This is a genomic window from Arundinibacter roseus (assembly GCF_004348825.1).
In the GTDB taxonomy this organism is placed as follows: domain Bacteria; phylum Bacteroidota; class Bacteroidia; order Cytophagales; family Spirosomataceae; genus Arundinibacter; species Arundinibacter roseus.
Window position 1 is genome coordinate 1 of sequence record NZ_SMJU01000005.1, and the last position, 57,671, is coordinate 57,671.

Genomic DNA, 57,671 nt, shown 5'->3' on the forward strand with positions numbered 1-57,671 from the left:
CCTGAGTCACCGCCAATATAAATCGAATAATTTGGAGAGCGAAGCATGTAGGATGCCCACAGCGTTTGGTTGCGCTTGAAACCCCGGCCCGAAAAGTGGCGGGCAGGCAGAGCCGTCAATGTCAGGGTACTATCGAGGACTATTTCTTCCTGCCAGTCGAGTTCCTGGATTTGGGTTGAATCGTATCCCCATTTTTCCAAATGCGCCCCTACTCCCAGGGCTGTTACCACTTTTTTTACACCTGAGCGCAAGGCCGTGACGGTTGCGTAATCCAGGTGATCGTAATGGTCGTGGGTCAGTACAAGGAGGTCAATATTTGGAAAGTCCTCAGCTGTATATACGTTGCTACCTTCGTAATTCTTCCCAAAAAATGAAACAGGAGATGCATTTCCGCTAAATACCGGATCAATCAGGATTGTCTTTCCAGCCAGTTTGATCAGGTACGAAGAGTGACCAAACCACACCACCGCGGGTTCTTCACTGATCAGCGTTTTAAGGTTGGTTTTGACCGATGGAAGTGCCTGCGTTGGCTCGCGATCTACGCTTTTGGCCAGGTAGGCTTTCAGAATGTCCCAATAGGTAACTCCTTCCGCCAAATCAGGCGTAAAACTTTGGTTTTTGAACGAACCTTCCCGATAATTCTGTGATTTTTTTATGCGTTCCAAACGGGTACCTTCGGGCTCGGCTCCAAAAACAGCCTGTTGCATAAACAGCCAAATTCCTGCACCTGACAGCACTAAAAAAAGTATAAAATACACCATGATCTTGCGAATAGTTTTCAATGTTAAAAAAAGTTGATTGGTTTTTAAATAGAATATGTGAGTACTTACTTACAGCTCATACACAAAAATTAGTATTTCGATTTTATAAAAGTCAACATGTTTTCAAGAGTTGCAGCGTCCGGTTGTTTGATCATCATGGAGCCAAATCCTTCGACAAGCATTGCCAGTAGCTGAATTTCCTTTTCGGGTTCAGCGTAGCCCAGGGCCCGAAACGATTCCATGCCCAATTGCATCAGACGGAGGTAATGCGGCGACGTATGTGCATGCGTGTATTTTCGCTGCCATTTGATAGTAAATTGCAGCTGCCAAAACTCCCGTTCTTCCTGAAACAGAACGTAGGCAAGTTCGATGATTTTATGAATTCGTTGACGGTGATTTCCTTCCTGCTCAATCCCAGTCAGATGCCTGCCAATGCGGCTTTCGCCCAACTCAACAACCGCTTTCATTAGTCCTTCCTTTGTGCCAAAATGTCGAAAAATCAACCCTTCTGAAACCCCGGCCAGGCGCGCAATTTTGCTCGTAGGCGTGGTATCAAAGCCCTGTTCGGCAAAAAGTTTGAGGGCCGTTTCCAGAATGAGTTCTTTCTTTTCAGTCATAGCAAGTGAGTGATTACTTACAAAAACCCGCAAGCGTTATTTTTGGTTTCTGAATCTTGAAAAAAAATTAATCCTCTGGAAAATTCTGCGGAAAGTTTAGCCTTTTACCAGTTCAAAAAGTGTGATTTCGGGACGAACATTGAACCGCACCTGAATCAGATGACCCAGTGCCCGATTGATATACAGCGTGCGACCATCCCCCAAATCTACCTGTCCGGCTACGTACTTTTTGTTGCGTACCGGCAGCAGCGGTGGCCGTAAAAAGGGGGCTTTACACTGCCCGCCGTGCGTATGTCCCGACAAAATCCAGCCCTGATAACCATTCCAGATTGGAAGATCTGCAACGTCCGGATTATGACAAAGCACCAGCTGCGGCTTATTTTGAGGAAGCGATTGCAGGACCAGTTCGGGCTTAAAATTGGTCGCCCACCAGTCATCCAGGCCAATAATCGAAAGGCCATGCACATCAATTTGTTCATTCCTCAGCATCCGGATTCCACGGGCCGAAAGAATGTCAGTTACGCGGTCAGCCACCGCCTCTTCCTTCCAGTCGAGGCCGTAGTCGTGGTTACCCAGTACGCCCGCCGTTCCCAAAGTACCATGCACCGCATGCGCCATCACCTCTTCAAGTTGAGCAAACTGTTCAGGGGATTCGTAGTTCACAAAATCGCCTGTATAAACGACAAAATCCGGAGCCAGTTGCTGCGCTTTTTGCATCGATTCGATGAGGTACTTTCTGTCGAAGCGGTTTCCCACGTGCATGTCGCTTATTTGCATCAGCGTTTTGCCCACAAGTGCCTCAGGCAGTTGACGAATCGGCATTTGCACCCGAACAAATTCAAGCCAGAAAGGCTCCACCTGCCAGGTATACAGGCCCGTAAGTACACCTGCACCGGTAGCAGCGGCAAGCGTTTGAAGGAAGGTTTTACGTTGCATAAAAAAAGGAGGTTCAAATCAGCGGCTTAGCTAGTTTGATTTATAGTAAACTATAATTTTTACTAAGGTACGTTATTTGTTCTTTTTCTTATCTCCCCAAAAAGGCGAAGGAAGGGGTTTTTCCTTGAACACAAAAGCGAGACCATCCCTGAGAGCTTGTGGATACACGAGCACGCGCACTCTAAAAAATACGCCGTTGAAGGAAGGTATTGACTGAGAAGGTCTAAGATTGTGCCGATACCCCGACTGTAAACCGAGCCCTACCCACCGGGTGGCTTTCCACTCGCCATAGCCACCGATTTGCAGCGGGACGAGCGTATGTTCTACTGGTTTTTCGCTTAGAGGTTCGCCAGAAAGCAAAACCAATGTAGTGGTGCTTTGGCCAATTCCTAGCTCGATTGGAATTCCTGCCTTCCAGCGAGGTTCGTTGAACAAAATGTGCCAGTAGCCCGTACTGACAAAATAAAGGTCAGTTTTTGAGTAGCCTGCCGCGTCGGTTTGTTTGGCTTCTGCTTTGGAAATAGCACTCAATTGCCGCTTCCCGCGACTTCCTGCCCAGTAATACCCCAGAGTTACTTCACGTTCCAGAGTTCCCCAGGTATACCCTAAACTTCCGCCCCACATCCCGAAATTTCCGCCTGGAATAAATGATGTTCGATTGTCAATGTGAAGCTTCCAACGCAAAAGGCCCGTAGGGGCAGTTACAGACTGCGCATAACTTTCCGGGCACCCAATGAAAATCAGGCATTGCAATAAACCATACAACCAGAAAAGGCGCATATGCAGAAATTGAAACCTTACAACATACTTCCTTAAAAAAAGTCGGCCTGACCTGTCTGAAATGAGTAATGGCTAAAATTCATTACTCATAAAAGCGTATGAAAGAACAATTTTGAATTGCCTTTAAAGTAAGAGCTTCCTCTGATTCTCTTTTTGAGAAATACTTCCCCCAACGTATTCATTCCCATGCAACGACGAAGTTTTATCTCACTCAGCCTTTGTACTGCCGCCGGATTGTGGGCAACTACGCCATTCTCAGGCGCATCTCTGCCTTTCAAGCCACCACTACGGCTTGCGGTTCTGACTTCCGAAAATACCTTGACCGATACGTATCAGGGGGTAGTAGAACTATTAACTGGTAATAAAATTCCTTTTGAGTTTATTAGTTCACACCAGGAACTCGAACCCTACCAACTGCTGATCTTGCCAGATCATGTATGTATACATGATGCTTTTATATCCCGATTTGAGGCATTTTTGGCACGAGGAGGCACAGTACTCGCGTCGTTTCAGGCCGGACTAACAGCAGATTTTTCCCGATTTTTCAGTCCCGCTTTTGGGCTGCATGCACCTAAGTTGGCTACTTACAGTCCCGGACTTATCCGCATCAAATCCGGTTTAATCAATAGGCACATATCTGACCATGAAGTAGTCATGATTGAGCGGGGCATGCAGGTAAAAACCGCCGGAGCTGACGTTTTGGGACAAAGCCTTTCTCCTTTAACCGGCGAGCCTGATGGATTTCCGGCTGTTACCTTATGCAACCGGGTTATGTATTTTGCGCATCCGGTGTTTGCTGAATATCATAAATTCAAAACTCCCTGGTCAAAACAACTAATTCTGAATGCGCTGAACCTATTGACTGAAAAAAATCATCCGAAAATTTTAACTATTCCAGTGTAAGAACATAGCCTAAAATACCCGGCCGCGCAACATTCAAACCGAGGCGTAAGTTAACTACGTACACAAACTGTTACGAATCATGGTTCGATCAACGGCGTTGCTCTTCGTTTTGGTATTTTTGGTAGCGTTTCGGGCAGAAGCCCGACTTTCGGTTTCTTTCCCAACGGCTCACACCGTGATTCAACGCAGCCCTGCCGATAGCGCTCTGTTGTCGATTGCGGGTAGCTACAGCTTACCATACCAGTCGATAGAAGCCCGGCTCATATTTCTCGACGATGCCCGGTCCGGTCTGTGGACGGCATTGAAATTCTCTACGCATGAAGGTGTTTTTTATGGAAGCATTCCAGCCAAAGGAGGATGGTACCGACTGGAAATCAGAGGAATACTTACTAATTCCAGAACCGACACCCTGTCCGTCGAGCCAATAGGAGTCGGCGAGGTTTTTCTGGTAGCGGGCCATTCCAATGCCATGGGTCTGCCAAACCTTGGGGCCAAAGATGGCGGCCCGCAGGTGGTTTCGTTTTCAGCGGTTAACAAAGTTTTGAATGCGGAAAACATTACAGTAGCTTCGAACGAACCGATGCCGTTTCCTTCTTTTTCCAGATTCCGGGCCGACCATTTTGTGTTTCCTTCCGGCGAATCGGCCTGGAATTGGGGCGAACTCGGCACCCTGCTTTCTGCCCGGCTTGGCGTGCCCGTTTTGTTCATGAATGCAGGGTGGGCCGCGGCAAACTCGGTTAATTGGCGTGAGTCTGCCGAAGGAAATAATACCCGAAATATTTATGTAGGAAAAGATTGGCCTAACCAACAGCCGTACGCCAACTTGAAAAATACACTCATTTACCTGCATTCCATCCTCGGTCTGCGGGCAGTACTTTGGCACCACGGCGAAAATGACGCCACGCATTTGAAGATTTCCCAGGAAGATTATTTTACCAACATAAAGACACTGATTGAACGTAGCCGACTCGATTTTGGCTGTTCGATGGCGTGGGTCATTGGGCTCTGCTCGGTGAGTTTTTCTACGCCTCTACCCTATTTACCCGTGTTGAATGCCCAAACTCAATTGATCGAAACACCCGAATTTAATACCTGGCCCGGCCCGTGGACCGACACCATTCAGGTGCCCCGGCCAGCACATGGTCATTTTGAGAACGTACGCGGGGGCACGCAAGGGCTTTCGGAGGTTGCACATGCCTGGAACCGGGTTCTTACCGATTCGTTTTTTGACAACAGTAACGCTTTTCAGCCTCCTTTTTTATTGCATGTGGGGCTTCCTCCCGGGCTTGCAGCGCAGGGTCAGCACTTTCGGATTCCGGTTTGGGGGTCAGACAACATGGAAGTACCGATTTCGGTTGATATCCATTTGCATACGCAGGAAGGCGATTTTGTAGCAGTCGTGGGCAGTGGTACACCGGGCAACGTACAGGTACAGCTCCCCGAAACTCTACCGGAAGGTGGGTATCGCCTGCGGGCTGTTTGTCAGGAACCACGGCTGATAAGTACGGTGTCCGAATCATTCAAAATTGAAAAGAATATTTCTGTTCCAAATCCGATTCGCTCCGTAGAATTAGATACAACTAACGGGGAAGTCACGCTGCATGTTTTGCTTTCGTCGAAAGAAAATGTGGCGATGCTTACGCTGGAACGAACCGACGATTTACAAACATTTCAGCCGATCAAAACTTCCCCGCAAAACGATCACCCGGGCACTTCGGCTTTATATACACTGACGGATATTGCCCCCTTGTCTACCACCGCATACTACCGTGTTACACTTCAAGATACGGATGGAAATACGCTCTTTTCTTCCGGGATCGCCTACTTTCGAGGGGAAACTCCTGCTGCATTGGCGCTATTTCCTCAGCCGGCCCGGAGCGGCGAACTCATTTATCTGCGATTGGATACCGCAGAAATTGAAGAAGTTACGGTATTTGATTCCGTCGGAAATACAATTCCGGCCACGCTGCTGCCCGGTACTTTCCAGGGTTTGTGGGTGTTACACACAAACACCCGGCTGGGACCGGGTGTGTATATGCTGCATGTGTTGCAACGTTCAGATTCAAGAATCCAGCGTATGTTAATTATTCCTTAGCATCAATCGATTCGATCAAACTTTTCCCATCACGTACATCTCTTCGAGCGTAGGCGATGGACTTCCACCTTCCTTTTCAAGCGTAATGGCAAAGGCAGCAGGTGTGGCGTTGGCGCGTTTCATTTGCAGTACTCTTCCTGCATAATCCTGAGCCAAAACACCCATATCTACCGGCTTTCCATCCACGATCGTCCACAGCTGATACTGCTTACCGGCAGGCGCAGCCGGAAGATTCTGCACATCCAGAAAAACCTCCTGCGTTTGCTGATTCCACAGAGCCACCACCGTACTTTCGGGTGCTTTGTCAAGTCCTGGCATGCGAATTATACGTACATCAGGATTGCGGTAGTACGAAGCAATCGTTTGGTTGTTGTCAGCAGTCGTTTGCAGGGTTTTCATCTGCGCTGCCAGTTTTTCGTTCTGACCATTGGTGAGTGTCAGCTGATACACAGCCCAGCTACTAACCAACGCCAGCACCACCGAAGCTGCCACCGCCATGAGCGCCCACAACGGACGAGCGGACTGTTGACCTATTCGAATTTCGGCCGCACTTTCAGGAGCAGACTCCTCTACGAGAACGGGTTCTGTTTCGGTGATATCATCTTCTGAGGCAAATTCCATCTGGGCAAAAATCTTATCTTTCAAGGCCCGGGGAGGATTTTGCGCGTGTTGTAAAGCATAACTTTCCAGGGTTGATTCCAACCGGGTCAGCTCTGCTTTTACTTCTGGGTATATATGGGACAGGCATTCCACTTCTTGCTTCTCCTGTGGAGAAACAACGCCCAGCACGTATTCTTCTAATATGCCTGACTCTATGTAGGCTTGGGTATTCATATGTTAAAGTAAAGTTTAAGATCCTGCAACGCTGTCCGAATGCGTGATTTAACCGTACCCAAAGGAATATTTAGTTCCTTTGAAACCTCTTCCTGTGTGTAGCCCTGAAAATAGACCAGGTCCACAAGCAGTTTTCGTTCCGGTTTCAAGTTTTCTACTAATGCTTTCAGATCTAATGTTGAGGTGGAGGGTTGATAGGAAGCATTTTGTTCTGTCCGGTCAAGATTTTCCGTAATATCATCCAGAATTGGCTTGCGACCTTCTGACCGAACGGCATCAATTGCGCTGTTTCGAGCGATATTGAGCATCCAGGTAAAAAGTCGGCCTTTGGCCGGATCATACGAAGTTATACTTTTCCAGATCTTTAAGAAAGCGTCCTGCATAACGTCTTCCGCTTTCTCTTCGTCTCGCAAGACCTTACAGATAACGCTGAACAAAGCCCCTGAGTAGCGTTCATACAGATATTCGTACGCTTCCCGGTTGTTCTGTTTCAACGATGCCACCAGATCTTCTTCCGAATAGTTGGTTTTTTTGGTCGCCAAAGGTTATAAAAGTTTTTATTCAAGAGGGGCAATCTACTAATTTTTTGGATGGCATTAGACCTTTAAACGCTTTTTTTTCTCTTCATTTTCAGGCCCTAAGCCAAATGAACGTTTCAACTTTCATCAGAAGTACGTAAGTTAAAGTGCTGCCGGCGGGCTACTTCTGCTGAATCTTTCAAAATTCATTCAAAAATTCTTTGGCTTTCAGGGTTATCTGCCACTATTTCCACCTTCATTAGTAGTATTGTCAAAAAGGTTATATATAGACCATGCATCTGTCCATTTCCTGTATTCAGGCCACCGTTTGCCACCCCTGCTTTACCCCTCTCACCCTTCAATTCAATACTGATTTGGTTTGGCTTGCTTTCGGGTTTATATACGCCACCCAAATATATTTGGATGTATAGCAGATGAAAATATATTTCCCCCACCTGGGCAACGATCACCCCAAATGCCTGGTGTCTCTTTTTGAGCCGTTCACTTTTTCTGTGCTTCAATAAAAGCTTGCTTTATAAAAAGTTGTTTGACGTCTCTATGCCCTAATATAGTACGAACCACAAGCGGCGATAGATCGACAGACTTTTACGATTTTAGAAAAAAAAGTCTGCAAAACTCTTCTGGCAGGCCTGGCGCTTCATCCTGTTCATAAATCTACCAAAACGGCTACCTTACTATCTCCCCAACTTGCGGAAAATCTTTCTCAGGCGCATTAAATCTTGAATTTTAGATTATTTTTTGTAACTGATTTAAAGTTAATAATTTTGGTTTTTTATTACTATACGTTATTTTAATTTGTAACTTTTTGTACAACAACACAAGCTTAAATTTTACAATCTTTTTAAAGAATCACGCACCAATACCGTTCAAATTAATTATTTTTCATTCTTTTTATTGTACTATTTTTAGTTAACTCAATTTCATTATACAATAAATACTATTCATTGGATTAAAAATTGAGATTTTCCCTGAACACATCCCTAGGTAGCTCATGAACCGTTAAAAAATTTTTATAACTTTTTATTGCTATCCATAAATTCATTCTTCATCTTTGAATCAGATTTATGTGTAACCAAAAACTACCATAATATTCTTCCCCTCTTGGCATATCGTTTTTTAAGTAGTTTCACTAACTATTAGTAACCAAAACTGTATCCTATTCCAAACATTTACACGACCATCCATGAGAAGTTTTCTACTGAATCCTTACCGGGAAACGTACGGCCTGTGGCTCCGTCTGACCTGCCTGATTATCCTTTTATCGCCTGGCCTGGCGCTGGCTCAAAATGGTTCTCTATGTTACAAACCCCTGATCGGTCCCGGCACAAGTGCGGGCCCGGTAGGTGGTAGTTTGACTGACGTCGGCTTTACTCCAAACAATACACCTGCTAACCTGATCGACGGGAATACGGGCAACTTTGCCGAAATTTCCAACCTGCTCACACTGGCTTCCGGACGGGGCGTAACCGTCAGCAATGCCAATACCACCTACCCCGCCGGATGGTTTGCGGGGTACGTGGTGGAGCTGGGCGACAATGGATTGCTCAATGCCAATGTGCTTTCAGGCATTGAAGTTCAGACATTTAATGATGGCGCACCCGCTGAAACCCGCACGTTTAATAGTGGTTTGGGAGTTACTTTACTTTCGGACGGCTCGCCGGATAAAGTGTATCTTAGCTTTGAAACTACACTGCCTTTTGACGAAGTCAGGCTGGTAAAAAATAGCCTGGTAAACCTGGCAGCCGGTACTTCACTCCGCGTATACTACGCCACGGCCTTTGATCCCGGCTGCGGCACGCTGGATCAAAATGGGATTTGCTACGACCAAATCGCCGGAAATGAAACGGTTGTCAATTTTGGAGCAGGCTTGCTCGGTACGCTTGCTACCCTGAGCAATCCGGATGGCATCACCGACGGAGATAAAAACACCTACGCAACTCTGGTCCTTCCGGCAGGTACCAACCTGCTGGCCTCGGCGCCATTTGTAGGAGTAAAAAGCCTGCAAACGATTTATCCGTCCGGCAATCGGGTAGGTTTTGTGGTGCAGCAGGATAACGGCCTACTCACCGCTGACCTGCTCAATACCCTCCGCATCCAAACGTATCTGCACGGAGAATTGCAGGATGATCAGCCGCTGAGCAGCGGAAATGGCCTGTTGGCCGCAAACGTACTGGCCGGCACAGATCCGATTCAGGAATTGTCAATTCTGACTACCGCACCCTTCAACGAAGTGAGACTCGTGGCCGAGGGAGTTATGGCTAGTTTGGGTACCCTGCGCATTTATTATGCCTTTGAAAACCCCGAAAGCTGTACCGATTGCAAAACGGCCCTTACTTCCAGCGCAGCACAACCCTACACCGGAGAGCTTGTCAGTCGTGACCGTGACCCCAGTATTTTCAGCACATACAATACTACGGGTGTATACGGCTTAACGTTAGGGACATTAACTAACACCTCTGCTCTGGTTAGCCCAAGTCTGACGGATTCTGCACGGTTTGCTGTTATAGCGGGTTTGCTCAATGGTGGCGCACGCATGACTGTTAAGCGAACAGGAGGAGATAATTACCCGGTAGGCACCGTGGCTGGCTTTGCGGTTAAAAGCGGTAGCGGACTGCTCAGCGCGGGGTTGCTCAGTGGCATTACCATCCGGCTCTATGAGGGCGATGGTGAAAATCCGGTACAGACAATCACCGGTGCCTCGCTGCTCAACCTCGGTTTACTGAGTTCCAATGGTCTTAATTTTATTGGGGGAAAATCAACTGTGGCCTTTGATGAAATTGAAATAGACCTGAACCTTGGGGCGATTTCGCTGGGACTGCCGCTTACGTTTGATGTTTTTTATGCCTATGTCCAAATCGATACCGACGGCGATGGAGTACCCGACTGCAACGAAATTTGCGGGGCCGGACAAGACGACTCCGTGGATTCCGACGGCGACGGCACACCCGATGCCTGTGATGCATGCAGCGATGCCAATGACAAATCGGCGGTGGTTGATACCGACGGCGATGGCTTACTGAATAACTGCGACCCGGACAGCGATAACGACGGAATACCCGATTCCGTAGAAGACACCAATGGGAATGGTGATCCTAATGATGATGACGCCGACGGAGATGGGGTGCCCAACTACCTTGACCTCGACAGCGACAATGACGGAATTCTGGATTTGTACGAATCAGGAATTGATCCGGCACTGATTGCCTCAAATGATGCGGACGAAAATGGAGTACTTGATACCGCCAATCCGATTTTTACCAATACCCCCCGCGATACTGATGGGGATGGAGTGCCGGATTATCTGGATCTGGATAGTGACAACGACGGAATCCCGGATCTGACAGAAAGTGGCCTGACAGGCTTTGCTGATGCTGATAATAACGGGGTGGTCGATGGACCTGACGCTGATAATGACGGAGTGCAGGATAGTGTAGATGGCGATGACGCCGCCTTTGGATCACCCAATACCGGTGCTCCACGCGACACCGACGGAGACAATGTGCCCGATGCCTACGACCTGGATAGTGACAATGACGGAATCAACGATATTATTGAAAGCGGAATTCCTGGCCTTATCGACGCCAATAACGACGGAATTGTGGATGGACCCGATGCTGATGGCGACGGTATCAGCGACAGCGCCGATACCGATGACGAAACCTTCGGCTCACCGGGCGCTCCGGCTCCGATAAATTCTGACAATGACGACGCTCCTGACTACATTGACCTGGATAGCGACAATGATACCCGCAGCGACCTCGTGGAAAGTGGTCAGACGGGCTATGTGGATGCGGATGATAACGGGGTGGTAGACGGACCGGATTCGGATGGTGACGGAATTATGGATAGTGTCGATGGCAATAATGGCACCTTCGGCGATGCCGGAGATACGGCGCCACAAAACACCGATGGTACCGACGAGCCTGATTATCGTGATACCGATAGCAACAACGACGGCACCAACGACATTGAAGATAACGGTCGTGGCGACCTTGACCCCGATGATGATGGCATGGTGGACAATCCTGTCGACCCCGACAACGATGGCATTCCGAATAACAACGGCCTGGACTTCCAGCCTGATGACTTTGGTGGTTTGGGTACAGGTAGTCCTGATCTTTCGCCGGGTGTACTTTCCAATGGCTCTACCTACAATGTGTCCGACGAACGTGATGTGGTGGTGACGATTTTTAACACCGGAGAAACAGGCACAAGCGCACCGGTTGTCTTTACGATCACGAAACTCGAACCAACCTTCGGAATTGCCATTCCAGAAACGGCAACCAACGCTGATGTGTTTGGCGGAACCGCCGTTGATAACTCCCAATGGACCATAACCGAAGAGGCCACACGCTATGTATTTACATTGAAGGATGGGTTCTCAATTTTACCAACCGAAAATAAAAAGGTCGTGCTACGCCTAACCGCCACCGGCACCAACTCATCCAATGCCAACCTGACCGTGCGGATCATTGACGGCACCGGTGGTTCTGAAAATCCAATCACCAATAATATCCTGATTTACAAACTGAGCATAAACTTATAACTACATCGATCACTATGAAAAAAGTACTTTTGAACTTCTGTTCACTGGCCCTGTTCCTGAGCCTTACGCTGCAAGTCTACGCCATTGACCCTGCCATATCGGCGCTAAGTGTTGCGCCAAACCCGATTCAGCAATATGATGTCGGAACCATCGTAGCCAACTTCAACGTGGGGGGAAGCGGCTCCATCCCGATTGGCAGCGTGGGTGTTCAGATTTCTTTTCCCAATTCCTACCTCCCCGATCCGCAGTCTATTGCGGCGGTTCGGGCCACAGGTGCCGGAAGCTTCTTTAACTGGATTTATGATAGTGGCGCACGAACGCTGACGGGTATCAGCAATCAGGTATTTGTGGATGGTGACGGCGGGCTCATTACCATCGACCTGCGAGGCTACGTAGTGACTGATCCTAGTTTCGACAATTCCGTAGCAAACCTGATTTATCCCAACGGGGCTTTAATTGGCAATGAAGTAGGCAATGACAACCTGCTGGCCGGAGGCCGCGTGGTGGTCAATCCAAGCCCGGTTTCGCTGCTGAGTTTCACGGCTCAGAAAGAAGCACAAACGGCGGTTTTGAGCTGGGGAACAGCGGAGGAAATCAATAGCGATCGCTTCGAAATTGAGCACAGCCTTACCGGAAAACAGTGGCAAAAAATTGGCGCAGTAGCCGCACAGGGCAACAGCCGACAAACCAACTGGTATTCGTTTGTGGACGACAACCCGGCCAATGGCACCAACCTCTATCGACTTCGGATGATTGATAAAGACGGCAGCAACGAAGTAACCCGCGCGCGAAGTCTGGATTTTGAGATTCTGGTCGAGACGACTCTGTATCCAAACCCGGTAGTTGAAAAGCTATTAATCAAGGCCGATGACCTTTCCAAAATCAGGCGGGTGGAGCTCTACAACGCCACGGGTCGAACGGTGTTTGTGTCCGAAACCATCAGTGCGCAGGGAATTGACGTAAAAAATCTGCCCAATGGATTTTATGTCGTGCGGGTAACGCGAACGAACGGCAGCAGCGATTCATTCAAGGTGCTGAAACAGTAAAGAAACATCCTCGTTTTTTCAGTCAATTTATCTAAAAAAAGAAACACGTATGAACGCATATACCACAAACACTCCGGTTGCATTTGCCCTGAAAAATAGCAAAAAGAGCTACCACAAACCATCTCTGGTACACCGCGGCACGGTGGCACGGCTCACCTTAAAAGCGGGATCCAGTACGGATGCATTTACAAATTTCACACCGTAATGCCCTGATAGTATACTAATAATTTAATCAGCCCGCCAGAATTGGCGGGCTGATTTTAGTCATTTTCCGGTAGTCGGCTCCTTCCGTTTAACACCCATTTTCGCCATGGCAATTCCTTATTTTTCGGGCATTTTTTATTTTGATCCGGCACAGGCACCCTCGTCTTTCCGCCCCATACCCGATAGCCAAACGCAGGTGGTAGAATTCCTAAACGGATACGTAGCCACCAATGTCCTCCAATCGCTGCACATTTCGTCCAATCTGATTGTGCTGGCCGATTGCCGTTTTCATGAACGTCCCAAACTCGTGCAAAAAGTTATGGGCGGAGCCATGGCTTTGTCCGACGCCGAGCTCGTAAGCCACGCTTATGTGCAATGGGGAGACAAGCTTTCAGAGCACTTTACAGGAGAATTTACTTTTATTATTTGGGAAAAAGATTCTGGGAAAATCCTTGTTTCGCGCGATCGTTTCGGCTTTAAAACCTTCTTTTATGAGCACAAACCCGGCGCTTATTTTGCCTTTGGCAACCGCATCAGCAGGCTGCCCACCTTCGTAAAGTCCAGAAATCCTGACTATGTAAAAATCCGTGAGTACCTCCTTCCCGAACGCTCGTACCGCAGCTACGAGGATCGGACTTTTTATGCGCATATCAAAGCGGCATTGCCTGCCCATACATTCCAAATCCTCCGAACCGATTTTCAGCAGCATTGCTACTGGCGCATCAATCCTGCACAGTATAGCGGCATCAGGCACGAAGAAGAGTACATTGAGCTTTTCAAAACCTATTTTTACAACTCCATCCGAAACTGCACGCAGGGCTACACCAACATCGGCACGCACCTGAGCGGCGGCATTGATTCGTCCTCGGTAGCCTGCGTGGCACATGAGGTGGCCGGTCCGCTGTCCACTTTTTACATCAATCCTGACCTGCCTTCTACCGACGAAAGTTTTTATGTAAAAGCTGTGCAGCAAAAAATCAACTCGCGGCATTTTGCAGCACAACCACAGGATACCATCTACGAATCCTTACGTACATTAAGTCGTCTGTTTGATCGCCCCGAACAGTTTCCGCTGCCGTCAAGTTTTCAGTTTGCGGCGGCGCACCAAATCCAACAGGCACAGTGTGACGTGGTGCTGACCGGTCATGACGGCGACTCGGTGATTGGTCACGGCAATCAGCTCATTGGAAACTACCTCGCTGCGGGCGATTGGCCTCTGCTCAGGCAGGCGCTTGATTTGTATGCGCAGGAACGCGACCTGAGCTACCTCGCGCCCAATTGGCTGACGCTACCTGCCAATAAACGGCAGCAAACGTACATGCAGCATTTTCTCACCACGGAGCTTTGGAAGCTCGTTCGACAAAAAGAATTTGGTCATTTCCTGCGTTCCGGACGGGCTTTTCATACCCAAATGGGCTACTCGTACGGACAATTTTTAGCTTCTTTTCTTGAAAAAATTTCTTCAAGATTCAGTTTTGAAACAGCGCATTTGCTTACTCCTGATTTCTTGAATCACTCGAATGCGTCCGAATCGACCCAAACGGCTAAGGCACTATACACCAACCTTTCCTCCGACTATACCCATCAGTTTCAGGCCATTACCAACAAGTCGTACATTGATGCCACCGAGCAGCTTCACCACATTGGTTTGCACTTTGGGCACCGCTATGCGCATCCGTATTTCGACGAACAGCTCATTGAACTTTCGCTGGCGATTCCTGAAAAATTAAAATTCGGAGACGGCAAAGGGCGGGAAACCATTCGCCGGGCGCTGAAAGGAATTTTGCCGGAAGAAGTTCGAACCCGTGGCCATAAAACCAGTTTCAGCGAATACGGCCTGCTCAGTCTGCGCATGCTTTATTTCCAGACCACCGAGCTGTTTGGCAGACAGCATGTTTTGTGGGAATTTATTGATAAAATAAAATTTGATGCCTGCGTAAAGTTCCTGTTGAATGACAAAATTCCTTTGAACCAAAAATCGGGAACTTATGGGCTGGTTTCCAGAGCGTTATTCCTGGGAGTTTGGCTGCATGATCTTTCCGAACCATGAAAAAACGACTTGCTGCCCAAATCCTGGTTCTATACATCTGCCTGAGTTGCGAGCCTCCCACAGAAGAACTGCGGGCGGATTACTCCTATTTCCCCCTCGAAACAGGACTTTTTGTAGAATACCAGGTGCGTGAAAGTCACTATTCCGTAGCAGGGCCCGCTCGGGAAACTACCTACTATTTGAAAGAACGCTGCGGAGATACGTTTCAGACACACAACGGCGGAGAACATGTTAGAATAGAGCGATTTAGAAAAAATTCCCCCACCGCCGCCTGGCTTCCTGACTCGGTCTGGAGCGCCCGTTTGTTGCCGGACAGAGCCATTCGGACAGAAAACAATCGGGCGTTTATTAAACTGATATTCCCACTTACTTCCCAAACTACCTGGAATGGAAATGCGCTCAACGAGTTACCATCTGAACTTTATAAAGCGAATTTTGAAACTGAAAATCTATCTGGATTTGAAAGCTCCCTCCCACGCCCGTTGACGGTCGTTCAGCGGCAGGATTCCAGTATAATTTCTCTTTACCGAAAAAGTGAACAGTATGCGCCGGGCATTGGACTGATCTACCGGGAAAATACCGCGCTTGAATACTGTCAGGAACCGTCATGCCTGGGTTCCGGGAGAATTAATTCGGGACATCGAAAAATCCAGCAGATGGTGGCTTATGGAAAAGAATAGCTACCGCATCACGAGCCTTCCCGTAAATACCTGTTCATTGACCGTCATTTTATAAATATATACACCCGGCGGCTGCGAATTTGTCCAGAAAATCTCCTGTATACCTGCCTGTACCTCCACCAATTCTTTATGCAAAAGCTGCCCGTTCAGGCTAAAAATAGTTAATAAAACGTCCGCTACATCCATTGGCTGATTCACCACAAACCGAGCATATATACTTGTCGGATTTGGACTTACCTCTACACTGACAGACAGATTTTCACGTTCAACTACCTGCCAGCGAACCTGATACGGTTGTCCGGCCCGGTTTCCGGCTACATCGCGGCCCTGCACCAAAAGTGTGTAAAAACCCGGCGCCAGTTCAGGCTGATAGCTTACCAACAGGCTTTTGTCGGCGCCAACCGAAAGCCTCAGTTGCTCGCTCTCCACGGCCCGAAAAGCACAGGAATCGCAGCTACGCAGAAAAAACTCAATCAGGCCTGGTTCCGCAGGCAGCGGATTTTGGTCCCACAGTTGCGCCTGTATCAACGGATTGCCCGAGATCAAGCTGTTGTTTTCAATCATTCGTCCATTCACCGTCACGGTCAAAAGCGGGTTCAGGAGGTCGGGCAAAGCTGACAACGGGTACACAGTTAGGTCAGCCACCTCTGCCCACGGAAGCAATAGCGTAGCAGCATTGTTGGTTTCCAGGGTTTCGTCAATCAGGTTTGCGTCATCCACCAGAACCTCGATTTTCGTCAGTATTTTATCATTTTTAACCCCAAAAAAAAGCGTATCCCGAAACAGCGGGGCAGAAATCTCATGATTCATGGGCCAAATCTGCCCTGCATCATCCGTTAGCCGGATCAGGACCGACAGTTTTTGTCCGGCCACGGCCTTGCCCGCATTCCCGATCACAAGCCCGACCTGTACCGAATCTCCTTTTCCGATAGACTGCGTTGGGGAGGAACTTTGTAAAAAAACGCCTGATGATTGAATCGTAAAATCGGGTTTATCGAGCTGAAAAAGCACCACCGCCGGATCACCCAACAGGATGAGCTGATGCACGTTGGCTACATCATAAGGCGTAGGATTATTCGCTAAAATCTCGTCACCGACTTTCTGTAAAACTTCCCCGATTGGTTTTCCGAGCCACGGTTCTTCGGCAAACAGTGTTTTGTACAGCGCCGCCAGGTAGCGGGCCGAAGTGGGCGCATAGCTCCAATAGGAATTTGAAAGCACACCAATCGCTCCTTTGTTGGCGGCCAAAAGCCAATCGGTTGCCAACGTTTCGTAGCGATAAAATACATTGCCCACGCCGCAGCCGTTGAAGTACATGAACGGATATTTCCCCGCATTGCTCAGCTGTGAACCTGCCGAAGTGGCAAAGCCGATGTTGAGGTCGGGAACTGTTGGTGAGGCATGCCCCATAAAAGTCACAAGCCCAACGCCGGCATTGATCTGCGGTGCAATGTTTACGTTTTCGACCGGTTCGGCAGACTGTTTAACAATCGATTCCACCGGACCGCGCAGAAAAGCTTTTTCGGCTAATGGCGAAATGTCCGAAAGGATTTTTTGTAAATCAGCAATTTCGTAGGACGATTTTCCGCCGCTAAGGTGCAACACCCGTTTGGAAAAAGTGCGATCCTGATTGCTTTCAAATTCCTTCACTTTGTCCAGGTAAGCCAACACTTCCTCGGGAGTTCCGGCATTAATACGCCCCGTGCGGTACGTGGGGTGATCGGCAGCCTGCCCCGCAAGTCCCGCGGACAGCAGCAGGTCCGAGCCAGGATAGCCAAAGGTTGGCACAAAATCGCGGTCTTGCCAGCTTTTGAGCACATCCGGAAAACTTACGCCCTTTCCAATCAACAGCAGGTACGCTTCTTTTGGACGGGCGTTGAGCTGAAAATCCAGGAAATTACGAATCGCCAACGGCCCTCTTTCTCCATAGTTAAACGGATCGTAGAGTTCCTGCACATCAGCAACCAATACGTTAAAACCTCCTCCGGCAGCCGAACGGCGGTAGTTTGCGTAGGTTTCTGCCGACTCCCGTAGTACTTTATGAGTTAAAATCAGGTAGTTGTAGTCGGTTTCAAATTCTTTAAATTCAATTTTGCGTAGATCTTTCGGAGCAAGAAATTGGGTAGTAACAAAAATTTTGCGGCTTTCCGATGCCTCTGAAACAGTGGTTTCCCAGCGCGAAGCAATCAGCCGGCTTTCCAGCAAACGCGGCTCGTACCGATTGGTAACATCGTACATCGCCGGAGTTTTTTCGAGTCCTTCTACCGCAAGTTTTACCAAACCACCGGCTTTGGGCGTCAGATAAAAATACCGCGATGCCAGCCCATTCATCGTGGTTTTTTGTGGGTAAATAACCTCATAACTCGACAGTGAATACAACTCCAAAGCAGCAGTGGAAGCGGACTGCACCGAAAAATTAATTTCATCATTCGTCAGACTTTCCTCTGCCGGAAGCACAGTTTCGACCATTCGATGCGCAAAACCGGAAAAATCCAGCGAGGCAAATTTTCTTTTTCCCGAAAAAAACGAAAGTGGATGTGCAGTATCAAATCGCCCGTTAACCAACAGCCGAAGCCGAACCGGAAAGTCAGCATGACGCACCGGATGCACCAGTTTGTAGCGCCACGAAGCCAGCGAATCGCCCTGAATCAGCTTGCCCGTCCAGCCTTCGCCCGCTTCGTAGTAGCTCTGCTGCAGGTAAGGTACAAGCCCGTTGGAATTGTTGAACGACCACTCGTCGCGGAAAGTCGTGAGGGCGTGTTCGAGATGAAAAGGTTCAGGAGAAAGGCTGTTGGCCAGGTAGGTACCTTGCGGCATTCGTTTGCCTTTTTTATCGGGATTAACGGTCAGAAAGAACACACAATCGTCGCTGTACAAACTCGTAATTCCCGGTGGCCGGGCGTGGTGAGGCCGATACACCAGGCTGTCTTGCTCGCCGGTATTTCCGGCTGAAAAAAATTCAATAAATCCATCCGGCCCCAACTGCCCATCGGCCGATTTTTCTACCCGAATTGCCAGCTCTTTGCCCCGATAAAAAAGCTGTAAATGATCCGCAGGAGCAGCTTCGGGGAGTCCGGCGCGAAAAAGCTCAGATCCTGAGAGGCGGTACACTCCGGCCTGTTGGGTGGTAATTTTTAGGTATAGCTGCGCCGGATTTATCCAACTTGAAGCCTTCGGCGCTTGCCCGCAGGTTTTCCCCAAAGTGAAAAAACAAATTCCTATCCACACAAGTAGCGCTTTCCCCATAATCGAAAAATTTCAGTCCGATTTAATCATTTTCATTGACTAAATTATAGTTACATAAATTTTTTAATATACATAAATTTCTCTTCTATAATTTTACTGAAATATACGAACGAAACTAACATGAAGTTTCGTCAACTTTCTTTTTTAGGCTCTTCGGAGCAATTATTAAGATAAAAAAGCATTTTCAGCAAAAATTTCTTACAGAATATTCATATATTATAGTTACATTTTTTTAAAATTATATAAAGATAAAAACTTACTTATTGCTCTAAAATCTTAATTCCCAACACATTTATTGAATCGTAGATTTGGGAAACAAGGAACCCGCCGAATAAAGTTATAGTCCTCATATTTCATAGATCCAGCCTCAGCGAGGCGACCTGTTTGTAGATTTTCTCCATGTTGAAATGCTCACTAGCTCCGTTAGGAGCGACCCGCAATCGCTTCCAATCAGCAACTACTGACGGAGTATTTTTTTAGTTTGAAATAGGCAGCTGTTTGCCTTACAGCCAATAATCTTCAATACAGGTCAATTCTGACGCTTCTTGCTCTGGCAATAAATAGTATGCGTCCATCTATCAATCCATACTCTTAGATTATTTGATTAAAAGATCAGACAACTTTGAGAATAAAGCGTAAAAACATACGTAAATCAGTATGTACCCGGGAAGAAATACTTTTTTCTTAAACCAAAAAATACAACCGGAATTTATGAGCACAAGACGTGATTTTCTACAAAATATGGGACTTGGAATTGGGTTTGCCTCCTTGGCACCTACCCTTTTACAAACTACTCAGGCGGCGGGCATCAGCCAAAATCCAGCCCCAAAACTTCGGGTTGCCCTGATGGGTTTGGGCAGCTACGCCACCCGTGTGGCCGAGGCCATGAAAACCTGTCAGTCGGCAGTTTTGACCGGAATCGTGACGGGAACGCCCGCTAAAATTCCAGTTTGGAAAGAGAAATACGCCCTTGCGGACAAGAATATTTACAGCTATGAGACTCTTGGTGAGCTAAAAAATAATCCTGACATTGACGTCGTGTACGTCATTACGCCCAACTCCCTGCATCACACCCACGTGATTCAGGTGGCAGCTACGGGCAAGCACGTGATCACAGAAAAACCCATGGCCGATACCGCCAAACACGCGGAGGAAATGATAAAGGCGTGTGAGAAAGCCGGGGTAAAACTTTTGGTGGGCTACCGCATGCACTTTGAGCCCTACACGCGTGAGGTGATTCGGATGCTGCGCGACGGCGAAATGGGTACACTCATGCATGTGGACAACTACATGGGTTTCCGGATTGGCGACCCTACGCAGTGGCGGTTGAAGAAAGACCTTGCCGGCGGCGGTGCGCTGATGGACGTTGGCGTGTATTGCCTCAATGCTGCACGCTACCTCACCAACGAAGAACCGCTGTGGGTGACGGCTCAGGAAACCAAAACCGATCCGGTAAAATTTAAAGAAGTAGACGAAACCATCACGTTTCAGCTGGGTTTTCCGGGCGGCGTCATTGCTTCCTGCGCTACTTCTTACAACGTCAATCTGGAACGGCTGTACGCAGTAGGCACCAAGGGATTTGTTGAGATGAGTCCCGCTTACAGCTACGGTCCGATCAAAGGCCGCACCCACAAAGGCCCGCTCAACGAGCCCGTCGTGACGCACCAAACGCTGCAAATGGATGGAATGGCCGATATTATCCTGAATGGAAAAACCATGACGCCGGCGGTAGATGGCTACGAAGGCTTGCGGGATATGAAGATTATTGATGCTATTTATGAATCAATTCGCAAGAAAGGCGTCAAGATTCAATTGGGGTAGTTTGTGGCGTGTACGAAGTGGCGGTGTTGTTTTCCTTTTATACGGAAAAACAACACCGCCCTTTTTATCGTCTCAGTTGACCCACCCGCCAGTAGGTGAGTATCAGAAAGAAACCCATCAAACTAAGCAGATAAACTACATTCCGAATGTCGATGAGGCCGCGCCCCAGCGCCTGATACTGTTGGTCGAGGGCGGCCTGCGAAAAGAACAGCGCCAATCCACCGGACCCCAGCAATTGCGAAAGCGCGCTAAAACCGACGTACCAGACAAAACCCAGAAAAACGCCAATGACAAAAGCCACGATTTGATTGTCATTGAGCGAAGATGCCCACAAACCCATGCTCGTGAGGGCACCGCCCAGAAGCAATAAACCTACATAGGAGCCCGCTACGGCGGCCGAGTCTACGTTGCCCGGCGGGTTGCCGAGCTGATAAATGCTGAGGTAGTACATCCCCGTGGGCAGGAGCATCAGCGCCACGAGCAGCCAATTGGCCAGAAATTTACCTAACACCAGCGAAGCATCACTAAGGGGTTTGGTAAGCAAAAGTTCCAGCGTGCCGCTGCGGTTTTCTTCGGCAATGGAACGCATGGTAATGGCCGGAATCAGGAAAAGGAGCACGTAGGGAGTCAGGTCAAAAAAGGCACCCAAATCGGCGTAGCCGTAATCGAGTACATTCGAGTCTGGAAACACCCATACGATGAGCCCGACGGCCAGCAGAAAGGCCGTCAGGACCATGTAGGCAATGAGCGAGTTGAAAAAACTACTGATTTCTTTCTGAAAAATGGCTAGCACGGAATGCAAAAAGGGATGACTGAAAAATGAATGAGTAGCTAGTGAAACGAAAAACAATCAACGATTCTGCTTTTGGATCACTCAAATACTGGTTTATTTTTACGCATAATGGCGGAGATAATCAGGGAAAGCAGGAAACCAATAATGAGATAGCTAATTATGCCCAGAAAAAACATCATGCCCGGCGTCATAAATTTCTCACTCATTTCGATGGCCTGCTCAATCTGTGCATCGTCCATGCCCCGGTTTTCCATATCCTCCCGGGCTTTGTCCATCGACTGTTGGATAATCGTGGTATCGATAAATTCCATATAAAACATGGTAAAAACCGAGCCCAGCAGCCCTACAATTGCCGAAACCAGCGAGCCAATGCCGAGGCCTTCGCCGTAGGACATGTAACCCGCATTTTGGGTTCGAAAATCACGCATTGCCAGCACGATGCCGATAATCATAATTACAAAACTAAGGGACGTCACCGCTCGGTTTTGAACCAAACCCGCAAGGTTCACGATCGTAGAATAGACAATAACGGCAACGGCGGTAATGATTCCGAATTTCAGCGCGATTCGGGCGGTAGATACTTGTTCTTGCATAAAAAGAGTGGTTTAGGGGTGTAACTAATGGAATGCAACGATTTAAATGTATACGTAAATTGACAGATAGTCAAACGGTTGGCTCAGGGCTTTCCCTGAAAAATACCGTACGACTGCCGTCTGAAAATAAGTGAAATAATCAAAATTGGAAGCACCGCCATTACGGTTTTTTTACTGAGCTCATCCGTAATCAGCTGCCCCGGACTGGTATTACCCACATTTTTTACCATATTCTGAAACTCGGCTTCCCCGATATTCTTCACGAGCTCGTCTTTTCCCTGCATCATCAGCTGCTTCATTTCTACCAGATAAGCCGTAAAAACCGAAGGATCAATATAGGCCACGAACAGATACACAAGCCAACCGGAAAGAAAAGCCCCCGCCGTATTGACCACATAGCAAACCGTCAGGGCTTCCCACAGGTGCATAGCCCCGCGCCCAACATTCTTGCGGTAGTACCAGCAGGCGGCAATCATCAGGATGAGGTAAATTCCAAAATCCAGCACCCGTACATTTCCAAGCGGGGTTTTTCCAATAAAATACAGGCCCAAAAAGTACAGAAATGCCAGCAAACCGGTAGCAGCGCCAAAGACAAGCGGCACTTTCAGCAGTGGTTTATTAAAATAATTCAATAGAGTATTCATAAGATATTCAGGTAGTTGGGACGTAAAGTAGGCCTCAGGACGGCTGTCCGAACCACCGGATGTGGCCCTGATTGAGTACGCCGGAGACGTGGCCTTTCAGGGTTTTTCCCAGAAAAGGTGAGTTGATTGCTTTGGATGCCGATTTGGTGTACGTCCACTCCTTCGCAGGGTCAAAAAACGTAAAATTGGCAGTTTGCCCTTCGGCAATGGAAAGCGCAGGCAGGCGCAGAATGCGACGCGGCTCGCTTGTCAGTTTTTCAACAATGCTTTCTACCGACAGTCCGCTGTGCATAGTCAGAAGCGCAAAGACCGTTTCCAGGCCGGTGATTCCAAATTCGGCATGATCAAATTCCAGATTCTTGCTTTCCTCATCATGCGGGCAGTGATCCGACACAACGCAGTCGATTGTGCCATCGACCAATCCATCACGCAGCGCCTGAATATCAGCTACTTTTCGGAACGGCGGATTAACTTTCAGATTTGTATCAAACGTCAGCAAGGCCTCATCGTGATAGACCAGCTGATGCGCGGCCACCTCACAGCTTACGGGCAGGCCCTGTTTTTTAGCTTCACGGATCAGCTCCACAGAACGGGCCGTTGATACGAGTGAAATATGAAGCAGTGGCAAAGTGGCCGGTTCGGTTGTTTGTTCCAGGATGTACTTCAACAGGTTGAGGTCGCGGGTCAGCATCATTTCTTCGGCGAGAGGCGGCATTCCTTTCAAGCCAAGCAACGTACTTGTAAGGCCTTCGTTCATTTGCCCAAAAAGCGTCAACTGTTTGTCTTCGGGACGGTTGATGAGCAGCGCATTCATCGGGCGCAGGTACAGCAGTGTTTTCAGAAAAATATCTGCATGCTGAATGGGATTATCTCCATCCGTAAACGCCACGGCTCCGGCCGTATGCAGGTCGATCATCTCGGTAAAATCCGTCCCGGCGGCATGTTTGGTGACCGCAGCGGCCACATGTACACACACCGGACTTTGCCGGCGGCGCTGCCTGACGTAATTGAGCGTATCCTTCGAATCAACGACAGGTTGAGAATTGGGCAGGAGGACGATTTCGGTAAAGCCCCCCTGCATTGCGGCCTGCCGAACCGAATCGAGGTCTTCTTTGTGTTCAAAGCCGGGATCGCGCGAGGCTACGCGCATGTCGAGCCAACCGGGCGAAATACAGCAATTGTTCCCTTCTACCACATCCATTCCGGCGGCAGACAAATTTTCGCCGATTTCGGCAATTCGATTATCTTCCACCCGAATATCCTTGATTTGACCATTCCAGGGAGAGGCCTTATCTATAATCTGTACCGAGCGTAGGAGTAAGTTCATTCGTAGTAGCTTAAAATTACTTCATAAAAAAAGCTCCTTTCGGAGCTTAGGGATACCTGCTTAGGCCCCCACAAACTGTTTGTATTCGTCGGCGCTCATCAAATGTTCAAGTTCGCCAGGATCAGAAACCTTCAAACGAATCATCCAGCCTTCTCCATACGGATCGCTATTGACTAGCTCAGGCGCAGCGTCGAGGGCAGGATTAATTTCGAGTACTTCTCCGGAGATTGGCAAAAACAGATCAGAAACAGTTTTTACGGCTTCAACCGAACCAAAAATTTCATTTTTTGCGAGCGAATCACCTATTGTATTGACATCTACATACACAATGTCTCCGAGTTCATGCTGTGCATGATCCGTGATTCCAACCGTGGCAAGATCGCCTTCAATACGAATCCATTCGTGATCTTCGGTATATTTTAATTCTTCTGGAAATTGCATGAGGTATATAGATAAGTTCGGGTAAGTTTATTTTAAATTCTGTTTTGCAAATTACAGGATGTAGGGGGGAATTTCCAAATGGATTTTCAGCTGTTTTTTTTTGATATGTATAGTAGTTTGTAGAAATAATTGCATTCTAAGTAGTATTTAACTAAAAAGAACAGGTTTCTGACATGCATCTTTCCATGATCCTTCCTGACACCCGCAGCTTGTCATTTCGGGTGTGGGTAACTATCGGTTGCTCCGTCCTGCTTATGGCCGGACTTTACTCCTGCCTTTCCCCAAAACCTACCGGCAGCAATAGCCCACAACTAACAAAGGCAGCAAGTGTTTCTCCGGCACGGGTTCTGGTTTTTTCCAAAACCAAAGGCTGGAAACACACCTCCATTCCGTTCGGAAATGCCGCCATTCAAAAACTCGGACAGGAACATGGATTTCGGGTAGATACGACCAAAAACGCTGCGTACTTTACCGACGATAGTCTGCGCAACTACCGGGCGGTTATCTTCAACTGCACCACTGGAAATGTTCTGAACGCAGAGCAACAGGCCGCTTTTGAACGCTACATTCAGGCAGGTGGCGGCTATATGGGCATTCACTCAGCGGCTGATACGGAGTACGAATGGCCCTGGTATGGCAAGCTTATGGGCGCGCATTTTGCCAATCATCCGCTCAATCCCGGCGAGCGCACGGCAACGGTGGAAGTGACCGACAAAACGCATCCGGCAACCGCTCACCTCCCCGACCTTTGGACCCGAAAAGATGAATGGTACAGCTACCGTTCTTTTTATCCGGGCCTGAATGTACTGGCTTCTTTGGACGAAGAATCCTATCAAAACGGTACGAACGGTGCCAATCACCCGATTGCGTGGTACCACGAGTTTGACGGAGGACGAGCGTTTTATACCGGCGGCGGCCACATGGACAGCAGCTACGATGAGCCGTTATTTTTGAAACATATTTTGGGGGGAATTCAGTACGCCATGGGCGATGGAAAGCCGTTGGATTATAGCAAGGCTTACGCCGTAAGTGTGCCGGAAGAAAACAGATTCGTAAAAACTATTTTGGTAGACGACCTCAACACACCGATGGAACTGGCCGTGGCCGACGATGGTCGGGTGTTTTATACGGAGCTCCGTACGGCAAATCTTTACATGTACAACACCCGCACCCATCAGAATACGGTCGTGCATCGCTTCGACGTAGCTACCAAAGGAGGCACCGGACTCATTGGCGTGACCCTCGATCCGAATTTTAACCAAAATAGCTGGATTTACCTCTACTATTCGCCCCCTACCGAGGAAGAACCTATTCTCTTCAATCTTTCCCGATTTACCGTTCGGGCAGATAATACCCTGGATCTTGCTTCTGAAAAAATACTCCTGCAAGTACCCGTACAAATCAATAGCGGCGCGCACCACGGCGGCTCGCTTGCCTGGGACAAGGAGGGAAATTTGTATCTTTCTACCGGCGATAGTTCCAGCCCGTTTCCGTCCAACGGCTACGCCCCGCTCGATGAGCGACCCGGCAAAGAATATGTCAGCCTTGATGCACAGCGCTCAGCGTCCAACACCAACGACCTGAAAGGCAAAATCCTGCGCATTCGCCCTCAGCCGGACGGCAGCTACACCATTCCCGACGGCAATCTTTTCCCAAAAGGAATGGCCAAAACCCGGCCTGAGATTTATACGATGGGTTTGCGAAATCCGTATCGAATTGCGGTAAATCCAAAAACGTCCGTTTTGTATTGGGGAGAAATCGGGCCTGATGCCGGCAAAGACAGCATTCAGGGCCCCCGCGGCTACGATGAATTTAATCAGGCCAGAAAAGCCGGAAATTTTGGCTGGCCCTATTTTGTGGGAAACAGCATTCCGTATGTCAAATGGGATTTTGCAACCGAAACCGCCGGACCGGCTTTTGACCCGAAAGCTCCCGTCAACTCGTCTCCCAACAATACCGGGCTAACCAACTTACCCCCGGCCGTTCCGGCGATGATCTGGTATCCCTACGCCGCTTCCCGGGAGTTTCCCGAACTGGGCCTTGGCGGACGGTCGGCGATGGTCGGTGAGTTTTATAGCTATGATAAAAATTCTTCATCGCCGGGCAAATTCCCGGAATTTTACGACGGCACGCTCTTTGCCTTCGATTGGATGCGGAATTGGGTCATGGCTTTCCGCTTTGATGAAAACGAAAATTTCCTCCGCGCCGAGCCCTTCATGACTGCCAATGGCGATTTCCGCCGCCCGATTGATCAGGCATTTGGCAAAGATGGCGTGATGTATATGCTCGAATATGGTTCGGTGTATGGCGCTGATAACGACGATGCCCGGCTGGTTAAAATTGAATACAATGCCGGAAACCGGGCCCCTTTGGCAAAGGCATTTGTTGTCGATTCAGTAGAAGCCGCCCAACTACCCAAACGCGTTTTTCTGACCTCCGAAAACCGCTATGTTTCTACCCAAAAAGAAGTAATCGGCGCCGCACCCCTGCGGGTGATGTTTGGCAGCCGGGGCACCACCGACCTCGACGATGATGACGAAATAAAGTATCAGTGGTTATTTGATGGCAAAACCGTAGGCTCCACCCAACCAAATGCTGCCCATACGTACACCAAACCGGGTGTTTATCAGGCCGTTTTGAAAGTAACCGACAAAGCCGGACTTACAGGCACGGATACAATCGTGGTGAAGGTGGGCAATGCACAGCCTGAAGTAGTTATTTCATCGCCCAACAACAAGTCGTTTTTTTGGAAGAATAAACCTTTCATATACGAGGTTAAGGTCAAAGATAAAGAAGATGGCACCATGGGTTCAGAAAAAATCCAGGCCTATTTTAACTATAATCCACAGCCCATAGCTTCGTCGGCAAGCGGCACCACTGCCGCCGTAGGCAGCACGCTGATGGAGGCAAGCGACTGCAAAGCATGCCATACGATAGATAAAGTTTCGGTGGGGCCTTCGCTGCTGGCAGTAGCCCAACGCTACAAAGGACAGACGCAGGCGCTGGACTTGCTGACGGCCAAAATCATCAAAGGCGGAGGCGGCGTGTGGGGCACCGAGCACGTCATGAGTGCGCATCCACAGATTTCAACGCAGGATGCCAACGAAATGGTGAAGTACATTTTATCATTGGCGGAACCGGCAAAACAACGTGTGCCCATAGCAGCGCAGGGAAGCCTGGCATTGACCGAACACAAAGCTGATGAACCGCGCGGACGCTATACCATTCAGGCTTCCTACACCGATCAGGGCGCTAACGGCATCGGCCCGGTCACCGCTACCGACGTGGTAACACTACGCAGTTCCTACGTTCAGACGGTCTATGCCGATGCGCATGTAGGTTTTCCACGCTGGGGAAATAGCCTGAGTGGCGGAAATCACAAGTCGTATATTTTGCTTAAAAACATTGATCTTACCGGCATTCGGAATTTTAAGTATACGTACAATTCATCGAAAAACGGAGAAATTGAAGTTCGAATCGATTCGCAGGCCGGACCCGTCATCAGCCGAACGACTTACTCGCCAACGGACGGAAAATCAGGCTCTGTACAGGCCGAAGTAACTACTCCAACTACGGGAAAACATGATGTCTATTTTGTAGTAGTGAAGCGCGACAAGCCCAATGATAACATCATTAGTTTGTCGGGAATAGAGTTTTTGGAGTAATAGCGCTGTTTCAATTTATACCCGTAAGGTTTTTAAAAACCTTACGGGTATAACTAATTAATGACCGGGAAAAATTATTCCGCCAAATTAAACTTCACCTGAACGCCACCGGCGGTTGTAGAGCGGTAGAAAGAATTGGAAACGAGCGGATCGTTGAAGGTACGGTCGAAGTAAAATTGCAGACTCAGACGATTGCTCACCACATAGTTGACCGTTGGTCGCAGCTGAAAGTTAATATTTCCGGCAATCGGTACATTTTGTCCATCAAATTTTCGCTGAATTGCACGCGTGTCCCGGAAGGTAAGTCCCATCTGAACCGTTAAATCATTTTTTAGTTTCTTCTTAACCCCATTGATTTTGAATGGAATCGGAACATCATTTTTTGTAAATCCAATGCTGATTGTCAAGTCCTGATTAAACAGCTCGGCAACCTGCGTATTGGACATACTCAACGCCACGGAGCGATCGCGGTTGTAGTCGATCCGGCCCGTAATCCGGCTTTGGGTACGGAAATTAATCCCGATCAAAGGCGAAAACTTTTCCTGTAAGGTTACGGTACTCATTACAAACACAGGCACGTATTGACCCAGATAATTGGTTCGGGACGACAACGGATAGCCCATCACGGCTAAGTTCACAAACAGCGATTCGTAGTCGAGTGAGGAAGTGAAATTACCGACGCTATACGTAGAAATATAGTTGTGCGTCAGCGTGAAAGAGCTGAAAATTTTCTTAAATGGTTTTAATTGTGACAGCCCGTTATAATCAACCCGCCAATTGGGCATTGGGAATCCGAGGAAGGGCGAAATTCTGACAGTTTCGGGATCTTTGCCGGTGTAAGCCGCAAAAAACGCCGGAATCAGCACATCCTGCGAATTCTCGTTGTACTCGCCACCGCTCCCATTTTCACTGTTGAGGCGCTGCCGCAACACCCCCCGATAGTCTCGAAAACGATCAAAAACGGGCGAAGTATTGTCACGGTTAATTTTGGCAAATGCCGTCCGGAACGACATAAATGACATACTAAACTGCCCGTTTCGTACCGGGCTTTGGCTGACAAACTGTCCGTTTGGATCTTCGGGACGGTAAAATTCCTGATAGGCATCCTGCCGGGTCAGGCGGGCTTCAATCTGCATTCTGAAATCTTTGAACGGTTCCAGCGTGGTCCGCATCGTAAAGTTCTTCTGAATGGTTTGTTGAAACGCCTGATTCTGTACCGTACTCGGCGTCAGCCACCCATTATTGGCGGCTTTTATATGAATATTTCGATCCTGACTACCTAGCACAAAAGGCAAACCGGGGGCATTGGCATTGTCTAGCCCAAAGAACCGGGGCGTTGGCAAATAGCCCGGCAGAGCGGTAGTTTCCAAAATGGTGTAACTCACATTGATACCCCGAACGGTCATCAGCACCCGAGTCAGATCTTTCAGCACTTTGCTTGGCGGCGGCGGCAGCTCTTCAATATCGCCGGGGCTGCGGGCAAAATTTTTCTTTTGCTGCGAAGGCGAATTGGCAAATTTCAGGTATTTGAGTTTGTTGTAAAGCGCTACAAAATCTACCCGACCCGTAATGCCCCGCTCGCGGCTGTTGCGGATGATATTTCCGAACGGAATTCCCAGCGAATCGACAAGGCCGAGGGCGTTGGCCTGAAAATTATAGGCAATCGTATGGTTATAATCGGCGGTCATCCAGTCTGTGAGCGGCAATTTGTCGAGGGGCAGCCGGTAAGTTAGCCGAATCCGTTGGTCATAGTTTTTGATTCGACCCAGTTTCTTAAAATTACTCCAAAGTGTATCCTGCTTTTCGGGCGTATTTATATCTCCCATTGGCTCATCCACAATGGCATTTGCCACGGTATTATAACTCAGAACGACATTGCGCGTAAGGTTCCAGTTGAGGTCGTAGTAGCGATTAAACCAAAAATATTTTTCAAAAAACGGCTCCATTCCCGCCGTCGTCAACTCTGAGTTTCGCAGCTGAGTTTTGGTATAACTCCTGTCTACATCCGTCCGAATCGATACGGTATTGGGAAGTAAGGTGAGATTAAAATCTTTGATAAAATTCAAATACCGGCTGTCCGTTTCCCACTTCCGGAAAGGCTCAAAAGCTTTGGGTTGTGAGGTAAAGGTGTAGGCGATTCCTCCGCGATACATCCGTTGCGCATAAATATCCGTGAGAATATTCGAGCGTTTGAGATCGCTGAAAGCATAGGTAAAGGCCAGATTTTCAAAATCATAGAAGTGACTTTTAGCCCCCGGTTTTGTCTTGGTCTTCCGCACATTCGAGAGATTTATTCCCCGCCTGACGGTATTATCCTCTACCAGGCGCCGGTACTGTTCACGTTCGTCAGCATTATCCAGATTTTCAAGCGACGTAGAAAGCGGCGTATCGGGGTCCAGCGGATTAAAATGCGGGCTGATGCGGCGATTGTCGTAGTTGACATAGAGCGGAATACTGAATCCCCACTCCTGCGGCAGGAGTTTATCCAGCGAAATATTCGATGAAATCCCGAACTCCGTCGTTGTGGCCCGCGCCCGCTCGCCGATGCGCTGCTGTACACCACCAAAGCCAAAGGTTTCGATCCGACCCGATGCCGTTACGGTTGCAAAATCTGCCAATTTAGCGTTCAGTTGCCCCACGGCCGCCTGTCCGGCAGTTTCGTCAAATCCTTCTACGTGCAATTCATTCACCCACAGGCAAAAACTTTTGGAGCGCTCGTCCAGCGACTTCGGATTTCTTACGCCAATCATCAGCACGCGTACAGAACTCAGGTCGGGATTTCCAACTACGGTAATCTTATAACGTCCGTCCCGGGTCATCACTGAATAAGGCAAACTGATTGCGTTGTTTTCACTCCGATTTCTCTCCGCTTTGGCCCGTATCAGTTCTTCAAACGCAACGTTTATCTCATTTTCCTGCGGCCAAACTACCTCCGGCTGACTTACATTTTCGGGGGTTGCCTGCAAGTTCGCTACTTCTATTTCGTAGTAGTTTTGGGTGAGGTCCGTTCCCAGGCGCATGAAGCCGGCCACAAAACCACTTTCATTGTCGTCATTTTGCATGTGAATGTACATGCGCAGTCGTTTACGAAATTGCAGGTCAAGGTTTACGTTTTTAAATACGGCCCGCGAATCTCCGTCGCGCAAATCTGTTACGCAAAGACTCATAGACTGCTCGTTGAGCTGAAAATTGGTGGTTGGCTGCGTAAAATCCTGATCGCGTTGCCAGCCCGGCGGTACGGCATATACGTACTTTCTATCCGAATTATTAGCCTGACTATTTTCCTCAATACTAACCGTTCCGACGGTAAATTTGGCATCATAAGGCTCGGGAACTTCCTGCAGGCCCGGTGCATCAAGGTCTGACAGGTACTTGCGGTATTGCTGCCCTACCATGTGCAGCTGGGCAAACCGAAGCACCACGGGCTGTTCAAAATCGGTAAGGTACATCCGCACAAAGCGGATGGACTTAAAGCCATTGATTTGTCCGACTTTCCGGGTAAACTCTTTTACCGGAACCCGAAACAAATACCAATTGACGCCATTGGCTACGGTTTTATCCACAATAAAGCCACGGCCAATATCCAGCCGATTCGGTTTCAGATCAATCTCGTATTCGTAGTAAGCTTCATTGTCATTGATGGTGTTATCTACGTTCAAATCCTCAGAATCAGGAATATTGGTTGCAGCCGGGGTGACGTTATTGGTACTTGTCGTGCTTTCGGGCGAGTTATTTTCCATGCCCAGAAACTGTTTATAACGTTCCAGGATTTTTTTGTCGTCGGCGTCGAGTTCCGCTCCAAGGTAAAACTGAAAATCATCGCCCGAAGGGTCAGCCAAAATTCGTTCGCGGGCTTCCGCTGTAAGGTTAGCGGGCAAGCGATCCAGAAAAGTTTCTCTGAAATACCGCCGTTCGTCTTCATTATTCAGTCCATCCAGCCCTACGTCCTGCTTTTCGCGGGCACCCGGTTCGTTGCTGAATGCATTGATTAAATACTGCTGCTTGGTTACGCGCCCCCAGGCGGTACTGTCTACATTGACGCCCGGTTGCGGGTTATCGAAAGGAAGGCCATTTTCAAAATTAAAGCGTCCATCTTTGACAACATCTTCTGAAATATCTCCGAGGTTAAACACAAGTTTTCCTCCGGTCGTATTGTTCCGATTCTCTATTCCATCACGAACGACGCCATTTTCGCCCCCAATAAACGGGTCGAGCATCCAGAATTCAATGTTTTCAATATTGGCATTGTCAAAATCAATGTCCGACGTTACTGCTCGGGAAATAGCACCAAAATTTCGGCGCGGGTCGAGAAGCCGCCCGTCGGCATCGAGCGCAGGATTGTAATTATACATTCCCCGCTCTTTGGGGTAATAGGCAATATCCAGAATATTCTGAGGTAAATTTAACGGCGGCACCGACCGACCGGGAAAGAGTTCAATCGGATTAAATAATCGTTCATAATAATTTTGAAGGTCTTCATCCGTAATTGTCGGCGGGCGAAGGTTTCCAAAACCGGCACCCAGGCCTGAAAATCCAAAGATATTGTCAACACTGTACGCCGAAATCTTTCCGCGCTTGTAGCCAAATTCCAGCGGATTATCGGGCGTTCCCTGTGGAAACTGCTGCGGCGTGGCTCCCAGACGCCAGCGGGTGGGCTGTCGGGTCAGATCATAAATCGTGCGCGTAGCCTCAAAGTCGTCCACTAGCGAGCGGTTGTTGACCCGGGGCGCTACGCCCGGAAAAAGTTGGGCAACTTCCCCTTTGAACTGAATGCTTGAAGGTTCTTTGGTTTGGATCAACGGTAATTTGTCGAGCCATTTGGTCAGGAATGGCGCATCTTTTCGAATATTGGCGTCAAATCCCACAATGGTATTATTGGTAGGTTCGTTGCCGATTGCTACCCGAGTCAAAAAGCCAGCCGGGGTTTCACGGTGCCGCATGGCGGTCATCCCCAGGCTGATATCATTATTTACCAAATAGTCGAGCCTTGTACCAAAAAGCGTTCGGATTTGATTATTGAACATATCGGGCCGCTCAAATTCGATGACTATTTCCCGGCCTGAAAGCAATACACTCGGATTGACCAACCGCACCCGCCCGATTTGCGCCTCTACGATAAAATCCTGTCCCGGCATGAGCGACACGCCTCCCGCCGTTACGGTCACCGACTCTTCCGACACCCCAAACGGCAGCTGCACGTCCGTCCCTCCGGCCGATTGGTAAGCACCTTTCAGGAAAAACTTATTTCGCTCCGAAACCTGCTGCGCATCAATTTGGGTAGTACTGTATAGCTCGTCAAAGACATATTTATTTTTGAGCAAATCTTCATCCGGATCAAAGTTTTTAGCCAGATTGGAGCCGAAAGGTTCGAGTACGGGGAAAAATATTCGCCCCGTTTTGGTGTCAATCGTGATGCCCTCCACGAAGTCAAAATTTCCATCGGGCTGTAAATCATTGACAGGATTGAGGCGATCCAGACCCATCACGCGCAACAGCGGGCGATTTTGCAGCCTGCGTCCTTCCTGCAAATTGGGATTATCAATTCCTGTTAAGTCATCCTTATAAATAACTCTTAGCTGAAAACCCTGTCGGTCAATCTGATTGGTACCTAATGAATATACGTTCTTCATCATCAGGTCCCACATCGGTAGTTGGGTATTATTTCGGATTGTTGAGGATTTCAACAATTTCAAGGCAATTACTTCATCATCTTTTCGATTTTGATAATCTTCCGTTAGCTCGCCTACTTTATACGCCCGTCCATTCAACGTATATTCATAAGCGACAGCCAGTACTTCATCGTTTCGCAGCGGTACGGTAAGCGAAATGTAGCCCAACTGCTGATTAAATTTATATTCCCGCTCATCCATCAATCGCTTGGCGCCGCGCAACAATTCAAAATCCACTGCTTTTTGCAACCCCAGCGTAGAACTTAACTCAAACGACGTACGGTCTACCTGCCGGAAAGCTTCATTTTCCCGCAGACTTCGGTACAAACCATTGGTTTCATTATCGACAGGCAGGCGGGGATTGATTGGTTGAAGCGCAGGATTGGACGTATTGTGAGGGCCGGGCTCGCCCAAATCGGCAAAGGCCGCCAGATTTCGCAGGGTTTCGGTTGTGGTAGTACGGTTTGTTACATACACTTCCAGACGGGTAATATTGATTCCGGAAGTAATCATGGGTAACGTTTTTAGCCCACTTTCATAAATATTTCTAAAATACTGAGAGAGAAAAAAGTGACGATTTTCGTCATAATTATCGGCCCGAATCTCAAAATCTTTGGTTTGCGCTCCACCTCTGAGCACGATTCGTTCTTTGCGGGAGCGCTGTTGTGAAGCGACGAACGTAGCGTTTAAACGTCCAAACTGAAACTCCGTTTTTAAGCCAAAAAGATTTTGAACCCCCGGAATCAACTGACTATTGATGGGCCAACTGATGTTTCCGGCTTCTATTTTGCGCACCAAACTTTCTTCGGGAGCTTTGTAGTTTAGCTTTAATGCATTTTCAAAATTGAAACTTGCCTTGGTATCGAAGTTGGTCAGGAAGCCCATCCGATCCCCCATTTTTGCATTAAAATTTATATTGATTTGCTCATTAAAGATAAAGCTCGTATTCCGCCTTTGCCGCACCGGTACGGCCGGATTATCGATGAATTGATGCAATACTCCAAAGTCCAGCGCCACAAAACCATTGGGCTTGAAGTCCATGAAATTATCTCCAAAAAGCTTATCCAATGCTGGCGGCAAATCCAGTTTAGGCAGCAGGCCTCGGCCACCCATTGCACTTTTTCCATCGAGCCGCGCCGAATATTCCCTCATCAGGGTTTCAAAGGCACGTTTACGCTGCATTTCGTTGTAGGTATTCAGATCCAGACTTTGGGTAGGTCGATAGTCGAGTTTGCCTTTGGGCGTAGTAACGTCTTCTTCTACAACTACCCGTCCGGTGCTGTCGAGTTCAATGGTAGTTTTGATATTGGCAGGATCTTTCAGGTACAGGGATGAGCGGGGTCGAGGTTCTGAAAAACGATTTTGGTAGTAGTCCTGCCAGCGAATAATTGCCTTTTGGCCCGATTTTTTTAGCTCATTCCCCAGAGTATCGGTGCCGGTGGTATCGGTTAAAATGGGCAAATAGGTATCATTGGCCGGCTTGGGAGCAGGCACAAAACTACCGGACGCACTTGCCAGCCAGTAAGCTGCTGCGGAAATGGTTGCCGTTCGAAAAAGAAGTTGGTAAATCGTTGCTGACAAAGCCTATCACACTTGGTTAAAGAGGGTTCGGTACTAACCTGCAATGCGCTATCCACAAAACGGCTAAAACCTTGCCAATATTCTCCTTCAATTATAAAATATAAACCAAAAAACTACCGAAGTGCCAGTTTGATGAGTTGTTCGACCGTAAGCCCTTCACCCTCACGCTTGATGATGGTATCCAGGCTTTTCTCTGCGGCAGGTTTAGGTATTCCCAGCGTAATCAAAGCGGCCAACGCCTCCCCGCGTGCCTGTCCACCCGACGACGCCCCTGAAAGAAAGCTGACGGGCGAGGTCAGGGAATCTTTTCTCATTTTATCTTTAAGTTCGAGGATCACCCGCTGAGCTGTTTTCAGGCCAATACCTTTGATGGATTGCACCACGCGCAAATCTTCGTTCATGATGGCATGACGAATTTCGGAGGAAGATAGTGACGACAGCATGACCAAAGCCGTGGCGGGCCCCACCCCCGACACCCCCACAAGATCCAGAAAGAGTTTCTTCTCATCGGGTTCGGCAAAGCCAAAAAGTACGTGGGCATCTTCCCGAATATTCAGATAGGTATACACCCGGCACTTTTCTCCCGGTGCCGGTAGAGCCGAAAAAGTCTGCAGCGAAATCCGGACCTCATACCCCACGCCCATGGCATCAATAATGGCGTAGGCTGCGTCTTTTTGGGCAAGTTTCCCTTCCACGTAAGCAATCATGCTTGAATAAGTTTTTTGGTAATATACTACTAAAACACCACCCACAAAACCCGAAATTGGTCCGTATGGGTGGTGAAAAATTGATTCAGAATGGCATTAGCCCGTGATCAAAAGCTTCATACCGGCTTTTATGCTATTCCCTTGTATTTTATTCGCTTGTTTTATTTTATCAATCGTTAGTCCATAGCGCTGAGAAATGGTCCAAAGGGTGTCACCCTGCTGCACGGTATGGTAGCGGGGCTTAACCTGAGGTATTGGTTTTTTTGCCGGATTCGCTGCTGCTACCTTCGCAGATGCGGCCACCGCCGCAGGTGCTACTTCGAGCTTTTGCCCCGGAAAAATAGTACCATTACTTAAATCATTCCGCTCTTTAAGTTCATCCACAGTCACGCCATAGGTTCGGGATATTGCGGCAAGCGTTTCTCCTTTTTTTACCAGATGTACCAGCGGCTGTCCCTTTTTAGTCTTGGGCTTTGCCACGGGAGCGTCTGCTTCCTCTTCTTCCTCGTCGGCCAGAGCAATTTCTTCTTCACCATCGGTTTTGGAAGTGGCTTCATTGACAGGTTCTGTAAGTACAGGCTTTGTAGGGGAGGTTTCGGTAGTTTTTGCCGAAGCCACCGCTTCGATAGGGCGCGGTGTGGCTGTTCGTACCTTCCTAACAATCGTAAGCTTTTGCCCGCGAAGAAGTTTGGTACTGCGCATGCGGTTCCAGCTTTTTACATCCGCAATACTTACTCCATATTTATTGGAAATAGATGAAAGTGTTTCTCCGCTGCGTACCGTATGTTTTGTTCGTTTGGTAGTATATACATAATCCCCGATTTGCTCTCCGGCTGAGGCCAGCATCACAGCATTAACCGGCTTTTTGGAAGCTGAATCCAAAATTGCGAAGCGTTCAGGATGCATAAGAGGAAATTTCTGAAAAGGAACTTTCAATACAAAATTCCGGGTATAGTCTGGCAGTACTGTATTGATAATCTGAGGATTAAACTTCCGGATTTCCTCCATTGTCACTCCACTTAGGCTTGCAAAAACGGTCAGATCCAGATAGCCGTTGACATGCACCGTGTCGGCAACAGTTGGGTATTCAATGCTTTGCGGAACTATGCCATGATCCTGTCCGTAGTGCATCATGTATAAAATAGCTACAAATTGAGGAACGTAGCTGCGCGTCTGCTTGGGCAGGGCATCATATACTGACCAAAACGTACTGCCACCGCTCCGCCGCATGGCGCGCTTGACGTTTCCGGGGCCGGCGTTATAGGAAGCAAGGGCCATTTCCCAATCTCCAAAAATAGTATATAACTGACGCAGGTACCGGCAGGCGGCTTCGGTAGATTTTTCGGGATCAAAGCGCTCGTCGATGTATGCATCCTGACGCAGGCCAAACTCCCGGCCGGTGGCGCGCATAAACTGCCAAAGCCCACCCGCCCCTGCATACGAGATAATCCGGGGGTCGAGCCCTGACTCGATCATGGAAAGGTATTTGAGCTCGTCCGGCATGTTGTGCCGGGCAAGTGCTTTTTCATAGATGGGGAAGTAAATATTTTTTTCGGCCATCATCCGGCGTGTAAACTCCGGTTTTCGGTAAATAAAATATTCGACAAACTGATGAGAAACCGGATGATAGACAAGCGGGATTTTCTTCTGCAACTGTGCAAAACGTGCCTGAATCAAATCGCCCGGGATTTGGGTGGTGGGCATTTCCAGTTCGGGCAGAGAGTCTGCCATAATACCCAAAGTGTCTGTTTCGTAATCCAGTTCTTCTTGTTGAGTCTGTGCCCATGCCGGCACGTTCCACACTCCCAAGGCAACAACGACTACACTCACAATTCGCTTTACTATCTTCATCAGTGTCAGGAAGAGGTTAAATTATTACTTTGTTTTTACGATTGGTGCCCGGTTTCGAGCGTATTTTCAAACAAATTTTATTCCACTTTTTCTGGCATGGTGATCAAATCGGATACGTATTTTGAAAAGGCCAGCAATTCTTTTTCCGCAAAGGGGCGGGTCATTAGCTGCAAACCAATCGACAGACCTTCCTGATCGGTTCCGGCCGGAATTGCAATAGCAGGTGTACCTACTACATTGGCCTGAACTGTAAAAATATCCGCTAAATACATTTGTAAGGGATCGTCCATTTTTTCCCCGATACGAAATGCTGTGGTGGGTGTAACGGGCGAGAGAATGAAATCGTAGTGTGTAAGCAGGCGCTCGGTTTCCTGACGTATCAGTTTTCTAACGCTTTGCGCTTTGGTATAGTATGCGTCGTAGTAACTTGCACTCAAAACAAAAGTCCCCAGTAAAATGCGCCTGCGCACTTCGTCACCAAAACCTTCGGTACGGGTGTTTTTGTATAGTCGTTCCAGATCGGGGGTATCTTCGCTGCGGTAGCCGTAGCGCACGCCGTCAAACCGGGACAAATTGGAACTTGCCTCGGCGGTAGTCAGAATGTAGTATGTTGGCAAACAATATTTCAGCAAGGGCATTTCTACGGGCTCCACGGCATGTCCGTCAGCTCTGAGCTGCTCAATTACCTGCCCCAAACGTTCCCGTATTTCCGGTGCCACTGCCTCGCTTTCGAGTGATTCGCGCAGGTAACCTACACGAGCAGGTTGTTGCCCGGATACAGCCATCCAGTCAAGCTGTGCCGAATAGTCAGGAACTTCCCTGGTAGAAACCGTGCTGTCGAACTCATCGTGCCCGGCCATTATTTCCAATAGCAAGGCAGCATCTTCTACGGAGCGGGTAATGGGCCCGATACAGTCAAAGGAAGAAGCGTAGGCAATAAGCCCCCAACGCGACACCCGCCCATAGGAAGGCTTTAAGCCCACCACGCCGCAAAAAGCCGCAGGCTGCCGAACCGACCCGCCCGTGTCGCTCCCCAGGGAAGCATGACATAAGCCCGCCTGTACTGCAACGGCAGAGCCGCCTGACGAACCGCCCGGCACCCGTGAGGGGTCGGCGGCGTTGCGTACGGGGCCAAAGTAGGAGCTTTCGTTGGAAGACCCCATGGCAAACTCATCGCAATTTTGACGGCCAATAATAATGGCATCTTCATCAAGCAGACGCTGAACGGCGGTGGCCGTAAAGGGAGAGCGGTATTGATCCAAAATATGGCTACCGGCCTGCACACTGTGCCCGGCCTGACAGAGGACGTCTTTGATCCCTAACACCAGGCCAGCCAAACGGCCCGCCTGATTGTTGGTCAAACGCTCATCTATGGCTTCGGCTCTTTGCAGGGCTTCGTCCGTATAAACCTCGACAAATGCATTGAGATGTTGATACTCTCGGATACGGGCAAGGTATTGCCCGACCAACGTCACACAGGTTGTGTTTCCTGCACGCAGATCGCGCTGTAGGTCAGCAAGCGTCAGGTACTCTTTCAAAATGGGGAAGCCTTAGAGATGATACAATTAAAAATCAGAGCCGTTTCGGAGTAGGCGTTTTGATGGTCTAACCCAAATCGGCTCTTAGGAAAAAATATTTATTTGAAACCGGCTACTTACTTAGTAGCGGAATCTTCCATTCCTTTTTCTATATTTTCTTTAACGTCCTTGGTAGCGTTCTTAAATTCGTTGATACCCTGACCCAGGCCACGCATCAGTTCGGGAATTTTCTTGGCTCCAAAGAAAAGAAGAATAAAAAGGGCAATAAGGAAAATCTCCTGTCCTCCCAATCCCATAAATGCGAATATCGATCCAAATTCCATGCTTATTAATTGTTTTATATGAATACAAATTTAATTAATCTTTTTACGAATCAAAACACAATTGCTCAGCCGATGTTAATCGTTTTGCGATCTTTTTCCCATTCGTTGAATTTCGCCAGGTCGTCTCCGAGCGATTTAAAGAGCCACAAAACCAGCGCCACGTCGTCGGTCAGGCCCAGAACCGGTAAAAAATCCGGAATAAAATCGAGTGGCGAGACGAAATAAATCAACACCCCCACAATTGATAAAAGGCTCTTCCAGGGTAACTGACGGTATTCTCCGGCAGCATAGGCTTTCACAAGCCGCGTGAGCAGAGAAAGCTGCCCCTGCACCTCAGCCACACCTTGTTTAAAACCTCCCTGCCGTGACTTTTCCATCACTTGTTTGGCCAGTTCAAACAGGCGGGAGCCGTTGGAAGCGTAGCGTCCGGCCTTTCCGGTTGCTTTTTTAAAAAAAACAGAACGTAAAATTCTGGCGGTAAAAGATTCGTTTGTCATAGTGAACTACACACGGGTAAAAGTAGAAACTGTCGGCTATATAACCATTTTTACTAATAAAAAATTGCATTTTTGACCTGACATTCTCCCCAATCCTTATCCGTTTTTGTGACTATTTTTCTTCCATAAGCACGATCTGTTTTATTCATGTACGTCCATTTGGCGTATACGGTTGAATGTAGTGTAAAAGAATTTGGGGCCGAACGGCCAAACTTAGGCAATATCGTCTTTTTCAAGGAGCATTACCGGAAGAACCGCCAAAAGTATAACGATTGAAAAAAGCAGCCCGCCACTTGTACCCATAGCCAAAGCCGGCCAAAAGGGCTGATCGGCACCCAAAAGCAAAAAAGGAAGAAGGCCCGTCACCGTGGTAAGTATTGAAAGCAGGATAGGCCGGATTTTGTAGCGAACCGCCCGACGGTACCCCCGCAGCGGAGAAACGAACCGCTGCTGCTGATTTTTTTCATTCATGACAAAAATCGTAGCATTCACCACGAGCCCCGCCACAAGCAGAAACGACGCGTAACCACCCTGATCAAAACTGAATTCAAAAATATAGAAGGCAAGAAAAATACCGGTAAATGACAGCGGGATTTGAAGGATCATCCAAAGCGGCTGCCGCAAAGACTCAAACAGTACGGCGCCAATGATGAAGATCGCCAGAAGCACCACGCCAATCAGCTGATACTGCCGCTCGCCGGCTTTGAGCCACCAGTTAAACTCCGACCGTTCGAGGGTGTAGCCCAAAGGAAGTTCTCCTTTGTAGAGACGCAACGTTTCGTTCAGAAATTCACTGCCGAACGTATGACTTCCAAAGTATTCAAACGAAAGCTGCCGCAGGTACTGCTGATTTTCTTTGCGGATTTGGGGAGCTACCGGCTGCCGCTCGATCTGCCCATCAGTAGACTTATGTTTGGTTTGCGCTCCCGCCGAAATAAAACTATGGCGCAACTGCCATAGGTCGCCGGGAAGCAGCGGCGCCACCACCACTCCTTCATAGCGGTTTTGAGCCAACCGAAACAAGTCCGGCACTGGGCGGGCATTGAAGCGCTCTCCCACGGCAGCGTAGTAAGCAGGCACCTGTCCACCCTGCCGGATCAGTTCGTCTTTTTCGGGTGAAAAAATATACGCTTCCAGCGTTTTTTGCTGATACATGCCCGGCACGCGGTTGATGTCTACCTTCTGAATTCGCGGGTGCACCAGGAGCTTATCCGCCAGGCCTTGCGTGAGCACTTCGAGTTGTTCATAGTTGTAGCCGCGCAGCAATACGTCAAAAGTCGGCGCGGTGTTGGCACCCAAATGTTGACTAAACCCCTGCCCCACTCCATAAATATCCCAGTCGACACCGCTCGATTCGAGCGAACGGGCAATCAACCGGGCTTTCAGTCGATAGGGAATGGAACCTGCCTCTGCTTCCTTTTTGAAATAAATAGCCATGCCTCCCTGCTGTCCATTGTAGACCTGCGTAATGAAACGCTCCACGCCGGGCTCTTTGGCTACTTCGGTCTCCATGCCTTTCAGCAGATCGTTCATTTGCTCTACTGTACTCTGATTGGGCAATCCAGCATTTACGTATAGTAATGTACGTTCATTGCTTGAATAATTGTAACTTTCAAAAACATGATTTACAAACAGACGCAAACTTCCCCCCAGCCAGGTGTCGAGCAACGGTCGCAGGTTTTCCTGAAACCACTCGCTGCCGAGGGTGTTGTTGTAGAATTGGGCATTGGGCTTTTCCCCTTCTATACGAGTGGGCAACAAAAAGATCGGCAGCCCGAAAGCCAGAAAAGCGGTGGTCAAAACTACTCCCCGAAACCGGACCAATGCCACCACGAAACGGCCATAGAGGCGATCCAGCCGAACGACCCAGCGACCAGGCCGCCGCATCGTTATGGCCATCAGGCCCATGCGTTCGAGCGCCACAGGCACAAACCAATAGGCTACAACCAGCGAAACGGATAGCGTAATGATGAGCACTTTACTGAATTCCAGCAGGTCGCGGCGGGCTTGTTCGGGCAAAAACCAGATGACCGTCAGGGCAGCGCAGGTCGTAAGCGTAGCCCCCAGCAAGGCCCGAAAAACGCTTCGATTGCGGCTGTGGAGGTAATGATCAATCATCACGATTGCGTTGTCTATCTGCAAACCCAGCGATACCGTCAGAGCAGCCAGTGAATAGAGGTGCATGTTCACCCCCAACACATAGAACAGCAGAGCAGAAAGCAATAAATTAACCAGCAGGCAACCAATAATTAACAGCAAATAGCGAAAATTTCGGATACTTAAAGCGACCACAAGCAGCAGAATAGTCACAGCAGCGCCTGATTGCCAGGCCATTCGGTAGAGATTCTCACGGATATAATCAGCCGCATCGTAGTCGGTACGAAGGCCGTAGGTTGGTGGAAACTGCGCCTGCAATTGTCGTAAAAGCGTACCAATTTGGGTAGAAGTTTCGAGCTGATTGGCCCCTTTTCGGGTAGTAAGCACCAGCTGTACGGCATTTCGGCCATTGACCCGAAAGTAGGATTCGGGCCGGGCTTCCACCCGTTGGACGGTGGCCACATCGGTCAGGCGTACAAGGCGCCCGCCAATTGCCCGCAGGAGTACGTTTGGAAACTCCGTCACGTCAGGCGATTCTACGGTCAGGCTGAGCAGGCGGTCGTTGGCCCGCAGCCAACCTACCTGCTGCCGCAGGCCGTGCACCTGTAATGCCTCCACGAGGTCGGCTTTGGAGAGCTGCAGCGCCTGCAACTGCTCGGGTACATAAGACACCCGCCACTGCTTTTGTTCACTCCCCCGCACCTCAATGCTATATAGTCCCTCTACACCTGCAAGCCTGGGTTTCAGGCTATTCTCGGCAAATTCAGTCAGTTCACTGACGGCTGCCTGCCCGTTTACCTGCAAAATCATAAAGGGTTGTTGCTTCTTTGATTCTTCGGGCGAATCTATGCTAATTGATGGATAACTCACGCCCAGCGGAAGCCGCGAATAGACTTGCCGAATATGCGCTGCAACCTCAAAACGCAGGCGGTCTACATCGGTTTTTGGGGCAAGTGTAAGCGTTATGAACGCCGAATGATAGCCCGAAACTGATTCAATTTTGACTACCTCAGGCATCGTGCTCAGCACCCCTTCCAATGGCGATGTAACCTGCAACTCCATGGAACCGGGTGAGGCACCGGGCCACTCGTAGGACACCCGCAGCTGATTACCGCCCCCCGCAGGCTGAAGCTGCCACGAAAGGCGCGGAACGGTCAAAAAGCCGATCAGACTTAATAAAAAGAACAACAGGAGGATTTTGTACGAATAGGTTTGCATAGAGAAATGGAGGAAAAGGAGGCAGGCAAAAATCTGAGTTGCACCAAAAGACTGCTTTTACAAAACTAAGTATTCTACCTTCGCAAGGGTTTAGCAATTCGACAAACAAGCCCAAACTATGACCATTTTCCGAAAAAATGACCATTTTTTTTCGTTCGGAAAGTTTGCAAGTATCAAAAATAGTTCGGTGGTTTAGTGTACACAATTTCCATTGAATAGACACGTATATCCAATTGCATTATGAACCCGAAACCCTCTACCCTTTTTATGAAAAAACCCCTGCTATTACTACATCTTTTGGTAGTTTTTTCCTGCACACAACGTTCTGATCGTACTAGTCAGGAAAACTCAGAGCTATCTAAAAGTACGTTAGCGATTGAGTACAAGAAAACCATAAATTTGAATTTAGACAACAAAACTTCCAATTGGTCAAGTAGCATTCAATACTATGAGGACTCGAAAAACAAATATCTCATTCTTGCAAGTACATCTACCAATTCTGTTCAATTTTATGATTTAAATGGAAACCTCCAAAAAGAGGTAACCTGTGAATGGGAAGGTCCGGAAAGCACTGGTAAAATGCAATCATTTTTATACACAGGAAAAGATTCATTGTACATTCTAAATATAAATACTCATCGAATATTTAGGCTTTCGGATAAAGGCAAAGTATTAAAATTATACCAATTGGAACCCTGGAAAACGGATGATTATTTCACCATACCCTTTGCAATATGCGCTATGCCTATGGAGATAGTTGATGACAAATTATATATTCCAGGATTACCGGGCGTATACTATTTTAAAAATCCAACGGATTATTTAACGAAGGGCAAGCTGACAATTTCGTTGGATCTAAAAACCGGGGAACATATTGAACAAATAAATCACCCGAACAAAGAAAAATTCTTAGGGAAAAATTATGGGTCTGATTTACTTTATGCGCACAGAACATTTAACCCGATAACGCAAACATTCATACATTCTTTTCCGGGTGATCATAGCATTTATTCATATACGATGGATGGAAAATTAATTGACACGAAGGAATTAAAGAGCGACTATGCAGATGATGTACTAAAAGAAATGGCTAACTGGGCAAGTGTGGATGATTCGTATAAAGAATATTTTCACTACCTGAAAAACACAATATATGAAGGTTTATATTTTGATAAGTATAGAAATATTTACTACCGACTTGTCAAACATGGTACAAACACAATTTATTCAAAAGAGGATGTTGACAACAAAAAACCCATTGATTGCAGGTGTTCATTGATTGTGGCAGACAAAGATTTAAATAAAATAGATGAAATAGTTTTGGAGAAAGGGGTGCGTCATCATTTAGTAGTTGTTACACCAGAGGGCTTGTTGATCCTAAACAAGAAGAATCCACAGGAAAATATAATTGCGTTGAATCTATATGAAATTAAAGTAAAATAAATTATGCAAATCATCAAGAACTTACAAATAGCTATCGCACTCGTAGTAGTTTTCCTTACTGGATGCAGCACCCAACAAAGTGAAAATTCTAAAAATGAACTAATATTTTCACTTGATTCACTGGCAATAAAAATTGATTCAAGTCAATTGAATGGGTATGATACGTACGGATTTAATGCGGAACATAATGTATTTGTAGGATACAATTCGCCCCTGAATAGTTTTGATCTATATTCATTGGAAAGCAAAACAGCAGTTGGGCGTATTTCAGCAGGTACCGAAGGCCCGGATGGTATTGGTCAAATAGAAGGTATTTCGCCAATCGGTAAAGATTCGATTCTGATTCAACACTACGGACATTTGAAGATTTTAAATGCTTCCGGGAAAGTAATTAAAGATTACAACTACGTCGATCAAATAGAGAAAAACAATGACTTATCAGGAAATCCGATCAGCAATCAGTACGTGCCTCTTCGGTATAGTTCACGAACAAATTCTGTTTTATTGTACTCATTACGTGAAAGTTATGTAGAAAGCAACAAATCGCCGTTAAGTTTGTTTAACCTCACAAATTCTACCTTTGAGCAAATTCCGGTACGTTTTCCTAAATACTACAAAGAGGCAAACGGGAACTATGGCTTCATGAATTATACCAATGGGAATGTGGTGAATGATACGTTAGTAGTTTACAATCACCTGTTTGCTCCTGCTATTTACAGCTATAATTTGAAAACAAAACAGAGCAAAGAATACGAACAAGTGGAACTCGAAAAACAAATTAGAAGTATAAATATTTCAAAATCACCGGAAGAGTGGGAAAAACATGCACTTGAAAGTACGCACTATCTGGAAGTATTATATGATCCTTATCGGCAGTTATACTATCAATTTATCTGGAAAGGGATTTCGCCCAAAGATCACAGCAACGAACACAATTCGTTTTTAGACAAAGAATTACACCTCAGAGTATTCACTCCTGATTTTAAACAAATTGGTGAATATGGTTTAGCTAAACACACCTACACACCCTTTAATTGGTTTGTTTCAAAGCACGGAATTATATTGAGTAATAATCATCCAAATAACAAAAATTTTAGAGAAAATTATCTTAGGTTTTATATTCTGCAATTTAAAAAAATTCATAAAAAATCAAATATTTACTTTTCCTCAGTAATTTATCGCAATAATTAACCTAAACAATTTATATACTATGTATAAAATATCGAAAAAAGTAATCCTTCACTACCTGAATATGTACGTACGACTCCTGCTCTTTATAGGCTTTACCTCTTTTGTAATGGCGTGCAACACTACCGGGAATGCGCCCGAGCTATTGATCGATAATACCTCCCTATCGAATGGAATTGATGGCGATATTTTCTTTGAAGACATTGAATTAAAACGACTACAAACTCCACTAGAAAGTCTCGTGTCCGAAACAGCCATTTTGGTTGGATACGAAGGGTGGGTCTATCAGTTGGATGGCTATAAATCCCGGCGATTTAATGCCTTTAATCCTGAGGGAAAATTGATCGCCACAATTGATCAAAGTCTGCTTGCCGAAAAACTCCATGTGGAAAGTCAGGTGGTTGATGTTGACGTAAATAAAACGGGCGTGTATATTCTGCTGAGCAATCCAAATTATATCCTGAGCTTTACGCACGACATGCAGCTACGCGACACCCTACGGCTTGCTTTTGACGCGCATAGCATCAAACATCTGCCAAGTGGCGATTTTTTGATTTATAAAACCTTACAGGCCGATACGCAGGAAAGCCCCCGCTATTTTTATCATCTCATCCTGACGGATGCCTCCGGAGAATTCAAAAAGGGCCTTTTTCCATTTACGCTTCCCGAAGGAGCACGCGCTTTTGTAGACATCAACTTTCCCTTTGGCCATGATTTACAGGAGCAGGTGGTTTTTTCAAGAACGATGAATGATACACTCTATGTGCTGTCCAAAGATCTCAGCAAAATAGAATCAACCCGGATTGTTCAGTTTAAGAACAAAATGCTGAAAATGGAGGAGTTTCCCGACAAATCAAAACTTGTAGAAATGATGCTGAATCCAGAATTGTCGCGTCCCTTTGGAATGGGCAATTTTCAGGAAGACAGGCATACGCTGAGCCTTGTTCTGGGACAAAACGCCCGAACGGTTTGGTATGTGCAGCAACAGGCCTCAGGGAAATCGGGCATTGGGTCGTTTGTATTTTCCAAAAAACAAAATGCTACCTTTCCCGTGCCGATCTATAAGGATGGAAGTGATTTTATGGGCATCCTGGAAGAAAGCACGCTGGAGAAATTGCCGCTCGCAAAAACAGCAAGCCCGTCCATAAAAAAAGTTTACGACGACATTCGGAACAATGGCGCAAGCTACGCCGTCTATTTCAAAACCAAAAAACAACCCTAATTCTATGAAACAATTGGTGCTATGTATTGCAAGTTTGCTGACGATCCCTGCCTTTGGTCAGCAAAAACCAAAGGACATTCGGACCGAAGCCTACACCCTCACGATTCGGCCTGCCGCGGAGCCCCGTGCCACCGGGAAAGCCACCGGCGAGCGGCTTCTGTCGTGCTCGGGCTGTACGCTGCAGGACTTTGCTCAGTTGCTGGCGAAGCCTCATGCCCTAAAAGTTACGGCCCGTCAGCTTCGGACCCAATACGACTTCAAGCTCACCTGGAAATCCGGAGAACTACCTGTACATCAGGAATCGATCATCCGTGCACTCGGCAAGGAGTTTGGCCTCAAAACCTCACATACGCAACAGAGTGTACCTGCTTTTCGGGTCGTCCTGACAAGCCCCAAGCGGCTCTCGAAAACCCTCGAAATGGAGGATGGCGTGGCTTACAAAAAAGTGGATACGAAGGTATATTTTTATAAGACAAGCCCCGCAACTTTGGCCACAGAACTAACCCAACTCACGGGTATCCTGCATGAGGCTGATGGAATCAGGAAAGAGGAACTTACGCTCATGTTTGACACCAAACAGCTCGACGAAACCCTGCAAAAAGCAGGAATTACCCGCGTAGCGCTAGAAAAGAAGTTGAAGATCTATCATCTCCGAGAGTAAACTAACGTGTGTTCATTTCTCCTTTCCGCAGGCTATGTCACACAGCCCCTGAAAACTAACGCAATGGGCCGCACTCACTCAAAACCCAGGCAAAACGGGCTGGGTGACACAGCCCACGGTGTAGCAAAACGGGCTGTGCGACACAGCCCGTGGAACAGGCACCAACCAATAAAAGTTAAATTTTTTCAATTATTAGTAACAAAATCTATTTTCCTATTGCATGATAAAAGTGACTTACCTATCTTGCCCACAAAACAAAACCCTCACGCAAACTAGGTAAACCGTTCCTCCACATGCATATGTTCACCCTCTTACCCAACCCCCTCCCCACCACAGCTGCCGCCTTTGTGGAGCATGCCGGGCGGTTTGTACAATCCTCGCCCCAACGCCTGACGCAAGCCCACCTGCCCGACACCTGCCCGCAGCTGCTCCTGCTCGGAGCCGACTGCCTTGCCTGTCCGGACGCGAGGTCGTGGCTTACCCGGTTTTCGACGGCCTATCGGGTCATTTTTTCGTTGGAGGCACCTACGCCCGAACTCCTGCTTGAAGCCGATGCCGTCCTCCACCCGCTGGACGACCCCTGCGTCGTTGACGCCTGCCTGAGTGCCTACCGAAGGCAGATGCCCTACGTATCGGCGGTGCATGTGCCGGGGCTCACGCAACTCATGACCCGCCTGCGTTTGCTCAGCACCCGCGAGTGGCAGATCTTTATGCACCTACGCAAGGATACCCCAAGCGCACAGATTGCCCACCGTTTGTGTATAAGCGAGGATACCGTAAAGAACCACCGAAAGGCGATCCGAAAAAAACTCGGCCTGCAGGGCGGAAAAAATAGGCTTATGCACTTTGCGAAATTGTATGAGTTGCATCAGCAATTGGTGCCGGAAGAGGTAAGGGAAATAAACGATTAATTATAATACTTTCGCAAATTAAAAATACTAGTTTAACATCAAACCAGTTTCAAAACCCTCCTATTTATATATATTATGAAAACTAAAATAACCCTGCTTCTTTTACTATCAGTTCTTATTTCCTGTACAGATAAGGCTGCTCTTGATCAGCCAATAATTCATTCTATTGATATTGTCAAAGAATTGGATAAAGCAGATTCGTTATCTCTAACCAATGAATTTGAAGTAAAGAAAATTATAGCTTTAAAAAATCCAGAAGAACTTCCAATCGTAGAAATTACTAAATTATTCATACATGATGGCAATATCTTTACTTTCGATCAAACGAGTTCGACTCTTTTGGCTTTCGATTCTACCGGTACTTATCAATATTCTATCGGAAAAATTGGTGAAGGAGAAGGCGAGTTTATCGATTTAAGTGATGTTGCCCTTGATAAAGAAAAGAACGTGCTTTTTCTATTTTCCAATAGCAGCCGAGCTCTGTATACGTTTACGCCAGAGGGAGCGTTTTTAAAGAAGTATAAAATCCCATTTTATGCTTCTTCTATCGCTCTACTTCCGGACAGTAATTTGGCATTCTACATCAACTATAATACGAGTGAGGCAAACGCAATGCACAATGTACTAATTACGGATCAATCAGGAAATATTAAAGAGAAATATATGCCCTACACAAGTGAAAGTACTCCATCCCTTGATATCAGTGGCTATGTAGGAGAGAATCAAGCAGGAGCGCTCGCTTCTACGGCTTTTTCGGATACTATTTATCAGTTGAGCAATGCAGGAATTTCCCCAAAATATGTACTCAAATTAGGCAAGTTTCAGTACAAAAACTTTGAGAAAAAAGATGTGATGGCGATTATGCAGGATTTGCCCAGCCACTATTTTTTAAAATCCAGATTTGTAGAAACAGCTAATTGGCTGACATTTACAATAGGACATAAAGGAAAAGAGAGCAAATTTTTCTACAATCCATCTATAAATTATTCTATTTCTGACGTTCAATTTAATAAGTATTCTTCTATACATTATTTAAAACAACCCCTGGCAATTATAAACAATATGTTTGTTTCTCAGTTTTTTTCAGACTATTTTATTTATATGAAAGAGGATAGAGAAAAAATCCTCAGCCAAGTAAAAAAAGAAGACAGTAAATTATTTGAGCTATTTTCAAATAGTAAAGATACGAACCATCCAACATTAGTATTTTTTTCTAAGAAAGAGAAGTGAGAACAGTTCAACTACTACTTACCTTTGTTGTTGAGAATTTCAACAAAGGTAAAAAAACGAAATTTAAAAATGCAATTCCAAGGAATACTGTACAAAAAAGTGTTATTATTGGTTGATTAGTTTTCTTGTTTAATTCAAAATCACGAAATTCTCTATACAAGTTTAAGCTTTTAGTATGTTATAATTGGGGAATTAATAGGTTTATCAAAATACATGAATATGTACTTTGTATAGGCAAAACCTTTGATAGCAATGCAGTACTTTGTGCTGTGTTGCTTTATTCATTTCCACCCCAAAAAAAATTCCAAATTCAAATCCTTTTCATTACCAGTAAAGTCCATAGTTTTACGACGCACTTATACTCACTTACCCCCTCATCATTGAACACATGAATCAGCCGTTTAGGAGCTTGTTTTATATAGTACTCGGCCTGATGCTGACTACCGCCTGTCAGTCGCCGCGTGTATCGGAGGAAGACGCCCTCGCCGGGGCAGACACCACCGCCCGGGAGCTGCCGCTTGTGGAGGTTGCAACGGCACAACGGCGGCCCTTTGCCACACAGGTCATCAGCAATGGCCGGGTAGTGGTGCCGCAGCAGGCAGAGCTTTCGTTTCGTAGCCCCGGCACAATTGAGCGGGTTTACGTGCAAAATGGCGCAAGCGTAGCCGCCGGGCAGCTGTTGGCCTCCCTTTACAACGCAGACGCGCAGCTTGCCCTGCAAAAAGCCGAACTCCAACTCGCCGAAAGCCGGGTGGAGATCAACGACCTGCTGATTACGCAAGGCGGCAGGCGTGGCGACACGAGCTCGGTGTCGGCAGAAATCTACCGGTTCATTCGCCTGCGCAGCGGCTACGACCGGGCGCTGTTGGCGGTGCGGGAGGCACGTCTGCTGCTGGAAAATACCTACCTGCGGGCACCGATGCCGGGCGTGGTAGCCAACCTCACGCTCTCGGCCCACAACCCCACACCTGTAGGGAAGCCATTTTGTATTCTCCTCAACCGCACCGAGTTGCGGGTGGTATGTCCCCTGCTCGAATCTGAACTTGCCACCGTGCAGGCCGGACAAACGGCCCGGATCGAAACCCTGGGGGCGGGCGGTGGGTCGTACGCAGCGCAGGTCGTTACGCTGAATCCACTGGTGAGCAGTGAGGGGCTTGTCGAGGCAACGCTGCGGCTGCAAAAGCCCGACGCGCGCCTGCTTTCGGGCATGAATGTACGCGTGGTGATTGAAAAATCGCTGCCCAACCAACTCGTTGTGCCCAAAGCCGCCGTGGTAGAGCGCAACGGCCGCAAGGTGGTGTTTAGCTTCGCCGACGGCCTTGCCAAGTGGAACTACGTAACTACCGGCCCCGAAAACAGTACCGACCTGTGTATTCTGGAAGGCCTGGAACCGGGGCAGCAACTGATTGTTTCGGGAAATCTGAATCTGGGCCACGATGCCAAAGTGGAGGTCAGGAAGGCTGATGCCGCCGATGCACCCTGAGGATTTTTTTTAAGTAGCGTTTAGCTGTTAGCTTGCTCATTTAATTGATTATCAGCTTATTAGAATTAATTTTTATTAAAATAGCTTATTCTAACCTTGCTTGATTATTTAGGAACCGATGCATTGTACACGATGGGACGCTCCTAACGGAGCTCATGTATTTTAAATTCAAAATATTTCTACAAACAGGTCGCCTCTCCGAGGCTAATTCTATAAAAATCAATGAATTAAGCATTTGAGCAAAATCATATTAGGTTTGAAAATACCACAAAGTGTTGATTTACAATAACATAGACCCAAATGGCAAATAACCTAATTCCTAATAGCTACTTATTGAACGGTTCTAAAATGTATATTCAAAAAATGCTATAAACCCCTAATTATCAGAATATTAAAAAAATTAATGACTAATCACCTACTTGCAAACAGCTACCAACACAAGCTTTCGATCCACAAGCTGACGGCGCTATCACGAATGACTACACGACTCCCCCTCTTCCTGCTGTTTGTGCTGCTGAGCCTGTTGCCTGTGTGCCCGGCGCAGTCGCAACGGACGCTGAGCCTGTCGGATGCCATAGCGTTGGCGCAGCGGCAGTCGCCCTATTACTTTCGGGCCAAAAACACCTACGAGACCGGCTATTGGCAGTTCCAAAATTTTCAGGCCGGATTTAAGCCACAAATCAGGCTCAACGCTACTATCCCTACCTTCTTTCGGGCCATCAATCCCATCACGCAGCCGGACGGCAGCATTCAGTTTCGGCGGGTCACGCAGGCCAACAACAGCCTGGGCGTGAGCCTTGTGCAGAACATCGGGGCCACGGGCGGGCAGCTGTTACTCGGGACACGGCTGCAACGGACGGATAATTTTGGCGGTGCCGAAAGCAGCTATTTTTTATCAACGCCCGTGAGTTTCTCGTACTATCAGGAATCTTTGCTTTACAACGACCTGCGGTGGCAGCGGAAATTGCAGCCGCTGTATTTTCAGACGGCAGAAAAAAACTACGCAGAAGAGCTCGAAGAAGCGGCGCTGCAGGGCGCAACTTTGTTTATGGCTACGCTCGTAGCGCAGGTCACAGCCGACATCACGGCGGCTAACCTTGCCAATGCGGACTCGCTTTATTTGCTCACCAAAGAGCGCTTTGCTCTCGGCACGGTGGCCCAAAGCGACCTGCTGCAACTGGAACTGAATGTACTGAAAGCCAAAAATCAGCTGGCCACTGCCCGCCTGAATGCCGAAGCAAGTCTGCGCAACATGAAGCGTATTTTGGGCATCGACCTGGCCGAAGCCGTGGCGCTTCAGGAACCGCCGCTGCCGCTCAAAACGAGTCTGTCGTACGAAGTGGCGCTGGAAGAAGCCCGCAGCAATCGACAGAATGTGCTGGAATTCAGCACCCGGCGGCTGGAAGCTGAACAGAAAATTGCCGAAGCCAAAGGAAAAAACAGCCTGCAATTTGGGCTATCGGCCAATGTGGGCACGCAGCAAACCGCCACGAGCTTTGGCGGTGCGTACCGAAACCTGCAAAATCAACAGTACATTGGCGTGTCGCTCGACATGCCGATACAGGATTGGGGGCTGCGAAAATCGCAGATCAGGCTGGCCGAAGCCAACCGCGAGCTCGTGGAAGTGAACGTGCAGCAGGACGAGCTGACGTTTGAGCAGGAAATATTTTTGCAGGTCATGCGCTTTGGACAGCAGTACGATCAGCTGGCGTTGGCCCAAAAAGCCGATACCGTGGCGCAGCAGCGGCTGCATATTACCAAAGAGCGCTACCTGGTGGGCAAAGTAGGCATCACCGATCTTAATCTGGCTCTGGAAGAAAACATCCGGGCGCGCGAAGGCTACATTCAGAGCCTGAGTGCGTATTGGCTGGCTTTTTATACCCTGCGACGGCTCACGCTTTATGATTTTGAGAAAAAACAGTCGATTCGCTACCAACCCTGATTCTGCCGCATGACCCGCTTCCTCCTTGCCCGCCCGATTGCTACGTTTGTGGTTGCCTTTACGCTCATGGGCCTCGGGCTGATCACGCTCCGGCAGCTCCCGATTTCGCTACTACCCGACATCCCGATTCCTGAACTTACCGTGCAGGCCTCCTACCCGGCAGCCGACGCCCGGCAGATTGAACAGTTGGTGGCCCTGCCGCTGCGCAATCAGCTTCTGCAGCTGCATCATCTGGACGACCTCGAAGCGGTGTCGCAGGACGGGCAGGTGACCGTGAAGCTACGCCTCGACTACGGCACAGATGTAGATTTGGCGTATCTGGAAGCCAATGAAAAAATTGACCTCCTGATGAGTCAGTTTCCGCGCGACATGGAACGGCCCCGCGTGGTAAAAGCCGGCGCGGGCGACTTGCCCGTGTTTGTGTTGAACGTGTGGGCAGCGAATGGCGACAGCGCCGATTTTATTGAGGTCAGCAGCTTTGCCGAACAGGTGATCCGCAAGCGGCTCGAACAATTGCCGGATATTGCCCTGGTAGACCGCTCCGGTGCGGCCGAGGGCGAGTGGCTCATTCGCCCCGATCTCAACCGCCTGCGGGCCGCCGGTCTCACCACCGACGAGCTCAGCGACGCACTCCGCAGCCGAACGGCCAATTTGGGCAGTCTTACCATCCGAGAGGGGGCCTATGAGTATAGCATTCAACTGGCTGAGCCTTTGCAATCGGCTGAGGAGCTTACAAACACCTATTTGCTGGCAGGCAAAGAAAGCCCGCGTTTGGTGCGTTTGGGCGATTTTGCCACCGTCATGCGGCAGGAACAACCCGAAGCCGGATTCCACACATTCAACGGGCAACGGGCTATGGCACTGGCAATTATCAAGCGGTCTGATGCGCAGGTGCTGGACCTGCAGGCCGAGTTGGCGGAGCAGGTCGAGCAGTTTCGGCACGACTACCCTTCCCTGCGGTTTGAGGTAAGTCAGGATCAAACGACCCTGCTGGCAATCTCAATCTCGAACCTGGAAGGTAGCCTGCTTACCGGGGCACTGCTTACGTTGCTAATGGTTTTTTTATTCATGAATTCCCGACGAATTTTACTCATTATTGCCGTGCTGATTCCGGTGTCGCTTGCCATCACGATGCTGGCTTTTTATGGATTGGGGCTTTCCATCAACATTGTTTCGCTGGCCGGGCTCGTGTTGGGTATTGGGGAAATCATCGACAGCGCCATTATTATTATTGAAAATATTGAGCAACAGCGCGAGCGCGGCCTGTCCGTAGCCGACGCCTGCGTAGAAGGTACGGGCGAGGTCATCGGCCCGCTTTTTACCTCCGTTTTGACCAATTCGGCGGTGTTTTTGCCTTTGCTTTTTTTGAGTGGAATTGCCGGTGCGCTCTTTTTTGATCAGGCCGTCTCCGTAACGCTGGCTTTGGGCATCTCGCTTTTGGCCTCCTACACGCTCGTTCCGGTGATGTATCATCGGCTTTACCGTCGGCAGGAGACGTTTCGCCCCACGACTACCCGCTTGATGCGGGCGGCAGATTCGTTTTATAACCGGGTATTTACGGCTGCTTTTCGGTATCGGCGCGGTGTATTGGTTGGCTGCGGGCTGCTGTTGGCGGGTGCCGGGTGGATCGGTCTAAAAATTCCCAAAAGCGGCATGCCCGAGCTGAGCCGTACCGAACTGGAATGGGCTGTGGACTGGAACGAGCCGATTTCTCCTCAGGAAAACAGCCGCCGGATTCAGTCGCTGCTGCGTTCAATCGGGCCGCTTTCGGGCACAGTAAATGCCTATGTAGGTGCGCAGGATTTTTTGTTAAATCCCCGACTCAATCAGGCGCCGTCGGAAGCCTTGATTTTATTTAAAGTAAACAGCACCGCTGATTATGAAAATCTTATAGAAAAATTACGCCAAAAAACCGCTCAGCATTTTCCTGCCGCTACCAATAGTTTCAGGCCCGCCCAAAACGTTTTTGAACAGCTCTTTCAAACCAACGAAGCGGATCTTATTGTGCGGGTTTTTGACGGGCAATCGCAGCAAAGCCCTGAACAGGCGCAGGTACGTCAGGCCACCGACCTTCTTCAAAAAGCAGGATTCAGCGTGCCCACGCCGCCCACCCGCCGCCGCATTTTGCTCACGCTTTCCGACGAAAAACTGGCGATTTATCAAGTTGCACGCGAAAGCCTTTACCAACGCCTTGCCACGGCCTTTGGCCAAAGCCCCGTAACTACCCTCCAAAACGGACAGCAGCAGTGGCCCGTGGTGATGGGGCAACTGAGTGAGGCGAACCTGGACAGCATTCTTGCCCATACTTTTGTGACTACTCAAATGGGCACAGGTATTCCAATAAAAAACCTATTGACTTATCGCTTTGCGGAAGACTTCGCCGCGCGCCGACTGGGTAAAGAAGGAGCCTACGTAGCGCTTGAACCGATATTGTTACAAACGAGTCAGGAGTTGCCCCCGCACCAAATCGCCCAAAAAGCTCTGGCACAGGCTACTGGTTTTTCGTTTGATTTTGCGGGAAGTTATTTCCGAAATCAAGCCTATTTGCTTGAACTCGGCTGGGTTATTCTGATTGCGGTGGCGATGTTGTTTTTTATTTTGGCGGCCCAATTTGAATCGCTGCTCCAACCGTTTATCGTGCTGCTGACCATCGTGTTTGGCACTACGGGTGCGCTTGCGCTGCTCTACCTAAGTGGCGGCAGCCTCAACATCATGTCCGGCGTCGGCCTTGTGGTGCTGATTGGCCTGCTGGACAATGATTCTATTCTGAAAATTGACACGATGAACCGTTCGTTGGGCAAACTTTCGCTCATGGAATCGATTCGGGAAGGCGGTCAGCGGCGGCTGCAATCGCAACTCATGACTTATTTCACCACCGTGCTGGGTCTGCTGCCTGTACTTTGGGCCGCAGGACTTGGAGCTGAATTGCAAAAACCACTTGCACTTACCGTACTCGGCGGTATGACGCTGGGCGTGCTTATTTCCTGGACGTTTATTCCGTTGATGTATTGGTGGCTACAAAAGGGAAAGGAGGAATAGCCCTAAAATTCTTTCCCTAACTCTTGCTGGTACGAACCGAAATAAATCGTCCGTATTTTAGTTACATCATTGGTATATCTGCCCGATGATGATCCTAAAAAGCTACAAAATCAGATTTCCATGAAAAAACGTACTTGTTTCGGCCTGTTTTGCTTCTTGGCGACCACTGCCTGCACGCAGTCGATTCCTTCTCAAAACCCGCTTTCGGGCGGTGAACTGCTCTTTCAGTCGGGTTTTGAAGCCGGCGTAACGGTGGTGCTGCGCGGTGCTGAGGCGGATATAATCGGGGCGGACGCTTCACTTACGAAGCCCAATGATTGGGTTACGGATCTTGACAATCATCCTGAGATAGGTAACTTTAATTTACAATATCAGGGAGGCGATAGTACGCAACGCTACGCGCGGATTATTCAGGAGCCGGGCAATCCGACCAACAGGGTGTTGCACTTTTGGCTTGACGGCCCTAATGTGGACAATTCCAAGGGAAGAATTCAGGCAAATTTATATGGCAATCGGGGCATGAAGGCATTTTCGCAATCCGTCAGGATGT

The 57,671-nt window shown here is 48.1% G+C and carries 39 protein-coding genes (1 of these 39 running past the window's edge); 19 read left to right on the forward strand and 20 right to left on the reverse strand.

The annotated features are described in order from the left end of the window. The 4 genes from EZE20_RS08415 to EZE20_RS08430 all read right to left on the reverse strand — a co-directional run. Positions 1-761: MBL fold metallo-hydrolase (locus tag EZE20_RS08415; protein ID WP_207104701.1), on the reverse strand; the 761-nt coding region annotated here is incomplete at its 3' end. Positions 762-850: 89 nt separating this feature from the next. Next, complete coding sequence (locus EZE20_RS08420; RefSeq protein ID WP_132116502.1) at positions 851-1,378, reverse strand: TetR/AcrR family transcriptional regulator; 528 nt, start codon at positions 1,376-1,378, stop codon at positions 851-853. Between the two features lie 96 nt (positions 1,379-1,474). Continuing rightward, positions 1,475-2,314 carry a metallophosphoesterase gene (locus EZE20_RS08425; RefSeq protein WP_132116504.1) on the reverse strand — a complete coding sequence of 280 codons (840 nt, stop codon included), beginning with the start codon at positions 2,312-2,314 and terminating at the stop codon, positions 1,475-1,477. Between the two features lie 72 nt (positions 2,315-2,386). After that, on the reverse strand, positions 2,387-3,094 hold the full coding sequence (locus tag EZE20_RS08430) for a hypothetical protein (RefSeq protein WP_132116506.1): 708 nt from the start codon (positions 3,092-3,094) through the stop codon (positions 2,387-2,389). Between the two features lie 186 nt (positions 3,095-3,280). On the opposite strand from EZE20_RS08430, the gene EZE20_RS08435 reads away from it, so the two are divergent. Both EZE20_RS08435 and EZE20_RS08440 read left to right on the forward strand, forming a co-directional pair. Further along, positions 3,281-3,997 (forward strand): beta-galactosidase trimerization domain-containing protein, encoded by a 717-nt coding sequence (locus EZE20_RS08435; RefSeq protein WP_132116508.1) that lies wholly within the window; start codon positions 3,281-3,283, stop codon positions 3,995-3,997. A 79-nt stretch (positions 3,998-4,076) separates the two neighbouring features. After that, on the forward strand, positions 4,077-6,092 hold the full coding sequence (locus EZE20_RS08440; RefSeq protein ID WP_132116510.1) for a T9SS C-terminal target domain-containing protein: 2,016 nt from the start codon (positions 4,077-4,079) through the stop codon (positions 6,090-6,092). A gap of 15 nt (positions 6,093-6,107) precedes the next feature. Here EZE20_RS08440 and EZE20_RS08445 read toward each other — a convergent pair whose 3' ends face one another. From EZE20_RS08445 to EZE20_RS08455, 3 genes are all read right to left on the reverse strand, one after another. Continuing rightward, positions 6,108-6,926, reverse strand: a complete 819-nt coding sequence (locus EZE20_RS08445) for an anti-sigma factor (protein WP_132116512.1) — start codon at positions 6,924-6,926, stop codon at positions 6,108-6,110. After that, positions 6,923-7,468 carry an RNA polymerase sigma factor gene (locus tag EZE20_RS08450; RefSeq protein WP_132116514.1) on the reverse strand — a complete coding sequence of 182 codons (546 nt, stop codon included), beginning with the start codon at positions 7,466-7,468 and terminating at the stop codon, positions 6,923-6,925. Before EZE20_RS08450 ends, EZE20_RS08445 begins: the two co-directional genes overlap by 4 nt. Before the next feature lie 182 nt (positions 7,469-7,650). Further along, positions 7,651-7,965 (reverse strand): hypothetical protein, encoded by a 315-nt coding sequence (locus EZE20_RS08455; protein WP_132116516.1) that lies wholly within the window; start codon positions 7,963-7,965, stop codon positions 7,651-7,653. Positions 7,966-8,648: 683 nt separating this feature from the next. Between EZE20_RS08455 and EZE20_RS08460 the strand changes: the two genes are divergently transcribed. The 5 genes from EZE20_RS08460 (at position 8,649) to EZE20_RS08475 (ending at position 15,991) form a co-directional block, all read left to right on the forward strand. Continuing rightward, the gene (locus EZE20_RS08460; RefSeq protein WP_132116518.1) at positions 8,649-12,011 is read left to right on the forward strand and encodes a hypothetical protein; all 3,363 of its coding nucleotides are present in this window, start codon (positions 8,649-8,651) and stop codon (positions 12,009-12,011) included. 14 nt (positions 12,012-12,025) lie between these two features. Beyond that, complete coding sequence (locus EZE20_RS08465; RefSeq protein ID WP_132116520.1) at positions 12,026-13,057, forward strand: T9SS type A sorting domain-containing protein; 1,032 nt, start codon at positions 12,026-12,028, stop codon at positions 13,055-13,057. Between the two features lie 49 nt (positions 13,058-13,106). Next, on the forward strand, positions 13,107-13,262 hold the full coding sequence (locus tag EZE20_RS24005) for a hypothetical protein (RefSeq protein ID WP_165933441.1): 156 nt from the start codon (positions 13,107-13,109) through the stop codon (positions 13,260-13,262). A gap of 105 nt (positions 13,263-13,367) precedes the next feature. Beyond that, positions 13,368-15,311 (forward strand): asparagine synthase-related protein, encoded by a 1,944-nt coding sequence (locus tag EZE20_RS08470; RefSeq protein WP_132116522.1) that lies wholly within the window; start codon positions 13,368-13,370, stop codon positions 15,309-15,311. Beyond that, the gene (locus EZE20_RS08475; protein WP_132116524.1) at positions 15,308-15,991 is read left to right on the forward strand and encodes a hypothetical protein; all 684 of its coding nucleotides are present in this window, start codon (positions 15,308-15,310) and stop codon (positions 15,989-15,991) included. The genes EZE20_RS08470 and EZE20_RS08475 overlap by 4 nt, the downstream gene beginning before the upstream one ends. Here the strand turns inward: EZE20_RS08475 and porU2 are convergent, their stop codons facing one another. After that, positions 15,992-19,237, reverse strand: a complete 3,246-nt coding sequence (porU2, locus tag EZE20_RS08480; protein ID WP_132116526.1) for a putative type IX secretion system sortase PorU2 — start codon at positions 19,235-19,237, stop codon at positions 15,992-15,994. Between the two features lie 711 nt (positions 19,238-19,948). Between porU2 and EZE20_RS08485 the strand changes: the two genes are divergently transcribed. Next, entirely contained in the window at positions 19,949-21,058 is a 1,110-nt protein-coding gene (locus tag EZE20_RS08485; RefSeq protein WP_132116528.1) for a Gfo/Idh/MocA family protein, read from the forward strand. Positions 21,059-21,122: 64 nt separating this feature from the next. Here EZE20_RS08485 and gldF read toward each other — a convergent pair whose 3' ends face one another. From gldF to gcvH, 5 genes are all read right to left on the reverse strand, one after another. Then, positions 21,123-21,851: a gliding motility-associated ABC transporter permease subunit GldF gene (gldF, locus tag EZE20_RS08490; RefSeq protein WP_132117099.1), complete on the reverse strand. Its 729-nt coding sequence runs from the start codon at positions 21,849-21,851 to the stop codon at positions 21,123-21,125. 77 nt (positions 21,852-21,928) lie between these two features. Next, positions 21,929-22,444 carry a DUF4199 domain-containing protein gene (locus EZE20_RS08495; RefSeq protein WP_132116530.1) on the reverse strand — a complete coding sequence of 172 codons (516 nt, stop codon included), beginning with the start codon at positions 22,442-22,444 and terminating at the stop codon, positions 21,929-21,931. Between the two features lie 83 nt (positions 22,445-22,527). After that, the gene (locus EZE20_RS08500) at positions 22,528-23,088 is read right to left on the reverse strand and encodes a DUF4199 domain-containing protein (RefSeq protein ID WP_132116532.1); all 561 of its coding nucleotides are present in this window, start codon (positions 23,086-23,088) and stop codon (positions 22,528-22,530) included. Between the two features lie 34 nt (positions 23,089-23,122). Beyond that, a complete protein-coding gene (locus tag EZE20_RS08505; RefSeq protein ID WP_132116534.1) occupies positions 23,123-24,415 on the reverse strand; it encodes a dihydroorotase in 1,293 nt (430 codons plus the stop codon). Between the two features lie 60 nt (positions 24,416-24,475). Further along, complete coding sequence (gene gcvH / locus EZE20_RS08510; protein ID WP_132116536.1) at positions 24,476-24,856, reverse strand: glycine cleavage system protein GcvH; 381 nt, start codon at positions 24,854-24,856, stop codon at positions 24,476-24,478. 173 nt (positions 24,857-25,029) lie between these two features. Between gcvH and EZE20_RS08515 the strand changes: the two genes are divergently transcribed. Next, on the forward strand, positions 25,030-28,521 hold the full coding sequence (locus tag EZE20_RS08515) for a ThuA domain-containing protein (RefSeq protein WP_228713645.1): 3,492 nt from the start codon (positions 25,030-25,032) through the stop codon (positions 28,519-28,521). A 74-nt stretch (positions 28,522-28,595) separates the two neighbouring features. Here the strand turns inward: EZE20_RS08515 and sov are convergent, their stop codons facing one another. From sov to EZE20_RS08550, 7 genes are all read right to left on the reverse strand, one after another. Continuing rightward, positions 28,596-35,771 carry a T9SS outer membrane translocon Sov/SprA gene (gene sov, locus EZE20_RS08520; RefSeq protein ID WP_132116538.1) on the reverse strand — a complete coding sequence of 2,392 codons (7,176 nt, stop codon included), beginning with the start codon at positions 35,769-35,771 and terminating at the stop codon, positions 28,596-28,598. A 113-nt stretch (positions 35,772-35,884) separates the two neighbouring features. Continuing rightward, entirely contained in the window at positions 35,885-36,478 is a 594-nt protein-coding gene (gene ruvA / locus EZE20_RS08525; protein ID WP_132116540.1) for a Holliday junction branch migration protein RuvA, read from the reverse strand. A gap of 96 nt (positions 36,479-36,574) precedes the next feature. Beyond that, positions 36,575-38,329: a LysM peptidoglycan-binding domain-containing protein gene (locus EZE20_RS08530; RefSeq protein ID WP_132116542.1), complete on the reverse strand. Its 1,755-nt coding sequence runs from the start codon at positions 38,327-38,329 to the stop codon at positions 36,575-36,577. 77 nt (positions 38,330-38,406) lie between these two features. Beyond that, complete coding sequence (gatA, locus tag EZE20_RS08535; protein WP_132116544.1) at positions 38,407-39,867, reverse strand: Asp-tRNA(Asn)/Glu-tRNA(Gln) amidotransferase subunit GatA; 1,461 nt, start codon at positions 39,865-39,867, stop codon at positions 38,407-38,409. A gap of 116 nt (positions 39,868-39,983) precedes the next feature. Further along, positions 39,984-40,190, reverse strand: a complete 207-nt coding sequence (locus EZE20_RS08540; RefSeq protein WP_132116546.1) for a Sec-independent protein translocase subunit TatA/TatB — start codon at positions 40,188-40,190, stop codon at positions 39,984-39,986. Positions 40,191-40,255: 65 nt separating this feature from the next. Further along, positions 40,256-40,687, reverse strand: a complete 432-nt coding sequence (locus tag EZE20_RS08545) for a YkvA family protein (RefSeq protein ID WP_132116548.1) — start codon at positions 40,685-40,687, stop codon at positions 40,256-40,258. A 213-nt stretch (positions 40,688-40,900) separates the two neighbouring features. Next, positions 40,901-44,002, reverse strand: coding sequence for an efflux RND transporter permease subunit (locus EZE20_RS08550; protein WP_132116550.1), 3,102 nt, complete (start codon positions 44,000-44,002; stop codon positions 40,901-40,903). 267 nt (positions 44,003-44,269) lie between these two features. On the opposite strand from EZE20_RS08550, the gene EZE20_RS08555 reads away from it, so the two are divergent. From EZE20_RS08555 to EZE20_RS08600, 10 genes are all read left to right on the forward strand, one after another. Continuing rightward, positions 44,270-45,445, forward strand: a complete 1,176-nt coding sequence (locus EZE20_RS08555) for a DUF4221 family protein (protein WP_165933442.1) — start codon at positions 44,270-44,272, stop codon at positions 45,443-45,445. A 3-nt stretch (positions 45,446-45,448) separates the two neighbouring features. Further along, the gene (locus EZE20_RS08560) at positions 45,449-46,636 is read left to right on the forward strand and encodes a DUF4221 family protein (protein ID WP_132116554.1); all 1,188 of its coding nucleotides are present in this window, start codon (positions 45,449-45,451) and stop codon (positions 46,634-46,636) included. A 19-nt stretch (positions 46,637-46,655) separates the two neighbouring features. Then, positions 46,656-47,855: a hypothetical protein gene (locus EZE20_RS08565; RefSeq protein ID WP_132116556.1), complete on the forward strand. Its 1,200-nt coding sequence runs from the start codon at positions 46,656-46,658 to the stop codon at positions 47,853-47,855. Positions 47,856-47,859: 4 nt separating this feature from the next. Then, entirely contained in the window at positions 47,860-48,516 is a 657-nt protein-coding gene (locus tag EZE20_RS08570; RefSeq protein ID WP_165933443.1) for a DUF3738 domain-containing protein, read from the forward strand. 293 nt (positions 48,517-48,809) lie between these two features. Further along, the gene (locus EZE20_RS08575; protein ID WP_132116560.1) at positions 48,810-49,427 is read left to right on the forward strand and encodes a helix-turn-helix transcriptional regulator; all 618 of its coding nucleotides are present in this window, start codon (positions 48,810-48,812) and stop codon (positions 49,425-49,427) included. Positions 49,428-49,502: 75 nt separating this feature from the next. Beyond that, on the forward strand, positions 49,503-50,657 hold the full coding sequence (locus EZE20_RS08580) for a 6-bladed beta-propeller (protein ID WP_132116562.1): 1,155 nt from the start codon (positions 49,503-49,505) through the stop codon (positions 50,655-50,657). A 388-nt stretch (positions 50,658-51,045) separates the two neighbouring features. Beyond that, positions 51,046-52,140 carry an efflux RND transporter periplasmic adaptor subunit gene (locus tag EZE20_RS08585; RefSeq protein ID WP_132116564.1) on the forward strand — a complete coding sequence of 365 codons (1,095 nt, stop codon included), beginning with the start codon at positions 51,046-51,048 and terminating at the stop codon, positions 52,138-52,140. A 403-nt stretch (positions 52,141-52,543) separates the two neighbouring features. Beyond that, positions 52,544-54,082 carry a TolC family protein gene (locus tag EZE20_RS08590; RefSeq protein WP_132116566.1) on the forward strand — a complete coding sequence of 513 codons (1,539 nt, stop codon included), beginning with the start codon at positions 52,544-52,546 and terminating at the stop codon, positions 54,080-54,082. A gap of 9 nt (positions 54,083-54,091) precedes the next feature. Continuing rightward, the gene (locus tag EZE20_RS08595) at positions 54,092-57,121 is read left to right on the forward strand and encodes an efflux RND transporter permease subunit (protein WP_132116568.1); all 3,030 of its coding nucleotides are present in this window, start codon (positions 54,092-54,094) and stop codon (positions 57,119-57,121) included. 120 nt (positions 57,122-57,241) lie between these two features. Next, positions 57,242-57,671: the start of a hypothetical protein gene (locus EZE20_RS08600; protein ID WP_132116570.1), read on the forward strand. It continues 533 nt past the right edge of the window; 430 of the gene's 963 nt are visible here — the first part of the coding sequence; its start codon is at positions 57,242-57,244; its stop codon lies beyond the right edge, outside the window.

What these genes read in the sequence shown, in the direction of transcription:
- EZE20_RS08420 (WP_132116502.1), bottom strand. Translation starts at nt 1,378, where the DNA reads ATGACTGAAAAGAAAGAACTCATTCTGGAAACGGCCCTCAAACTTTTT.
- EZE20_RS08425 (WP_132116504.1), bottom strand. Translation starts at nt 2,314, where the DNA reads ATGCAACGTAAAACCTTCCTTCAAACGCTTGCCGCTGCTACCGGTGCA.
- EZE20_RS08430 (WP_132116506.1), bottom strand. Translation starts at nt 3,094, where the DNA reads ATGCGCCTTTTCTGGTTGTATGGTTTATTGCAATGCCTGATTTTCATT.
- EZE20_RS08435 (WP_132116508.1), top strand. Translation starts at nt 3,281, where the DNA reads ATGCAACGACGAAGTTTTATCTCACTCAGCCTTTGTACTGCCGCCGGA.
- EZE20_RS08440 (WP_132116510.1), top strand. Translation starts at nt 4,077, where the DNA reads ATGGTTCGATCAACGGCGTTGCTCTTCGTTTTGGTATTTTTGGTAGCG.
- EZE20_RS08445 (WP_132116512.1), bottom strand. Translation starts at nt 6,926, where the DNA reads ATGAATACCCAAGCCTACATAGAGTCAGGCATATTAGAAGAATACGTG.
- EZE20_RS08460 (WP_132116518.1), top strand. Translation starts at nt 8,649, where the DNA reads ATGAGAAGTTTTCTACTGAATCCTTACCGGGAAACGTACGGCCTGTGG.
- EZE20_RS08465 (WP_132116520.1), top strand. Translation starts at nt 12,026, where the DNA reads ATGAAAAAAGTACTTTTGAACTTCTGTTCACTGGCCCTGTTCCTGAGC.
- EZE20_RS24005 (WP_165933441.1), top strand. Translation starts at nt 13,107, where the DNA reads ATGAACGCATATACCACAAACACTCCGGTTGCATTTGCCCTGAAAAAT.
- EZE20_RS08470 (WP_132116522.1), top strand. Translation starts at nt 13,368, where the DNA reads ATGGCAATTCCTTATTTTTCGGGCATTTTTTATTTTGATCCGGCACAG.
- EZE20_RS08475 (WP_132116524.1), top strand. Translation starts at nt 15,308, where the DNA reads ATGAAAAAACGACTTGCTGCCCAAATCCTGGTTCTATACATCTGCCTG.
- porU2 (WP_132116526.1), bottom strand. Translation starts at nt 19,237, where the DNA reads ATGGGGAAAGCGCTACTTGTGTGGATAGGAATTTGTTTTTTCACTTTG.
- EZE20_RS08485 (WP_132116528.1), top strand. Translation starts at nt 19,949, where the DNA reads ATGAGCACAAGACGTGATTTTCTACAAAATATGGGACTTGGAATTGGG.
- EZE20_RS08495 (WP_132116530.1), bottom strand. Translation starts at nt 22,444, where the DNA reads ATGCAAGAACAAGTATCTACCGCCCGAATCGCGCTGAAATTCGGAATC.
- EZE20_RS08500 (WP_132116532.1), bottom strand. Translation starts at nt 23,088, where the DNA reads ATGAATACTCTATTGAATTATTTTAATAAACCACTGCTGAAAGTGCCG.
- EZE20_RS08505 (WP_132116534.1), bottom strand. Translation starts at nt 24,415, where the DNA reads ATGAACTTACTCCTACGCTCGGTACAGATTATAGATAAGGCCTCTCCC.
- gcvH (WP_132116536.1), bottom strand. Translation starts at nt 24,856, where the DNA reads ATGCAATTTCCAGAAGAATTAAAATATACCGAAGATCACGAATGGATT.
- EZE20_RS08515 (WP_228713645.1), top strand. Translation starts at nt 25,030, where the DNA reads ATGCATCTTTCCATGATCCTTCCTGACACCCGCAGCTTGTCATTTCGG.
- ruvA (WP_132116540.1), bottom strand. Translation starts at nt 36,478, where the DNA reads ATGATTGCTTACGTGGAAGGGAAACTTGCCCAAAAAGACGCAGCCTAC.
- EZE20_RS08530 (WP_132116542.1), bottom strand. Translation starts at nt 38,329, where the DNA reads ATGAAGATAGTAAAGCGAATTGTGAGTGTAGTCGTTGTTGCCTTGGGA.
- EZE20_RS08540 (WP_132116546.1), bottom strand. Translation starts at nt 40,190, where the DNA reads ATGGAATTTGGATCGATATTCGCATTTATGGGATTGGGAGGACAGGAG.
- EZE20_RS08545 (WP_132116548.1), bottom strand. Translation starts at nt 40,687, where the DNA reads ATGACAAACGAATCTTTTACCGCCAGAATTTTACGTTCTGTTTTTTTT.
- EZE20_RS08550 (WP_132116550.1), bottom strand. Translation starts at nt 44,002, where the DNA reads ATGCAAACCTATTCGTACAAAATCCTCCTGTTGTTCTTTTTATTAAGT.
- EZE20_RS08555 (WP_165933442.1), top strand. Translation starts at nt 44,270, where the DNA reads ATGAAAAAACCCCTGCTATTACTACATCTTTTGGTAGTTTTTTCCTGC.
- EZE20_RS08560 (WP_132116554.1), top strand. Translation starts at nt 45,449, where the DNA reads ATGCAAATCATCAAGAACTTACAAATAGCTATCGCACTCGTAGTAGTT.
- EZE20_RS08565 (WP_132116556.1), top strand. Translation starts at nt 46,656, where the DNA reads ATGTATAAAATATCGAAAAAAGTAATCCTTCACTACCTGAATATGTAC.
- EZE20_RS08570 (WP_165933443.1), top strand. Translation starts at nt 47,860, where the DNA reads ATGAAACAATTGGTGCTATGTATTGCAAGTTTGCTGACGATCCCTGCC.
- EZE20_RS08575 (WP_132116560.1), top strand. Translation starts at nt 48,810, where the DNA reads ATGCATATGTTCACCCTCTTACCCAACCCCCTCCCCACCACAGCTGCC.
- EZE20_RS08580 (WP_132116562.1), top strand. Translation starts at nt 49,503, where the DNA reads ATGAAAACTAAAATAACCCTGCTTCTTTTACTATCAGTTCTTATTTCC.
- EZE20_RS08585 (WP_132116564.1), top strand. Translation starts at nt 51,046, where the DNA reads ATGAATCAGCCGTTTAGGAGCTTGTTTTATATAGTACTCGGCCTGATG.
- EZE20_RS08590 (WP_132116566.1), top strand. Translation starts at nt 52,544, where the DNA reads ATGACTAATCACCTACTTGCAAACAGCTACCAACACAAGCTTTCGATC.
- EZE20_RS08595 (WP_132116568.1), top strand. Translation starts at nt 54,092, where the DNA reads ATGACCCGCTTCCTCCTTGCCCGCCCGATTGCTACGTTTGTGGTTGCC.